At 38.0% G+C, this 57,671-nt stretch carries 58 protein-coding genes, 1 tRNA gene and 1 pseudogene (2 of these 60 cut by a window edge); 28 read left to right on the forward strand and 32 right to left on the reverse strand.

Annotated features, from left to right (window positions below):
* Window positions 1-9 (reverse strand) — tRNA-Sec (locus QS62_RS11955); it reaches 86 nt to the left of the window's first position.
* A 105-nt stretch (window positions 10-114) separates the two neighbouring features.
* Between QS62_RS11955 and selA the strand changes: the two genes are divergently transcribed.
* On the forward strand, window positions 115-1,506 hold the full coding sequence (gene selA, locus QS62_RS00285) for an L-seryl-tRNA(Sec) selenium transferase (protein WP_066104129.1): 1,392 nt from the start codon (window positions 115-117) through the stop codon (window positions 1,504-1,506).
* Window positions 1,503-3,344 carry a selenocysteine-specific translation elongation factor gene (gene selB / locus QS62_RS00290; RefSeq protein ID WP_066104131.1) on the forward strand — a complete coding sequence of 614 codons (1,842 nt, stop codon included), beginning with the start codon at window positions 1,503-1,505 and terminating at the stop codon, window positions 3,342-3,344. The genes selA and selB overlap by 4 nt, the downstream gene beginning before the upstream one ends.
* Before the next feature lie 3 nt (window positions 3,345-3,347).
* Here the strand turns inward: selB and dprA are convergent, their stop codons facing one another.
* A complete protein-coding gene (gene dprA, locus QS62_RS00295; RefSeq protein WP_066104132.1) occupies window positions 3,348-4,487 on the reverse strand; it encodes a DNA-processing protein DprA in 1,140 nt (379 codons plus the stop codon).
* A 181-nt stretch (window positions 4,488-4,668) separates the two neighbouring features.
* On the opposite strand from dprA, the gene def reads away from it, so the two are divergent.
* Window positions 4,669-5,187, forward strand: coding sequence for a peptide deformylase (gene def / locus QS62_RS00300; protein WP_066104136.1), 519 nt, complete (start codon window positions 4,669-4,671; stop codon window positions 5,185-5,187).
* A gap of 185 nt (window positions 5,188-5,372) precedes the next feature.
* On the opposite strand, the gene QS62_RS00305 is transcribed toward def, so the two are convergent.
* Complete coding sequence (locus tag QS62_RS00305; RefSeq protein ID WP_066104138.1) at window positions 5,373-8,777, reverse strand: YadA C-terminal domain-containing protein; 3,405 nt, start codon at window positions 8,775-8,777, stop codon at window positions 5,373-5,375.
* 541 nt (window positions 8,778-9,318) lie between these two features.
* Between QS62_RS00305 and QS62_RS12130 the strand changes: the two genes are divergently transcribed.
* Window positions 9,319-9,666 carry a hypothetical protein gene (locus tag QS62_RS12130; RefSeq protein WP_066104139.1) on the forward strand — a complete coding sequence of 116 codons (348 nt, stop codon included), beginning with the start codon at window positions 9,319-9,321 and terminating at the stop codon, window positions 9,664-9,666.
* An 8-nt stretch (window positions 9,667-9,674) separates the two neighbouring features.
* On the opposite strand, the pseudogene QS62_RS12220 reads toward QS62_RS12130, so the two are convergent.
* Window positions 9,675-9,743, reverse strand: a pseudogene (locus tag QS62_RS12220) (ESPR-type extended signal peptide-containing protein); the annotation flags it as partial.
* A 754-nt stretch (window positions 9,744-10,497) separates the two neighbouring features.
* On the opposite strand from QS62_RS12220, the gene napF reads away from it, so the two are divergent.
* The 7 genes from napF to QS62_RS00345 all read left to right on the forward strand — a co-directional run bounded on the left by napF (window position 10,498) and on the right by QS62_RS00345 (window position 16,663).
* Window positions 10,498-11,007 (forward strand): ferredoxin-type protein NapF, encoded by a 510-nt coding sequence (gene napF, locus QS62_RS00315; RefSeq protein ID WP_066104140.1) that lies wholly within the window; start codon window positions 10,498-10,500, stop codon window positions 11,005-11,007.
* On the forward strand, window positions 11,007-11,282 hold the full coding sequence (locus tag QS62_RS00320) for a chaperone NapD (protein WP_066104143.1): 276 nt from the start codon (window positions 11,007-11,009) through the stop codon (window positions 11,280-11,282). Before napF ends, QS62_RS00320 begins: the two co-directional genes overlap by 1 nt.
* A gap of 20 nt (window positions 11,283-11,302) precedes the next feature.
* Window positions 11,303-13,780: a nitrate reductase catalytic subunit NapA gene (napA, locus tag QS62_RS00325; protein WP_066104147.1), complete on the forward strand. Its 2,478-nt coding sequence runs from the start codon at window positions 11,303-11,305 to the stop codon at window positions 13,778-13,780.
* A 101-nt stretch (window positions 13,781-13,881) separates the two neighbouring features.
* Window positions 13,882-14,667, forward strand: coding sequence for a ferredoxin-type protein NapG (napG, locus tag QS62_RS00330; RefSeq protein ID WP_066104150.1), 786 nt, complete (start codon window positions 13,882-13,884; stop codon window positions 14,665-14,667).
* A complete protein-coding gene (gene napH / locus QS62_RS00335; RefSeq protein ID WP_066104154.1) occupies window positions 14,667-15,530 on the forward strand; it encodes a quinol dehydrogenase ferredoxin subunit NapH in 864 nt (287 codons plus the stop codon). Before napG ends, napH begins: the two co-directional genes overlap by 1 nt.
* Before the next feature lie 5 nt (window positions 15,531-15,535).
* Window positions 15,536-16,006, forward strand: a complete 471-nt coding sequence (locus tag QS62_RS00340; protein WP_066104157.1) for a nitrate reductase cytochrome c-type subunit — start codon at window positions 15,536-15,538, stop codon at window positions 16,004-16,006.
* A 21-nt stretch (window positions 16,007-16,027) separates the two neighbouring features.
* Window positions 16,028-16,663: a cytochrome c3 family protein gene (locus tag QS62_RS00345; protein ID WP_066104161.1), complete on the forward strand. Its 636-nt coding sequence runs from the start codon at window positions 16,028-16,030 to the stop codon at window positions 16,661-16,663.
* An 82-nt stretch (window positions 16,664-16,745) separates the two neighbouring features.
* On the opposite strand, the gene QS62_RS00350 is transcribed toward QS62_RS00345, so the two are convergent.
* Window positions 16,746-17,138: a copper resistance protein NlpE gene (locus QS62_RS00350; RefSeq protein ID WP_066104164.1), complete on the reverse strand. Its 393-nt coding sequence runs from the start codon at window positions 17,136-17,138 to the stop codon at window positions 16,746-16,748.
* 177 nt (window positions 17,139-17,315) lie between these two features.
* Between QS62_RS00350 and narQ the strand changes: the two genes are divergently transcribed.
* Together narQ and QS62_RS00360 are read left to right on the forward strand one after the other, a co-directional pair.
* On the forward strand, window positions 17,316-19,052 hold the full coding sequence (gene narQ / locus QS62_RS00355) for a nitrate/nitrite two-component system sensor histidine kinase NarQ (protein WP_082966091.1): 1,737 nt from the start codon (window positions 17,316-17,318) through the stop codon (window positions 19,050-19,052).
* 122 nt (window positions 19,053-19,174) lie between these two features.
* Window positions 19,175-20,419: an ATP-binding protein gene (locus tag QS62_RS00360; protein WP_066104167.1), complete on the forward strand. Its 1,245-nt coding sequence runs from the start codon at window positions 19,175-19,177 to the stop codon at window positions 20,417-20,419.
* Window positions 20,420-20,487: 68 nt separating this feature from the next.
* On the opposite strand, the gene QS62_RS00365 is transcribed toward QS62_RS00360, so the two are convergent.
* Entirely contained in the window at window positions 20,488-21,357 is an 870-nt protein-coding gene (locus tag QS62_RS00365; RefSeq protein ID WP_066104170.1) for an arginase family protein, read from the reverse strand.
* Window positions 21,358-21,478: 121 nt separating this feature from the next.
* Here QS62_RS00365 and QS62_RS00370 point away from each other — a divergent pair, with 121 nt between their 5' ends.
* Window positions 21,479-22,375 carry a LysR family transcriptional regulator gene (locus tag QS62_RS00370; RefSeq protein ID WP_066104173.1) on the forward strand — a complete coding sequence of 299 codons (897 nt, stop codon included), beginning with the start codon at window positions 21,479-21,481 and terminating at the stop codon, window positions 22,373-22,375.
* Between the two features lie 163 nt (window positions 22,376-22,538).
* On the opposite strand, the gene ssb is transcribed toward QS62_RS00370, so the two are convergent.
* A complete protein-coding gene (ssb, locus tag QS62_RS00375) occupies window positions 22,539-23,054 on the reverse strand; it encodes a single-stranded DNA-binding protein (protein ID WP_066104176.1) in 516 nt (171 codons plus the stop codon).
* Between the two features lie 314 nt (window positions 23,055-23,368).
* Between ssb and QS62_RS00380 the strand changes: the two genes are divergently transcribed.
* The 3 genes from QS62_RS00380 to QS62_RS00385 all read left to right on the forward strand — a co-directional run bounded on the left by QS62_RS00380 (window position 23,369) and on the right by QS62_RS00385 (window position 25,008).
* Window positions 23,369-24,037, forward strand: coding sequence for a LysR family transcriptional regulator (locus QS62_RS00380; RefSeq protein ID WP_066104179.1), 669 nt, complete (start codon window positions 23,369-23,371; stop codon window positions 24,035-24,037).
* Window positions 23,995-24,183 carry a type 2 periplasmic-binding domain-containing protein gene (locus tag QS62_RS12190; RefSeq protein WP_082966092.1) on the forward strand — a complete coding sequence of 63 codons (189 nt, stop codon included), beginning with the start codon at window positions 23,995-23,997 and terminating at the stop codon, window positions 24,181-24,183. Before QS62_RS00380 ends, QS62_RS12190 begins: the two co-directional genes overlap by 43 nt.
* A gap of 198 nt (window positions 24,184-24,381) precedes the next feature.
* On the forward strand, window positions 24,382-25,008 hold the full coding sequence (locus QS62_RS00385; protein ID WP_197495465.1) for an aminopeptidase P family N-terminal domain-containing protein: 627 nt from the start codon (window positions 24,382-24,384) through the stop codon (window positions 25,006-25,008).
* Window positions 25,009-25,149: 141 nt separating this feature from the next.
* Here QS62_RS00385 and QS62_RS00390 read toward each other — a convergent pair whose 3' ends face one another.
* The 20 genes from QS62_RS00390 to QS62_RS12140 form a co-directional block, all read right to left on the reverse strand.
* Entirely contained in the window at window positions 25,150-27,453 is a 2,304-nt protein-coding gene (locus QS62_RS00390) for an MMPL family transporter (protein ID WP_066104185.1), read from the reverse strand.
* The gene (locus QS62_RS00395) at window positions 27,422-28,039 is read right to left on the reverse strand and encodes a LolA family protein (RefSeq protein WP_066104188.1); all 618 of its coding nucleotides are present in this window, start codon (window positions 28,037-28,039) and stop codon (window positions 27,422-27,424) included. Before QS62_RS00395 ends, QS62_RS00390 begins: the two co-directional genes overlap by 32 nt.
* 14 nt (window positions 28,040-28,053) lie before the next feature.
* On the reverse strand, window positions 28,054-28,485 hold the full coding sequence (locus tag QS62_RS00400; protein WP_066104190.1) for an acyl-CoA thioesterase: 432 nt from the start codon (window positions 28,483-28,485) through the stop codon (window positions 28,054-28,056).
* A 9-nt stretch (window positions 28,486-28,494) separates the two neighbouring features.
* On the reverse strand, window positions 28,495-30,171 hold the full coding sequence (locus QS62_RS00405; RefSeq protein WP_066104193.1) for a glycosyltransferase family 2 protein: 1,677 nt from the start codon (window positions 30,169-30,171) through the stop codon (window positions 28,495-28,497).
* Entirely contained in the window at window positions 30,168-30,506 is a 339-nt protein-coding gene (locus QS62_RS00410; RefSeq protein ID WP_066104196.1) for an ApeI family dehydratase, read from the reverse strand. Before QS62_RS00410 ends, QS62_RS00405 begins: the two co-directional genes overlap by 4 nt.
* Window positions 30,503-31,957, reverse strand: coding sequence for an AMP-binding protein (locus QS62_RS00415; protein ID WP_066104199.1), 1,455 nt, complete (start codon window positions 31,955-31,957; stop codon window positions 30,503-30,505). Before QS62_RS00415 ends, QS62_RS00410 begins: the two co-directional genes overlap by 4 nt.
* Window positions 31,958-31,979: 22 nt before the next feature.
* A complete protein-coding gene (locus tag QS62_RS00420) occupies window positions 31,980-32,285 on the reverse strand; it encodes a COG4648 family protein (RefSeq protein WP_156550024.1) in 306 nt (101 codons plus the stop codon).
* 333 nt (window positions 32,286-32,618) lie between these two features.
* Window positions 32,619-32,858, reverse strand: a complete 240-nt coding sequence (locus tag QS62_RS00425) for an acyl carrier protein (protein WP_066104206.1) — start codon at window positions 32,856-32,858, stop codon at window positions 32,619-32,621.
* A 12-nt stretch (window positions 32,859-32,870) separates the two neighbouring features.
* The gene (locus tag QS62_RS00430; RefSeq protein ID WP_066104209.1) at window positions 32,871-33,125 is read right to left on the reverse strand and encodes a phosphopantetheine-binding protein; all 255 of its coding nucleotides are present in this window, start codon (window positions 33,123-33,125) and stop codon (window positions 32,871-32,873) included.
* Window positions 33,118-33,927: a lysophospholipid acyltransferase family protein gene (locus QS62_RS00435; protein ID WP_066104211.1), complete on the reverse strand. Its 810-nt coding sequence runs from the start codon at window positions 33,925-33,927 to the stop codon at window positions 33,118-33,120. Before QS62_RS00435 ends, QS62_RS00430 begins: the two co-directional genes overlap by 8 nt.
* Window positions 33,906-34,628, reverse strand: coding sequence for a beta-ketoacyl synthase chain length factor (locus QS62_RS00440; RefSeq protein WP_066104214.1), 723 nt, complete (start codon window positions 34,626-34,628; stop codon window positions 33,906-33,908). The genes QS62_RS00435 and QS62_RS00440 overlap by 22 nt, the downstream gene beginning before the upstream one ends.
* Before the next feature lie 48 nt (window positions 34,629-34,676).
* Window positions 34,677-35,906: an NAD(P)/FAD-dependent oxidoreductase gene (locus QS62_RS00445; protein WP_066104217.1), complete on the reverse strand. Its 1,230-nt coding sequence runs from the start codon at window positions 35,904-35,906 to the stop codon at window positions 34,677-34,679.
* Window positions 35,907-35,936: 30 nt separating this feature from the next.
* Window positions 35,937-36,365, reverse strand: coding sequence for an excinuclease ABC subunit A (locus QS62_RS00450; RefSeq protein WP_066104220.1), 429 nt, complete (start codon window positions 36,363-36,365; stop codon window positions 35,937-35,939).
* A gap of 48 nt (window positions 36,366-36,413) precedes the next feature.
* A complete protein-coding gene (locus tag QS62_RS00455; protein ID WP_066104223.1) occupies window positions 36,414-37,652 on the reverse strand; it encodes a beta-ketoacyl-ACP synthase in 1,239 nt (412 codons plus the stop codon).
* Complete coding sequence (locus tag QS62_RS00460) at window positions 37,649-38,374, reverse strand: 3-ketoacyl-ACP reductase FabG2 (protein WP_066104226.1); 726 nt, start codon at window positions 38,372-38,374, stop codon at window positions 37,649-37,651. The genes QS62_RS00455 and QS62_RS00460 overlap by 4 nt, the downstream gene beginning before the upstream one ends.
* A 15-nt stretch (window positions 38,375-38,389) precedes the next feature.
* The gene (locus QS62_RS00465) at window positions 38,390-38,860 is read right to left on the reverse strand and encodes an ApeP family dehydratase (RefSeq protein ID WP_066104228.1); all 471 of its coding nucleotides are present in this window, start codon (window positions 38,858-38,860) and stop codon (window positions 38,390-38,392) included.
* Window positions 38,860-40,044 (reverse strand): beta-ketoacyl-[acyl-carrier-protein] synthase family protein, encoded by a 1,185-nt coding sequence (locus tag QS62_RS00470; RefSeq protein WP_066104231.1) that lies wholly within the window; start codon window positions 40,042-40,044, stop codon window positions 38,860-38,862. Before QS62_RS00470 ends, QS62_RS00465 begins: the two co-directional genes overlap by 1 nt.
* 9 nt (window positions 40,045-40,053) lie before the next feature.
* Window positions 40,054-40,629: a DUF3261 domain-containing protein gene (locus QS62_RS00475; RefSeq protein WP_066104234.1), complete on the reverse strand. Its 576-nt coding sequence runs from the start codon at window positions 40,627-40,629 to the stop codon at window positions 40,054-40,056.
* Window positions 40,630-41,100: 471 nt separating this feature from the next.
* Window positions 41,101-41,298: a hypothetical protein gene (locus tag QS62_RS12135; protein WP_082966094.1), complete on the reverse strand. Its 198-nt coding sequence runs from the start codon at window positions 41,296-41,298 to the stop codon at window positions 41,101-41,103.
* Window positions 41,299-41,931: 633 nt separating this feature from the next.
* Window positions 41,932-42,162, reverse strand: coding sequence for a hypothetical protein (locus QS62_RS12140; RefSeq protein ID WP_082966095.1), 231 nt, complete (start codon window positions 42,160-42,162; stop codon window positions 41,932-41,934).
* Window positions 42,163-42,458: 296 nt separating this feature from the next.
* Here QS62_RS12140 and uvrA point away from each other — a divergent pair, with 296 nt between their 5' ends.
* The 4 genes from uvrA to QS62_RS00500 all read left to right on the forward strand — a co-directional run bounded on the left by uvrA (window position 42,459) and on the right by QS62_RS00500 (window position 47,345).
* A complete protein-coding gene (gene uvrA / locus QS62_RS00485; protein WP_066104237.1) occupies window positions 42,459-45,290 on the forward strand; it encodes an excinuclease ABC subunit UvrA in 2,832 nt (943 codons plus the stop codon).
* A 169-nt stretch (window positions 45,291-45,459) separates the two neighbouring features.
* Window positions 45,460-45,747 carry a type II toxin-antitoxin system TacA family antitoxin gene (locus QS62_RS00490; protein WP_066104239.1) on the forward strand — a complete coding sequence of 96 codons (288 nt, stop codon included), beginning with the start codon at window positions 45,460-45,462 and terminating at the stop codon, window positions 45,745-45,747.
* A 53-nt stretch (window positions 45,748-45,800) separates the two neighbouring features.
* The gene (locus QS62_RS00495; protein WP_231923654.1) at window positions 45,801-46,256 is read left to right on the forward strand and encodes a GNAT family N-acetyltransferase; all 456 of its coding nucleotides are present in this window, start codon (window positions 45,801-45,803) and stop codon (window positions 46,254-46,256) included.
* A gap of 87 nt (window positions 46,257-46,343) precedes the next feature.
* Window positions 46,344-47,345 (forward strand): virulence RhuM family protein, encoded by a 1,002-nt coding sequence (locus tag QS62_RS00500; protein WP_066104246.1) that lies wholly within the window; start codon window positions 46,344-46,346, stop codon window positions 47,343-47,345.
* Between the two features lie 61 nt (window positions 47,346-47,406).
* On the opposite strand, the gene corA is transcribed toward QS62_RS00500, so the two are convergent.
* The 4 genes from corA to ftsY form a co-directional block, all read right to left on the reverse strand.
* Window positions 47,407-48,354, reverse strand: a complete 948-nt coding sequence (corA, locus tag QS62_RS00505; RefSeq protein ID WP_066104249.1) for a magnesium/cobalt transporter CorA — start codon at window positions 48,352-48,354, stop codon at window positions 47,407-47,409.
* 262 nt (window positions 48,355-48,616) lie between these two features.
* Window positions 48,617-49,552, reverse strand: a complete 936-nt coding sequence (gene ftsX / locus QS62_RS00510) for a permease-like cell division protein FtsX (protein ID WP_066104251.1) — start codon at window positions 49,550-49,552, stop codon at window positions 48,617-48,619.
* Between the two features lie 10 nt (window positions 49,553-49,562).
* Window positions 49,563-50,228, reverse strand: a complete 666-nt coding sequence (ftsE, locus tag QS62_RS00515; RefSeq protein ID WP_066104254.1) for a cell division ATP-binding protein FtsE — start codon at window positions 50,226-50,228, stop codon at window positions 49,563-49,565.
* Window positions 50,229-50,237: 9 nt separating this feature from the next.
* On the reverse strand, window positions 50,238-51,497 hold the full coding sequence (gene ftsY, locus QS62_RS00520; RefSeq protein WP_066104260.1) for a signal recognition particle-docking protein FtsY: 1,260 nt from the start codon (window positions 51,495-51,497) through the stop codon (window positions 50,238-50,240).
* Between the two features lie 109 nt (window positions 51,498-51,606).
* On the opposite strand from ftsY, the gene rsmD reads away from it, so the two are divergent.
* Together rsmD and QS62_RS00530 are read left to right on the forward strand one after the other, a co-directional pair.
* Window positions 51,607-52,206, forward strand: coding sequence for a 16S rRNA (guanine(966)-N(2))-methyltransferase RsmD (rsmD, locus tag QS62_RS00525; protein WP_066104262.1), 600 nt, complete (start codon window positions 51,607-51,609; stop codon window positions 52,204-52,206).
* Complete coding sequence (locus QS62_RS00530; protein WP_066104265.1) at window positions 52,203-53,195, forward strand: MDR family oxidoreductase; 993 nt, start codon at window positions 52,203-52,205, stop codon at window positions 53,193-53,195. Before rsmD ends, QS62_RS00530 begins: the two co-directional genes overlap by 4 nt.
* Before the next feature lie 60 nt (window positions 53,196-53,255).
* Here the strand turns inward: QS62_RS00530 and QS62_RS00535 are convergent, their stop codons facing one another.
* Window positions 53,256-54,275, reverse strand: a complete 1,020-nt coding sequence (locus tag QS62_RS00535; protein ID WP_066104268.1) for a LacI family DNA-binding transcriptional regulator — start codon at window positions 54,273-54,275, stop codon at window positions 53,256-53,258.
* Between the two features lie 165 nt (window positions 54,276-54,440).
* Between QS62_RS00535 and QS62_RS00540 the strand changes: the two genes are divergently transcribed.
* The 5 genes in view from QS62_RS00540 to QS62_RS00560 are tightly spaced (at most 16 nt apart) and all read left to right on the forward strand, a layout consistent with a single transcriptional unit that may run on beyond the window.
* Complete coding sequence (locus QS62_RS00540) at window positions 54,441-54,887, forward strand: PTS sugar transporter subunit IIA (protein WP_231923655.1); 447 nt, start codon at window positions 54,441-54,443, stop codon at window positions 54,885-54,887.
* Between the two features lie 14 nt (window positions 54,888-54,901).
* Complete coding sequence (locus tag QS62_RS00545) at window positions 54,902-55,174, forward strand: PTS sugar transporter subunit IIB (protein WP_066104274.1); 273 nt, start codon at window positions 54,902-54,904, stop codon at window positions 55,172-55,174.
* A 16-nt stretch (window positions 55,175-55,190) separates the two neighbouring features.
* On the forward strand, window positions 55,191-56,555 hold the full coding sequence (locus tag QS62_RS00550; RefSeq protein WP_066104279.1) for a PTS ascorbate transporter subunit IIC: 1,365 nt from the start codon (window positions 55,191-55,193) through the stop codon (window positions 56,553-56,555).
* A gap of 4 nt (window positions 56,556-56,559) precedes the next feature.
* Window positions 56,560-57,381 carry a transketolase gene (locus QS62_RS00555; RefSeq protein WP_066104282.1) on the forward strand — a complete coding sequence of 274 codons (822 nt, stop codon included), beginning with the start codon at window positions 56,560-56,562 and terminating at the stop codon, window positions 57,379-57,381.
* On the forward strand, window positions 57,374-57,671 hold the start of the coding sequence (locus tag QS62_RS00560; protein ID WP_066104284.1) for a transketolase family protein. Its footprint extends 650 nt past the window's final position; only the first 298 of its 948 coding nucleotides appear in the window; the start codon lies at window positions 57,374-57,376; its stop codon lies beyond the right edge, outside the window. The genes QS62_RS00555 and QS62_RS00560 overlap by 8 nt, the downstream gene beginning before the upstream one ends.

The raw sequence follows: 57,671 nt of genomic DNA on the forward strand, positions 1-57,671 counted from the left end.
CGACCTTCCACACTGATTATTCACGAAGAACATTGGGAAAAGAGGCTTCATTTTACTGAATTTTTTCGATAAAAACAGTATTATTTAAGTCTGCTTAATGATTAGGAAATACTTATGTCTGCGCTCTATCGACAACTCCCCGCTATTGATCGTTTATTAAAAACAGAATTTGGTACTCAGTTATTAGCAACATTTGGTCACATTGCCACCGTAAATATGATGCGTATTCAGTTAGAAAAGGCACGTGAGCAAATTAAACAACATCAACAACTGCCAGATTATTGCCAAACAGAGCAGAGTTTTCTGCAACATATCCAACAACAATTACAGCAACAGCGCCAAGTAAATATCCAACCTGTGCATAACTTAACTGGTACAGTATTGCATACCAATTTGGGACGAGCGATTTGGTCAGAAGCAGCGCAGCAAGCAGCGGTAAATGCAATGCGGCAGAATGTGGCATTGGAATTCGATTTACAACAAGGGAAACGAGGACATCGTGATCAAGCAATAAGCGAATTGATTGCGCGTTTAACTGGTGCAGAAGCCGCTTGTGTCGTAAACAATAATGCGGCAGCGGTGTTGTTGATGTTAGCGACTTTTGCTCAAGGCAAAGAAGTCATTATTTCTCGTGGTGAGCTGATTGAAATTGGCGGCGCATTTCGTATTCCCGATATTATGGCGCAAGCTGGCTGTAAATTAGTTGAAGTAGGAACGACAAACCGCACCCATTTACGCGATTATGCACAAGCGATCAACGAAAATACAGCGTTGCTATTAAAAGTACATAGCAGCAATTATCAGATTGTTGGTTTTACGACAAGTGTCAGTGAAGAAGAATTAGTGCAACTAGGGAAAGAGAAAGGTATCCCTGTGATAACGGATTTAGGCAGTGGCGCCTTAATTGATTTTCGTGAGTACGGTTTACCTTATGAACCACAAGTACAACAAAAAGTAGCAGCAGGCGTAGATTTAATTTCATTCTCTGGCGATAAATTATTAGGCGGGCCACAAGCAGGTATTATTGTCGGTAAACAGGAATGGATAGATCAATTGCAACGGCACCCATTAAAACGTGTTTTACGTTGTGACAAAGTGATTCTAAGCGGTTTAGAGGCAACATTACGTTTGTATTTAGAGCCGGAAAATTTGGCGCAGTCCTTACCAACATTAAACGCATTAACTGCGGATTTAACGCAATTAACCGAAAATGCACAACAATTACAGCAAGCATTACAGCAAAAATTAGCAGAGCGTTTTGAGATTGCTATCAATAATAGTGATGCACAAATCGGTAGCGGTTCACAACCTACAGCAAAAATTCCATCTATTGCAGTAACATTGCAGCCAAAATCGACGAAAAGCGAAGATTTATATCAATTAGTGACACAACTTAAAACGTTATCACAACCGATTATTGGACGAATTGAGGCGGATAAATTATGGTTGGATTTACGCAGTGTTGCGGATATTGAGGCATTATTAACAACGGTGAATGAATTATGATTATTGTAACAGCAGGTCATGTTGATCACGGTAAAACAGCATTATTACAAACTTTAACAGGTACTAATGCAGATCGTCTGCCAGAAGAAAAAAAACGCGGTATGACAATAGATTTAGGTTATGCTTATTTGCCTGTGGACGATAAGATTTTAGGCTTTATTGATGTTCCTGGGCACGAAAAATTTTTGTCAAATATGTTGGCTGGTTTAGGTGGTGTTGATTATGCGATGTTAATGGTGGCGGCAGATGAAGGCATCAAACCGCAAACAATAGAACATTTAACACTATTAAGACTGTTGCAATTTAAACAGATCATTGTGGTGATTACTAAAGCGGATCGCGTTGAGTCCGAACAAATTATGCAGTTGTTGCAAAAAATTCACCAACAATTTCCTTTTTTAGTCGATAGTCCCACCTTTATCACTTCCGCTTATACAGGTACTGGTATTGATGCGTTGAAAGAGTATCTTAGCCAATTAACCAATTATGCTCGACAAGACAAACCGTTCCGTTATGCGATTGATCGTGTCTTTAATGTCAAAGGTGCGGGTTTAGTCGTGACGGGCACTGTATTTAGCGGCAAAGTGAGTGTTGGTGATGAAGTTTATCTTTCTGATCAACAGCAAACAGTGAGGATCAAAGCGATTCACGCGCAAAATCAGCCATCAACAATTGGGGTGGCGGGGCAGCGTGTAGCATTAAATCTTGCTATGGAATTGGATAAAGATGATATTAGCCGCGGCGATTGGTTAAGCAGTTTAACCACTTTATTGGCGACAGATCGCATTACCGTTGCTTTAAATTCAGTTCACACGATACAAGATTCACAGGCAGTCCATATTTATCACGCTGCCAGTCATACTATTGGGAAATTGAATGTTTTAATTCGGTTGCCAGAAATGATTTTGGCGGAAGTGATTTTAGATAAACCGCTATTTATCGCAGTGGATGATAAATTAATTTTGCGTAATGGTGATGATCAACAAACCTTGGCTGGAGCGAAAGTATTAGAAATTAATTCACCAAAACGTCATAAACGCAGCGCTGAGCGTTTTGCTTATTTGCAAAAATTATTGGCTTGTCATCATAGTCACCAACGAATTCATTATTATTTACAGCAACAGGCGTTGCCATTAGCGCAAGTGCAATGGATGGAACAACTAACAACGGCGCAAATTACTTCTTTGCAGCAACAAGAAACATGGCATATTTTCCGCGATTGGTTGTTTTCAACTGAATATCAGCAATATCAGCAAAAATTACTGTTAGCGGCGTTAGAAACTTTTCATCAACAACATCAAGATCAATTAGGTGTTAGTAAGGCGCGTTTATGGCGTATGGCGGCATTAAACCAACCGATGCCGCTGATTTTACATTTAATCGAACAATTAATTGCGGATAAGAAATTGTTGCAAACCAATGGCTGGCTGCATCTACCGCAACATCAGATTGCTTTTTCTGCATCAGAGCAACAATTGTGGCTGCAAGTGCAAGCGGAATTTGCTAAAACAGATCAGCCAATTTGGGTACGCGATATGGCGAATTTATTGGCGATTGATGAAGATCAGATGCGCCGTTTTATGTATAAAGCAGGCAAAATGGGCTATTTGGTACCGATTGTGAAAGATCGTTTTTTCCGTCAGGAAGATATTCAACGTTTTGCTTTATGGTTAAAAAGCTATTTATTGGAACATGGCGCTATTTCAGTTAATGAAGTGCGCGATCATTTCCAATTTGGTCGTAAATTAGCGGTGCAATTAATAGAATATTTTGACCGTTCTGGTTTTTTACGGCGTAAAGGCAATGTCCATTTATTGCGCGATAGTGACTCCTTTTAAAGCTTAATAGCAGCGTACATAACCACCGCGGATTTGTTGGATCACACCTAACATTTCTAATTCCAGCAAATCCGTTAACAGTTGTTCAATTGGACATTGCAAGGCAATGGCTAATTCATCAGGCGATATAGGTGTAGCAGTATTGAGTTGTTGATAAAGCGCTTGATGCTGCGGCGGAATATCAGGTTTGATTACGGTTGTTGGTGCAGTGGATTTGGTTGTAGTTTTGACACTGATAGTGGTATTTTCGCTTGGTATCAAAGGCGTTACGGCAGCGATTTGCGGCGCCAAAATTTCTAAAATATCTTGTCCGCTTTCCACTAACCAAGCGCCTTGTTTAATTAAATGGTGACAACCTTGACTCAAAGGATTATCTAGTGCGCCGGGTACAGCAAAAACTTCGCGATTTTGTTCTAATGCGTAACGAGCAGTAATTAATGAACCGCTTTTAGCTGAAGCTTCTATCACTAAAGTACCAAAAGATAATCCGCTAATAATACGATTACGACGTGGAAAGTTTTCCGGAATGGGCGGTGTATCGGGAATCAGTTCCGATACTAAGGCGCCATCTGTATCTAAAATCTGTTGCGCTAATTTTCGATGGCGCGCAGGGTAAATGGTATTTAAACCACAGCCTAATACCGCAACGCTCTTTCCTTGATTAAGTAGTGCAGCCTGGTGACAGATGCCGTCAATACCTAGCGCTAAACCGCTGGTAATGGTAAGCCCTGCTTGTGCGAGTTCACTGGTAATGGTTTTAGCACAATGCTCGCCATATGGCGAACAATAGCGGCTACCTACGACAGCGATTTGTGGCGCAGACAACGCATTAATGTTACCTTTGACAAACAAAATGGGCGGCGCCGCTTTGGTTTGACGAAGTAATAGCGGATATTGTGCATCGAACGGAGTAATCATCTGGTGATGTTGTTGCTGTTGCCAAGCAAGTAATTCATCAATTAACTGTTGATTAGGTGAAAACCAAGCATTGATCTGCGCTGTTGTCCAACCAATATGACGTAATTGTGTCTGATCGTATGCTAGCAAATCAGCTAATGAAATCTGTTCTAATAATTGCTCGATTTTAGTAGCACCAAATTGCGGCAATAAACTAAGACGAAGTAGAGTTGTTAAAGTCTGCATAATGAATCTTACTAAAAAAGAAATAGCATATTGAAAGCGTAGTAGATGTCAGAGATTCGTGGTGGAATTTGTGAAACTGATCGAACATTACAGAAAAATTGTTACATCATAGAAACAAATCGCGCTGTTAATTAGATAAAAAATCAGTAAAATGCGTTGTTTGCAAAAAAGAGGAAGAAAAATGGCTATTTTAGAAGTATTGTGTTTTCCAGATGAGAGATTGAGAACGATCGCGAAGCCGGTTGAAGTAGTAGATGATGAGATTCGCGAGTTTATTGATAATATGTTTGAAACAATGTACGAACAAGAAGGAATCGGGCTTGCAGCAACACAAGTTAATCGTCATCAACGTATTATTACCATTGATGTTGAAGGCGATAAAAGCAATCAACTGGTATTGATAAATCCAGAAATTGTTGAGAGTTGCGGTGAAACTGGTATTGAAGAGGGTTGTTTATCAGTGCCGGGTTTTCGCGGTTTAGTTGCTCGTAAAGAAAAAGTAACTGTGAAAGCACTCAATCGCCAAGGCGAACCTTTTACGTTAGAAGCAGACGGTTTATTGGCAATTTGTATTCAACACGAAATCGATCACTTGAATGGAGTGATGTTTGTTGATTATTTATCGCCACTGAAACGTAACCGTATTAAAGATAAGTTAGTGAAATATAAGAAACAATTAGAACGTTCACAAAAGGCATAATCTTAGCAAGTTGATTAAGCGCTGCTGTAAAAGTGGCGCTTAATTTTTTATTTTATTGAAGAAAAATTCTTAGCAGCATTTTGATTTATAAATGATCTAAATCTTTCTTGTTCTTGAAGATACCTAAAAAACAAAGGCAGAAGATCGAATAATCTTCTGCCTTTCTCGCTAAACGTTAATCAACGTTAGAACTGGAAGCCAACGCCTGCACCGACAGTGGTATTTCCTGCAGTATTATGTCCCGCATTAAGTTTCAATACGATCTTACCATTATCAGAAACACGAGAAATACCAATTGCTACTGCTTGTTGTGAACGATGTGCTCCAGTACCAATTGCGACCATACTCTTACCTGGAATATAAGCTTGTGGCAATCCAGACATTGCACCGGCTGTTGCTGCAACGCCATCAATATCTTCCGATAAATCTTTCATTTGACCACCTAGCGCTTGTTTCATTTGTCCCAAATTAACCGCGTCAGTATCAGCGACACCCGGTGCAACGTTAGTAATACGATTACCGCCGTTATTTAATCCGCTTGAGGTTACACTAACCTGTTGTTGCGGATTATTGCTGTTGGTAATAGTAATACCATTACCGTTAACCACTGTTGTATTACCATTGTCATCAATAAATTGTGCTGAAGTTAAGCCTTTAAGCTCTTTCGCCAATTTAATTTCCAAGGTATCGTCAGCAGCTTTAACAACACCGATATTGTTGCTGCTTAACTCACCGGTCGCTCCGCCTCTAATATTCAACGCAGTTCCTAATGGACGATGTATTTCATTACCTTGATCATCAACAAAAGTAGTGCCTGCTTGAGCAACGGCTTGTAAATCGGAAAGGTTAGCAGCAGTATTCATCTTTGTACCGCTTTTCGCTAACAAGCCTCCGTTACCATCTTTGTTACTACCAGCGACAACTTCACGTGCTTTATCTTGACTTACTGGAGCCTCTTTAGTATCTACATTTAAGGCACTGGCAATATTTGCTAATTGTGCCGGAGTAGTGACGGAACCATCTTTCGGATTAACCAATTTAGCAACCATTAAGACGTGTTCATCTGCTACTTGTTTTGGCGCCTGTTCATCACTCAATGCTTCTAACGTATTCCCATTAATCTCATACCATTTACCATCAGTAGCATTAAAGGCTTTACCAGAAGTATCTTTCTCTTTATAGAAATAGAACTTGCCATCTTTACCTTTTACTTTAGTCAATTTGTCACCGCCATCATCAACATAAGCAACAGTTTGTTCTACATGAACATTAAAGGTATTTGGTTCTAGTTTGTTAGTTGTACTACTGTTGTTAGTGTTAGTAGCATTTTCTGCTGGTTCAGTATTATTGGTAGTTTCTCCAGCCGATGGTACTGTTGAAGTATCTGTATTAGGTGGAGTATTAGGCTGAGTAGTCGCAGCTGAAGAATTGCCACCAGTATTACTCTCCTCACGATTCGGTTCATTTTGCGTTACAGTTGCTCCACCACTGCCGGTAACAAAGTTTACGGTGTTATTATTGACGAAGTTCCATAATGCATAAAGTTGTGAACCATTAACTGCATCGGTCGAATTTGGTCCAATTAAACCTGGAGCAACATTTTGTAACACACGACCTACTGATTTACCATTTTCAATACGACCAAAGGTTACTACGCCACCATCTGTCTCTCCAATTCCAGCAAAATTAAAGGTCATACCGCGTATTGTATAATTAGTAAAACCTGATTCACCTGCAGTATTGATTGTTTTCTTTAAAGTTGCGGTAGAATAATCACCAATATAAACAGAGTTATTACTGATTACATTAACATTAGAACCAAGTACATAAGCATTGCTTGCATTAAAGAGGATATTAGAACCCAAGGCGTAGTTATTGGTTTGGTTGTTGGCAACAATAATATTAGAACCTAATAGGGTGTTGTTTTGAGTGCCTGTACCAATCGCAATATTGGAACCGAGGACGATATTGTTATTAGCTGCCGTTTTGATTAAATTGGCGTTTGACCATGCTCCCTTTGTGTTGCTTGTTAAGTAAGTGGAGATGTCAGCATTTTTAATTTGAGCAAAGTCGGCTGTAGCAATATTAAAGTTAATATAGTTATTAGACCCTGCTAAGAAGTTATTAGCTGAATTATAACCAATGGTGTTAGAAGAGCCTATCACCGAGTTTTTACGAGAGGTGAGTAGGTTAGTTTTATCGCTTTTGATAAGATACAGTTTGGAAATTTCTTCTGTGTTATCAACTAACCCATTAAAGCTCTTATTATCCAGACTAGCACCTGAATAAGCGGCTTGGATATTATTTTTGGAACCAATCAGCATATTATCATCACCACTGGTGAGGATATTTTCCGATCCAAATATGCTGTTGCGGAAAGAGAGGTCACGGATGCTGTTGTCTGAACCAGTGACTGAGTTATTGGCAATACGATTATAGAAACCATCGCCCATACCACCGTCGTCTTTGTTCTTTTCGTTCTTGAAGACGGCATCGCCTTGTCCTACATTAGGGTTAAAGCCTTCGGTGCGGTTATCAGCACCGATAACCGTATTAAGATTACCCCAGAAGCGCATGCCTGATTGATCGTTCTTGGCTAAGACATTTCCTACAGTTTGGTAGGTGCCGTCTGTGTTGAATATATCGTTCCATCCGCCCGTAGTGCCATAGAATTTATTTTGCCCCCCCCCACCGAGGATAATATTACCATAGCCGACAGCTTGCATATTGGCACCGATGGCGACGCTTTGTCGAGACCATTCACCAGCTTTTACGTTAAACCCCATGGTGATACCAAAGCGTCCTACTGAGCTATAAGCATCGCCAATAGACGTATTAGCAATGACAACCCCGCCATTACCGTAAACACGGTTAAGGTTACCGATAGCAAGCCCAGAGTTACCGATAACACTGTTATAAGAACCGTAGACAACGGCACCAGCTCGCTCACCGTTAGCTTTAGATGCACTTGTATTCAGGCTCGGGAAAATAGTGGGTTGGCCAGCTTCTGTGGGAGTGTAACCATTATTAAAGCCAGTAAATACACTCGGCATAAACCCACCGGCAGAATTTGATCCTGTATAGCTCCCTGCTGCTAAGGTACCTACTAACAATCCTAGCTGGTTGTTCCCTGTTCCTATGCCAAAACCAGTAGCGTTACCCGCGGTGGTGTGATTTCCCTTATTGTTACTCGTTGCAAAAATCACAGAATACTGACTACTCTTGCTGTTAGAGGAGAACGATTTTTTACCTTTATCGTAATCGTAAAGACTGGAATCAGTGGATGAGTCAGGATTAAGTAGGGTGACCGTGGTTTTTTCGGTGGCAACGTTTGTGCCGTTCTCACCTGAACCGTAAGACATCAAATGCAAACCATTGCCATCTACCACCGTTTGCACAGTACCTGATCGCGAATTCCTTCTAAAAGGGTTGTTCTTCCCATCTTGATATTCAGAGCGTATCGCACCGATGTTGTTGCCTTTGTTGTCATCTGTGTAGGACAGTGCACCGGCCATGTATTTATAGATGGTATCGCGACCTGTGCGTATAATTGAACCGAATGCTAAAGCACTGACATCGCCATAATCCATAATGAGGTTGCTGCCGTTGGTGTCTTTGGGGAGGATTTCTTTGTAGCCAGATTTAGTATAGGGGAGATACTTATCTATAAAGTAAGAAGGAAAGCTGCTTTCTGTGATTACAGGTGAACTGTTCCAAAGCAATTTATTGTCATCGGTAGCCATGCTGAGGACGCCGACGCCCTTGCCTGCTGTTATACTTTCAACCTTGCTCTGATTATAAAAAGTAATTTGTGGTGTTCTATTCTTGGATTCCAAAACCAAGCCGTATCTATCTACCAGACCTCTTGGATTCGTATCGGGTTTCTTGTTCTCAGTCGGTCTTTCCTCCAACAGTTCCAATGTCGGTGTGGATGCATCCCCCGTGGTTGACTGTTTGTCCGGAGAACCGTAGCCCTGCATACTTAAAGAAGCTTTATAAAAACGGGAGTCCTTCACCGGCATACTAGCATTGTCATGGGTACGGAAAATCGTCACCGAAGACACATCGTCTATGCGCTGAGTGGAATAGGGTTGATCATCCTTACCCGTAGCAGGACCATTTGCGTAGGTAATGGAGGATATATTAGTTAGTTTGTCCGCTAGGGCAACTGTTACTGTATTATTCGCCCCAGTGATGTTGATGTTGTTACTGCCATTAAAGACGACGCTGCTGGCGGTGTCTGTGTTGCAGGAGGCATCTACTAATGTGGCTGCAGTGCCGTCGGTATCACAGTACACCACGCTTGGGTTAGAGGTTCCATCAATTTTTAATCCGCCTGTCGCCGCCCACACATTCATAGAGCCTATAGCCGCACTACCGCCTAATATTGCTATCGCAATTGCGGTTGTAAAACGATTTAGAGAAAATTTATTATTTGAAGTGGCTTGGCGCTTATCGGTAGTGCTGTATTTGCTGTGAGATTTTGCTAATTCTGAAGTGACGACAAATTGACCTATACGATAGTTAAAGATAACTTTAAAAACTCTATTCAACATTTTACCCCCCCCCCCTACGATATGTAAATTTTTTCTATATTTGTGTAAATAAAAAAATATAAAGTGAATGATAAACAATAATGCTTGCTTAGTATAAGTCGATTAAATTGTGATCACAAGCAAATTTTCTTGGTAAAGCTGGTGTGGTGAAGGTCAAAATTGATCGTAAAAACAACAAGAAATTAAATAAAGAATTAAATTTTATCAGTTAAATCTACTATGTAATTTTTGTAAATGTGAGTTGTAATAAGATAATTAATATTTTTTACTGGGTTTTGTCATTTTATTAGATTTTAATTCTAATTTAATTTGATTTTATGGTGGTTGTGATGAGATCTACCTATTTTTAATAGTGTAAGATGTTGTTTATTTTGAGAGAATGTGTTTGCGGTACCACAATCAGTATAATTTTATAAGGTAATAATTAGTGGATGAGTTGTAGTGGTAGATATAAATAGTTTTTTGTTGTTGAAAGGTTGAATTTGGGGTGTTTTGGTTAACTGTTTAAGAAAACTAACTTTAATTTTCTATACGTTCTTCAATCTTGAAGAGGATTTCCACTGTAAAACGTGGAGTTAAAACTAGCTTAATTAGCACTTACCTCTTAACGAAATTCAATAAAAATTAATTTGATTTATCTCAAGGAAAAGAGATCTAACCTGGAATATACCTAATAACGGGTACTGACTTAGCAAGTAGTTTCTTTAGAATAACCGACGAATAAATAACCTTTTAATAAATACTTGCGTAAATCGTGCAAAACCTTGATTTATCCCGTCGAAAATTTCTTTCTGGTAAATTCCGCGAAGCGGCTACTGTTGATGTTGCACGCGTAATTCTACCGCCTTGGGCAGAGGCAGCTGCTTTTTGGGAAAAATGCACACAATGTGGGGACTGTATTCAACAGTGCGAAACGCAAGTATTAATCAAGGGTGAGCGCGGTTATCCGGAGATCTGTTTTACGCAAGCAGAATGCACTTTTTGTGGAAAATGTGCCGAAATTTGTCAGCAACCGATATTTCGACCAATTACCACCGACGCTTGGCAGCATAAAATTGCAATTGCTGCGACTTGTTTAACGCAAAAGCAGGTTGAATGTCGTAGTTGTCAGGATAGCTGCGAATGGCGAGCGATCTCATTTAAACCGATGTTAGGCAAAGTGGCACAGCCACAATTAGACCTCGAAGCTTGTAATGGCTGCGGCGCTTGTGTAGCGGCGTGTCCAGTGCGAGCAATTGAGATGTTAAATACGCAGGCAGAGTGATGACAGAAAAGATTACGATGGAAAATGCCGAAGAGTGGCACGTTTGCGGCGTTGTGGTACAAGGACGACCAGAAAAATTGGCGCAAATTTCAGAGAAATTACTGGAAGTTCCGCATACGGAGATTCACGGTTCTGATCCAGTGTTAGGGAAGTTGGTTGTGGTGATGCAATCTCATAACCAGCGGATGTTGTTAGAAAATATGGAAAATGCACGCAATATTGATGGCGTCATCAATGTATCATTGGTGTATCACCAGCAAGACTTAGCTGATTGATTTTTTGTGGGGAGATGACAATGAATTTAAGTCGACGTGATTTTATGAAAGCCAATGCGGCTACTGCGGCAGCGGCGGCTATCGGAATGACTATTCCGATCAAAAATGTTGAAGCAGCAGATTCTTCCATTCGATGGGAAAAAGGGGTTTGCCGTTTCTGTGGTACGGGTTGTGGCGTATTAGTGGGTACACAAGATGGTCGTGTAGTTGCTTCGCAAGGTGACCCAGATGCAGAAGTAAACCGCGGTTTGAACTGTATTAAAGGGTATTTCTTACCAAAAATTATGTATGGTAAAGACCGTTTAACCCAACCAATGTTGCGTATGAAAGACGGTAAATACGACAAAAATGGTGATTTCCAACCAGTAAGTTGGGAAGTTGCTTTCAGCACAATGGCGGAAAAATTTAAAGCAGCAATGGCGAAGAATGGTAAAAATGCGGTTGGTTGCTTTACTTCCGGTCAATCGACCATTTGGGAAGGTTATGCGTTAAATAAACTGTTCAAAGCTGGTTTACGTTCTAACAACGTTGACCCGAATGCGCGTCACTGTATGGCGTCTGCGGCAGTAGCGTTTGCACGTACTTTCGGTATTGATGAGCCGATGGGATGCTATAACGATATTGAACAAGCTGATGTGATGGTGCTTTGGGGCTCTAATATGGCAGAAATGCACCCGATTCTATGGTCACGTATTTCAGATCGTCGTTTATCTCACCCAGATTGCAAAATTGCGGTGCTTTCAACTTTTGAACATCGTAGCTTTGAATTAGCGGATTATGGTTTGGTCTTTAAACCGCAATCTGACTTAGCGATTCTTAACTATATTGCTAACTACATCATTCAAAACAATGCGGTTAACCAAGATTTCGTTAATAAACATACTGTGTTTAAGAAAGCGGATACCGATATTGGTTATGGCTTGCGTCCAACTCATCCACTCGAAAAAGCGGCGAAAAATGCCGGCAGCGGTAAGATGGCTGATTGTACTTTTGAAGAGTATAAAGCGTTTGTATCTGAATATACGTTGGATAAAGCGCACGAAATCAGTGGCGTTGATAAAAACTTACTTGAAGAATTGGCGAAGATTTACGCTGATCCAAATAAGAAAGTGGTGTCTTTCTGGACAATGGGCTTTAACCAACATACTCGCGGTGTGTGGGTGAACCAATTAATGTATAACGTGCATTTGCTTACAGGTAAAATCTCTTTACCAGGCTGTGGTCCATTCTCATTAACAGGTCAGCCGTCAGCTTGTGGTACTGCGCGTGAAGTTGGTACTTTCGCTCACCGTTTACCAGCGGATTTAGTGGTTACTAATCCAAAACATCGTGAAACTGCGGAAAAAATTTGGAAGATCCCAGCAGGGATTATTTCTGACAAGATCGGTTTACACGCCATTGCTCAAGACCGCGCATTGAAAGATCGTAAACTCAATGTGTTGTGGGTAATGTGTAACAACAATATGCAAGCTGGTCCAAATATTAACCAAGAACGTTTACCGGGCTGGCGTGATCCTGAAAACTTTATCATTGTATCTGACCCTTATCCGACATTGAGTGCGGTATCTGCGGATTTAATGTTGCCAACCGCAATGTGGGTAGAAAAAGAAGGGGCATATGGTAATGCAGAACGTCGCACCCAATTCTGGCACCAAATGGTGAAAGCGCCGGGCGAAGCGAAATCTGACTTATGGCAATTAGTGGAATTTTCTAAATACTTCAAAACTGATGAAGTATGGCCAGCAGATATTTTAGATAAAAATCCAGAATATAAAGGCAAGACATTATACGAAGTGTTATTTACCAATGGACAAGTGAATAAATATCCATTAAGCGATATTGGTGATCATCCAAATGATGAATCAGAACATTTCGGTTATTACATTCATAAAGGATTATTTGAAGAGTATGCAACATTTGGTCGTGGTCATGGACACGATTTAGCAGACTTCGATATGTACCATAAAGCGCGCGGCTTACGTTGGCCGGTTGTTGATGGTAAAGAAACTTTATGGCGTTATCGTGAAGGTTATGACCCATATGTGAAAGCTGGTGAAGATATTAGCTTCTATGGTCAGCCAACTAAACGTGCCGTCATTTTAGCAGCACCGTATGAGCCACCTGCAGAAGCACCAGATCAAGAATATGATTTATGGTTATCAACAGGTCGTGTGTTAGAGCATTGGCATACCGGTACGATGACTCGTCGTGTTCCTGAATTACACCGTTCATTCCCGAACAATGTGTTATGGATGCACCCATTAGATGCGAAAGATCGTGGTTTGCGTCATGGTGATAAAGCGTTAATCGTTTCTCGTCGTGGTCAAATGGAAACCTTGATCGATACACGTGGACGTAATAAACCGCCAAGAGGTTTAGTGTTTACTACTTTCTTCGATGCGGGACAGTTAGCCAATATGCTGACATTGGATGCAACCGATCCAATTTCTAAAGAGACCGACTTTAAGAAATGTGCGGTTAAAGTAACAAAAATTTAATCAATAGAAAGGCGCACCTTTCTGCAACGATTGAGTAAAAAACAATTGATAAAAGAAAGGTGCAAATTCCCATAAGTCACCAAGAGTGAATAAGAAATCGTATGAAGCGCGACAATACACGAAATGACAATTCGACATCGAGCAAGGGTTTTACACCTGAGCGTCGTCGTTTCTTAAAAGATGCTGCTCGTACTGCTGGTGGATTGGCAGGTTTAGGCGTATTGCTTAGTGTGCCGCAAAAGCAGAGTTTAGCGCGTGAAGGTGTGGCATTACGACCGCCGTTTGCGTTATCTGATGAGAAAGCGTTTAGTGATGCTTGTATTCGCTGTGGACAGTGTGTACAAGCTTGTCCGTACGATATGTTGTATCTCGCTTCTTGGGTTTCTGCTTCACAAGCGGGAACGCCTTATTTTATTGCGCGGCAAAAACCTTGCGAGATGTGTGAGGATATTCCTTGCGCGAAAGCGTGTCCAAGCGGCGCGTTAGATGCCAATGCTGAGGATATTAATCAAGCCAAAATGGGCTTAGCGGTGCTATTGGATCACGAAACTTGCTTAAACTGGCAAGGGTTGCGTTGTGATGTTTGTTATCGTGTTTGTCCGTTAATTGATAAGGCGATTACGTTAGAAAATCAGCACAATGAACGTACTGGTAAACACGCGTTGATGATTCCAACAGTCCATTCCGAAGCTTGTACCGGTTGTGGTAAATGCGAGGAAGCTTGTGTATTAGAGGAAGCGGCGATTAAGGTATTACCGCTTTCGTTAGCAAAAGGAATGTTGGGTGAGCATTATCGTTTTGGCTGGCAGGAAAAAGCAAAAGCCGGGAAGTCTTTGTTGTCCGAAGAAACGATTAGTTTGCCTGTGCGTATGCCGGAGGTGAAATAATGGCAAATTCACCAAAAGTCGCTGGAAAAGAAGCTAGAGAAAAATTGGGTTGGTGGCATGCAAATCGTTTTTTGATTTTGCGTCGTTTTTCTCAATTTGCTGTATTGGCGATGTTTTTAACAGGGCCGCTATTTAATGTGTGGATTTTACGCGGTAATTACAGCGGCAGTTTATTGTTAGATACGGTGCCGTTAAGCGATCCTTTAATTACAGCGGAAAGTTTAGTCACTGGTCATATACCGAGTTTTACTACGCTATTAGGCGCGGCGATTATTATCGCTTTTTATGCGTTAGTTGGTAGTAAGGTGTTTTGTGGTTGGTGTTGTCCGTTAAATGTGGTGACGGATAGTGCCGCTTGGTTAAGACGTAAACTTGGTTTTCGCCAAACTGCAAAGCTACCGCGTTCATTGCGTTATTGGTTATTAGCGGTGATTTTAGTTGGTAGCGCAGCAAGTGGGACTTTATTGTGGGAATGGATTAACCCGGTTGCAACTTTGGGCCGCGAATTAATTTTTGGTTTCGGCGCAGGTTTGTGGTTAATCGCGACAATTTTTTTATTTGATCTTTTTGTTGCAGAGCATGGTTGGTGCGGGCATTTGTGTCCAATTGGGGCGACACATGGCGTGATTGGCGCTAAAGGGCTGATGCGGATCAAGGTAATTGATCGTGCGCGTTGTGATAATTGTATGGATTGTTATAACGTTTGCCCAGAAGCACAGGTATTGCGTGCACCATTACATGGTAAAAAAGAAGAAAGTTTATTGGTTCTTTCAAAAGATTGTATCAGTTGTGGACGTTGTATCGACGTATGCGCTGAAAAAGTATTTAAATTTTCAACAAGATTTGATCATTCTGGGGAGTGAGAAAGATGGCAAAGAATAAAACTGTTTGGACTATGGCTGCGGCACTTTTAGCAAGTGTAATGGCGACTTCAGTAATCGCAGCAGAAGCAAATCCAAATAATGACGGCTTAGCGAAAGAGGGGGTGAAATTAGAACACGCGGCGGAAAATGTTGCGCCACAAGTGCATAATGTACCGAAAGAAGGTGGCCAACAAGCGCTAAATTATGTAAATCAACCACCATTGATTCCGCATAGTGTTAGCGGTATGCAAGTCACTAAAAATGTCAATCAATGTTTAAATTGTCATAGTGCAGAAAATGCACGTGTTACTGGTGCGACTCGTATTAGTCCAACCCATTTTATGGATCGTGATGGTAAGATTAGCGCAAATGCTTCACCACGCCGTTATTTCTGTTTGCAATGTCATGTCCCGCAAACTGAAGCGAAATCAATTGTGCCAAATGAATTTAAACCATTACCGGGCTATGGCCAATAATTAGGTTAGAGGAGAACGATAATGACCGCAGAAAAACCGAAAAAATCGGGATTGTTTGGCTTAATCAAGCGTTTTTGGACTTGGTTTAGAAGCCCAAGTAAAATCGCCGTAGGGACGTTAATTGTGGTGGCGTTTATTGCTGGTATCGTGTCGTGGGTTGGTTTTAATTATGGCTTGGAACAAACCAATACCGAAGAGTTCTGTGCTAGCTGTCATACCAATGATGTGTATCCAGAATATTTGCATACTGCGCACTATCAAAACCGTAGCGGTGTGAGCGCAAGCTGCCCAGATTGTCACGTACCACACGAATTTATTCCGAAAATGGTACGTAAGATTAAAGCAGCGCGTGAAGTATATGCTTACTATATGGGTTATACCGATACGTTAGAGAAATTTAATGCACGTCGTGCGCATATGGCAGAACGTGAATGGGAGCGTATGAAAGATAATAACTCTCAAGAGTGTCGTAACTGTCATAAATTTGATCGTATGGATTTCTCTCAACAAAAGACAGTGGCAGCGAGAATGCATGAGTTGGCAATTAAAGAAAATAAAACTTGTATCGATTGTCACAAAGGTATTGCGCACCAACTTCCTGATATGAAGGATTTGCCACCAACATTTAGTAATGTGAAACCAGAAAAAGCAGAGTAATGGTTTAGCATAGAGAGAGATCAAAGTAGATAGAAAAAAAGCGGTGTAAATAAATACACCGCTTTTCGTTTCTAGAATAACATTACTGCTTCTGCAAAATATAATCCGCAGCGTTTTCTCCACTATTAATAGTTCCTTGTTCATCACTAACCGCAAGCCCTTTTGGCGTAATTTTGTAATAACTTTTCTCGCCGCTAGCTGGCGTATTTAAGGTGATAACTTGATTAGCGATGGTGTAAATGCCGTTTTCGGTAAAAGTCGCATCTTTTTTGCCTAGATATTCGCTGGTTAAGTTAAAACTTTTATCTTCATTAAGCGATAAAGAGGTTTTAATACCTTCGCAATCGGCACAAGGCAAGGTGCCTTGATATTGTCCAACAACCGCAGCGTGATTATCTGTTGCTGTGGTTGTTTGCTGACAACCGATGAGAGTACCTGCTGCCAATAAGGCAAATAGATAGTTGAGTTTTTTCATATGGACTCCTTTTTTGATGTAGATCGTATGAAAATTATTTAGCATAGTTATTAACCTATCATATTATTAAGATTAAGGCGAATAATGTGTATGTATTGACGAGCGAGTGATTATTTTGCCGAAAGGTAAATAAAAAATTGTATTAACAAGGAATTTCAGCATAATCATCACTCAAGAATGATTGATTTAGCAAAGGAACATTGTGTGAAAAAGTATTCCGTATTAACACGCGTAGCGAAGTATTTAATCGGTATTATTGTGTTAGCGAGTGCGTGTATTGCTTTAGTTTTTTCGGTCTTATTAAGTAGTCAAAGCGACGCGGAAGCGATTAATTTGGCAGGTTCATTGCGTATGCAGGCGTATCGTTTGGTGTATCAGATGGAACATGAGCCAGATACTATTTCTCATAATCTTGCTCAATATGATGCAACGCTTGATAACAGCACGCTTTATCAATTACAAACTAGTGTTGTTGTTCCTAATTCGGTGAAAAATGCTTATCAAGATGTGTTGCGAAATTGGCGAGAAATGGAAGGTTATGTGCAACAAAATCGTATTGCTGATTATCAAGCTAAAGTGGATGGTTATGTTCAGAAAGTCGATCATTTTGTTGTGACTTTACAACATTTTTCGGAACGTAAAATCATAATGGCGATTTTGATTAGTATTGTGTCTATCGCTATTATTTTGCTGATTGGTTCTTATATCATCGGTTTTATTCGTCGTGAAGTGTTAAATCCGATTGAAAAATTGGTGCAAGCGAGTAATCAAGTGCAAACCGGGCAATTTAAACATATTGCCTTGGATGTTGATAAGTCGAATGAATTAGGTACGCTTTCGGCAACCTTTACTAAAATGTCGAGCGAGTTACAGAAGTTATATTGGTTTTTAGAAGATAAGGTGAGTGAAAAAACCAAAAAGTTAAGTCAGCTCAATCGTACTTTATCAATGTTGTTTCACACTTCACAAAAAATTACACATATTGATTTGAGTTATACCAAATTATCTGAAGTGTTAGGTGAAATCCGCAATAGCGAACATTTGCGTTATATTGAATTGATTGTTTATGGTGCAGAACATTTGGATATTTCCGCAGGTAAAGCAGAGGAGAATTATCCTTGGCAAGAACAGCCGATTAGTATTAATGGCAAAATGATTTCTCGTTTACGTTGGCAAGCTGGATTGCCTTGTCCTGATTTACGTTTAATGCAAAGTTTGGCGCAGATGTTAGGTCGTTCTATTTATTTTATTCAAACGCAACGTCAGCAACAGCAATTAGTCTTGATGGAAGAACGTTCGATTATTGCGCGTGAATTGCACGACTCTTTAGCACAGGTTTTGGCGTTTCTGCAAATTCAGCTCACTTTGTTGAAACACTCTTTAAAAGATAGTGATCCCGCTGCACGAGAAAAAAGTTTTAAGATTATTGCTGACTTTGAACAAGCGTTAAATGATGGTTATGTGCAGTTGCGAGAATTGCTTTCAACTTTCCGTTTAACCATTCAAGAGGCGAATTTACAGCAGGCATTAGAACAAGTGATTGAATCCTTACGTAATCAAACTACGGCGCAGATTACGTTGGATTGCTCATTGCCATCACAAATCTTTACTGCACAACAGTTGGTACACGCGTTACAAGTAGTGCGTGAAGCGTTGTTGAATGCGATTAAACATTCTCAAGCGACATTAATTGAGGTAATTGCCCATACCAATGAAGATGGTGAGAATGAAATTATTGTCGCCGATAATGGGATTGGTATTCCGTCGTTAGAAGAGCCAGAAGGGCATTATGGTTTGAATATTATGCATGAACGTACCGCACAGCTAAATGCAAAATTGACGATTCAATTGCGCCCAACCGGTGGTACCGAGGTGAAAATTTTACTAGCTGATCCTTTTGCACAAGGTCAGTAATAAAGCTATATTTTGGTTATAACCACAATAAAGTTTGAATATTTTTAATTTTTTATGGTTATAACCATAAATAAATGGTAAATTTATCCCTATATTATGGGTATAACCATAGATAAAGAACAATGATTAAACGTCCAAATTATCTCAACCAACTTAAACCATTCATCAATATGCCTGTGATTAAAGTGATTACAGGTATTCGTCGTTCAGGAAAATCAACCGTAATTAAGCTGTTACAGGAAGAGTTATTAAAGCAGGGCATTGATGCTGAACAAATTATTTATATTAATTTCGAAAGTTTTGTGTTCAATGATTTCAAAACGGCAGATAAACTCTATGCGCTCGTAAAAGAGAAAATTCAGACAACAAGAAAATATTATCTATTACTTGATGAAATTCAGGAAGTTGCCGATTGGGAAAAGGCTATTAATGCGTTTATTGTGGATTTTGATCTTGATCTTTATATCACAGGTTCAAATTCATATTTATTGTCGTCTGAACTGGCAACCTATATTGCAGGACGTTATGTAGAAATTCCAGTGTTTACACTTTCTTATCGAGAATTTTTAGATTTTAAAGCAAGTTATTCCCAACAAAAATCGGCACAAAATTCTATTACGCTTTTTAATGAGTATCTGCGTAAAGGCGGGTTTCCAATGGTACATATTGCCGATTATGAATCAGAAACAGTTTATAAAATTGTACAAGATATTTATGCCTCTGTGATTTTACGAGATACCATACAACGCCATAAAATTCGTGATGTAGAGCTGTTGGAACGTATTATTAAATATGCTTTTGATAATATTGGTAATACCTTTTCAGGTAAAAATGTAGCGGATTATTTTAAAAGCCAACAAAGAAAGTTAGATTTAAATACTGTTTATAACTATTTGAAAGCCTTAGAAAGTGCTTTTATTCTGCATCGTGTTGAACGCTTTGATATCAAAGGCAAAGAGATTTTAAAAACACAAGAAAAATTCTATTTAGGTGATGTTTCATTGCTTTACGCTGCAATGGGTTTTCGTACTAGCCTAATTGTGGGTATTTTAGAAAATCTGGTTTACCTTGAACTGAAACGTCGTGGCTATCAAGTTTATATTGGCAAATTGGATAAGCAGGAAATTGATTTTGTTGCTCAGAAAAAGAGTGAAAAAATCTATATTCAAGTGGCGTATAAATTGGAAAGCGAGCAAACCATTCAACGAGAATTTTCACCTTTGCAAGCCATTGCGGATAATTATCCAAAATATGTGGTAACAATGGATGATTTTTGGCAGGACAATATCGATGGCATTGTTCATCAACATATTGGGGAATTCCTGTTGGGGGATGATGATGCTTTCAATAAAAATGAATTTATATAAAAAGGTGTAGTAGATAAAATAAGATCATAATATCTATTTCCTGTTGTGATCAGTTAGTTCTAAACGAGTTATAACGGCAAACTATCCAAAAAACTTTTTAGTTTTATAACTTCTCGTGGCATAGGTTCAGCAATTGTTAAGCCGACAATTTGAGCAGATTGAGCAATATCATTAATAATCCGGCTAGCGGCTTGTAACTGTAAACCGTCTGGATCTGTACCCACAGCAATTTTTAACTCTTTTGGATCTAAAACATCTAAATCAAAATGGATTAAGACTTTGGATTTTCCACGTTGTTTTAACCAATCTAACACTGCTTGTGAACTACTATTGGCAGCTTGGCATGACACAGCTTCAATTTGCCAATCTTGGCGGCGTTGTTCAGCAGGTTCACCAAAATAACGTAACCCAACAATCAGTATATCTTTAGTTGCGACTTTGTTTGCTGGTAATAAAGCGCTGATTTGTGGATCGCCAAAACCAGCAATTTGCGCAAGCGCCATAGCATGAAAGCCAGTGTAGTCGTCATATGGTAAACCTAAATCAGGGTGGGCATCGATCCAAATAATGGCAACATCATCAGCATATTTATCGGCAAGATAGGCAAATGGTGCAACGCTGGCGGCACAATCACCACCAAGTGTAATCACTGTTTCAGGCTGTTGATCTTGTAGAATTTTTAGTGCGGCTTGTTGTTGGTGTAAGTTAGCTTGATAGGCAAAAACGCCATTTTCAGTGGAGATATTTGCTAAATCTAATGATACAGGCACAGTGGCTTCTAGTTGATGTTGTTTTTTAGGCATTAACCAATTTACTAATTGTGAGCCAAAATAATAGCCTTGTATCGCTTGCTGTGGTGTAAGTTCGGTGACTAAATTAGTGATGACATCTGGTGTTGCACCTTGCCAGTTAGGAAAATTTAAGCGCAATGTTTTCATAATAGACTCCTGATTATCCTTATTTATGGTTAATTTATTGTGTGTATAGATTATAGAGGTAGGAAATGGGCTGGATAAGCCTTAAAATAGAACATTATTATCCATAAATAGAGATAATTATATGGATCAACTATTGGCAATGCGTGTATTTACTAAGGTAGTAGATACAGGTTCATTTAATAAAGCAGCCGAACAACTCAATATTCCACGTTCCACAGTTAGCAAGCTAGTTCAAGATTTAGAGAATCATTTAACTATTAAATTATTGCATCGTACGACACGACAATTGTCGATTACTCCTGAAGGGAAGGAATATTATGGCTATGCTGTTCGTATTATCGAAGAGTTAGATTTTGCGAAACAAGCTGTATTAGGACGCAGGTATCAGCCGAGCGGTGTATTACATATTGAAGCGCCAAGTTTACTTGCTGAACATTGGTTAATTAGTAAATTACCCGATTTTCATCGGCAGTTTCCGGATATTAAGTTGAGATTGACGATTAGTGATCGTATCGCACATTTGATTAGTGAAAATGTTGATTGTGCTTTACGTATTGGTCAGATTACTGATGAGAGTTTGATCGCGCGTCCATTGATGACGTTAGATTTTGTTAATTGTGCTAGCTCCGCCTATTTAGCGCATTTTGGCACCCCACAAACTCTTGCAGATTTATCTTTGCATCAAATCGTTGGTTATCAAAATGATAATGGCAAGGTAAAGTCATTAATTTTTGTACTTAATGATGAACAGTGGCAAGCGCCAGCACCGCATTTTGCTTGTAATAAAGGAACTGGGTTAATTGCGATGTTGAAAGCCGGATTGGGTATCGGACAAACGTTCCGCCTGTTGGTTCAAGATGAACTGGCTTCTGGTGAGTTGGTGGAGGTATTACCGCAATATTGCCATCCGACGATGTTGTTATCTTTAGTCTATCCTGCAAATAGACATAAAAATGCACGTCTTGCAGTATTTATAGATTGGTTAATGGCATTAAGTAGGGATATGCAATCTTCTTGACTAAATTTGTAATGAATTATCTCTAAATGGTCTTGAATGAAAAAGAGTCCTTTAGGGAAAAGTTTCAAGTATATTTGAAACTTTTTGTGAATTTTGGCATTTCTTAAAGTATAAAAAGAGTCTGAATAGACTCTTTTTTCCCTTCTTAAGGTATAGCAATAATTTAGAACGGCATATCATCATCAAATGCAACATCTGGGTTTGCTGCTGGAGCTGGTTGTGGAGCAGCTGCCGGTTTTGGTGCGGCAAATTGATTATTTTGCGGCTGTGTGTAACCTGTATTTGCTGGTGCGAATTGATTTTGTGCTATCGGTGCAGCAGACATATCAGCGCCCATTCTATCATTACGACTATCTAACATTTGCAAGGTATCTGCATGGATTTCGGTAGAATAACGATCTTGTCCGTTTTGATCTTGCCATTTGCGGGTACGGATTTTTCCCTCAACGTAAACTTTTGAGCCTTTACGCAAGTATTGTCCTGCGATTTCCGCTAAGCGACGGAACAATACGATACGGTGCCATTCTGTGATTTCACGCCATTCCCCAGATTGTCTGTCCTGCCAGCGTTCACTGGTTGCGACACTAATATTGGCAACAGCATCACCGTTAGCAAAGGTTCTTAATTCAGGATCGTTCCCTAAATTACCTACAATAATGACTTTATTAACTCCTGCCATAAATATCCTCTAAAATAAAGTTGGTTAATCTCTTGGTTATAATTAGTAAACATAACCTACGCGGGTAATATTCTACTATAAATTGTCTCTGAAAAAATAAAAGATACTGGATATTTGCCCAGTTTTGCCAATTTTGCGATCAGTATCGAGATTTGATTGGTTTTCCATCTTGGTTGATAAAATTTGTTAACAATATTTTGCAATTTTGTATTGCACGAATGGTTTTTTGTGCTAATTTTTATAACGTGTTGATGATTTTTTGTCACACACTACGGTCATAACATGTTTTAGTTCTTTATGTTGTGGTGGTTAAAATGAAGTTACCTCCTCTTGAAGCCCTACGTTATTTTGAAGTTGTCGCACGCCATTTGAGTTTTACGCAAGCGGCGGATGAATTGTGTGTCTCGCAAAGTGCAGTAAGTCAGAAAATCTTACTGTTAGAAAATCGCTTAGGTTATAAATTATTCCATCGTAAACCACGCCAATTGACGTTAAGCCGCGAAGGTAGTGAGCTATTACGTCATGTTATTTTGGCGTTTGATCAGTTACAGCAAGCAATGCAGCATATTTCTGATATTCAGCAAATTAGATCGATTGATTTGTATTGTATGCCCTCAATGGCCAGCTGTTGGTTGATGCCATATTTACAGGATTTGTATGTCTCCTGCCCTGAAATTAGTTTGAATTTGGTTGTGGATACTTGCGAGCCGAATTTTCGTGATGATGCGATTGATGTTGCGTTATGCCATGGTTATGGCGATATGCCGAGTATGCTGAAACAATTTTTATTGCATGATTATATTTATTCAGTGGTGAGTAAAACGCTATTTGAAAAATATGATTGTGATCTAGAGCGTTGTTTGCAGCAAATTCCGTTATTACATGACTCCTTACCACAACCACTTCTTGGCGGCAATGGGCTTTATATCATGGTAAAAATATTGATACACAAGCAGGACATCGTTACAACCGCGCAGATTTAATTATGCAAGCTGCAATTGATGGGCAAGGGCTGGCGTTAGCAAGGCATGTGTTAGTTGCACGTGATGTGGCAGCTGGAAAATTAGTGCCGCTTTATCCAGATAGTATTCAAGATCAAAGTGTCTATTTGGTTTGCCAAAAAGCATGATTAGAAAAACCTCATGTTCATCAATTTGCCGAATGGATTGTTGCGAAAGCAAAATCATTTGAACAAGAATATTCTGTGGACAAACTACTGCATCAATAAGAATAATTTATTGTTAAATAAGAATTCATAATTTGAATGACATCTGCATATTTTGTAAAACATTCATTAACCATTAATCACAAACAAGAGGTTTTTACTATGAATATGCAGGATGTTATTGAAATCAGAAACGGGGCTAAAGTAAAAGGCACGTTTTCACCACAAGAGATGAATCGTCGTTTGACCTCATTACGTCAAGTAATGAAGAATAAAAATCTCGATGCTGTGATTTTAACTTCTTACCATAATGTGAACTATTTTAGCGATTATCTATATTATTCGTTTGGCAGACCTTTTGCGCTTGTGGTGACACAAGATTGTTCAGTAACTGTTACCACGAATATTGATGGTGGCTTAGGCTATCGTCGTAGTTTTGGCGAAAATATTATTTACACCGATTGGCGTCGTAATAACTTTTATCGAGCGATTAAAACAATTCTGCCACAAGATAAATTGCGTTTAGGTTTCGAAGAAGATCAGCTCCCTTTGCAATCATTAAATCTATTGAAAACTTTTTATCCAGGCTCAGAGTTTTTCGATGTTGCAATGGATTTAATGTTTAATCGTATGATTAAGTCAGATGAAGAGATCGCATTGATTAAAAATGGTGCCAGAATATCCTGCCCATTTTATTCTGGATGTGCTGGTTTTGTTCTTTCTGGTCTTATCCTTAAATTTATCCACCACTTAGATAAACGGCTAATTCCACCTAAAGCAAGAGAATAAAAGGGCGTCCCATTGTCTGAGCGAATCACCCAAGGTAAATCATACTCTTCAAATAAGCATTCAAATTGTTACTTGACTAAATTTGACTGTAGATGAGGTAACGCATGGCATAACGACAGTAGTTTGATATAGATAAAAAATTTATTTGTTGTGGCAATGTACTTTAAGAACTAGTGGGATAAAAATAAACACAGTACTAATACCAATACATAATACGGTGGCAAAACTAACCAATGCTTGTGTTTCACTTAGCATCAATAAACCAAAGGATAATAATGTAGTAAGTGCAGAAAGAATAATTGCAACAAAGGCTGACAATGTATTGTTATTCATTTGATCTGCAAACTGTTTTCCTTGTTTCGCCATAAAAATCCCATAATCAATTCCCATACCAAGCAATAGAATTAATGCTAAGGTGGCAAAGAGATTAAAATATTGTCCTGTAATTGTGAGTGCTGCGGTAGCGACACTCATCGCTAAAATAAGTACTGCAACAATAGCAAAAGCATAACGCCACGTTAAAAACCACGAAAGTAAAAGAAATACAACAACAATACTAAATAATAATATATATAAAATACCTTCTCGACTTTGCTGAAATAGATTACTCCATTCTTCGGTAATATTATGATAGCTAACATCAATTTGTTGATCGGCAATTACTTTACTAAGTTTACTATTACTTTTAGTAAGCGGAAGTAAAAAATAGTGTTTATTTTGATATTGCTGATAAAACTCACTAAAGTTTTTTCCTATGGGGCTGGCTAAAAAATCGGTAAAACTAATCAGCTGTTTTGGATAAGTAGTGATAATTTGTGGGTTAAATTCACTTAGTTTAGTAGATAGCTGTTGTAAGGTTAGATCCACTTGCTGATAGTTTTGCTGTTGAGTTTCAATATCTTGAATATAGCCATCTAAAGAAACCGCTGGAATAATTACATTTTGATATTTTTCTTGTCGTAAAAGTGCGGTCAAATTTGTGATATTTTTTAATAGTTGCTCAACAGAGTCTGCTTGCACGATAAAATATTGTAATTCATTATTTTGTTGTAATACTCGAGTAATAATTTGTTCATTGGCAAGTAAGGTAGCTGATTTATTTTGCAGTAAGCGAACATCATCACTTACTTTCACTTGCAAGGAAAAACAGAGTGATGCGAAAAATAAGATAATAGCGATTGGTACACTCCAACGGCTGTTTTTCCAACCTTGTAGGTAGCTAGTAAGAGATTGTGCAGAAGAAAATTTTAACGGTTGAATAGTTTGTGTAAATAATGGATAACACAAGATAACAGTGAGTAATGCACCGAATAAGCCAAAAATAGCAAAAATTGCCATTTGCTGTAAGATTACGAGAGGTAGTAATAACATTATGGCATAGCAAAGTGCAGTGGTGGCAAACGCTAAAATTAATGCAGAACGTAATTCTAAGAGTGTTTGTCGGCTAGATACATTGGCTTTTTCTGGGTAAAAACGGTGAGTAATAAAATGTAAACTGTAATCCGCTGATACACCAATTAAGCAACTGCTTAGACCTAATGTCAGTAGATGAATTTCACCAAAATAGAGCCAAGTAGCTAAAATTCCAAATAAAACGCCACTCAGTAATGAGAAAACAAGCAAGCAGAGCGGATAAAAGTGACGGAATGCGAACAATAATAATAAGATAATGCCAATCAGTGAACCAATACCAATAATTTTTATATCTCGTTCAACACTTTGTGCTGAAGCATCGCTAAAAAATATTGCTCCTCTAGCATAAATTTTACTACCAGTTTCCTGTTCTATTGTTTGCTGGATTTGTTGTAGCTGTTGTACTAGCTGTGCTTTTTGTGTCAGCCCTTGCGCATTTGTCTTAGCGCGAATTAATAGATAAAAATTACCCTCTGATTGCGCATAAACCCAGCCATCATCAATTTGTAGTCGTTGTTTTTGTTGCAATAGTTGTTGGCGTGTTAAAAGCAGAGGATCTTGCTGTAATTCATTATTTGAAACGCCTGCAAATGGCGAATAAAGTTGTGCTTGAATATAGTCAAAATAGGCTTCGGGTTGGCTTAACTTTGCTTGTAATTCAGCAGAAAATAGCATTGCTCGATGGTTAAAAAAGTAGTGTTGCCAATCTCGTTGTTGTTGCACATTTCGTGCTTGGATATCACTCAGTCCTGTGAGCGTGGCTAGACGAGCAGTAAATTTAGTCGCACTTTGTTTAGCTTGATCAAGCTGTTTAGCAGAAACTAACCAAATAATAGCATCATTAATAGTGCTAGATAGATGCTTATCCACCTGCGAGGGAATAGCCTCTTTTTTTTGTAAAAGGGTGGTTAAACTGCTTTCAATTTTTATGTTATGGCTATTTTTAACAAGGATAAATAGTCCTAGTAATAATACTAATAACCAAATTAACGCATTGATTTTATTCTGTTTTAAACCACTGTTGCTGTTCATTATTAAGTTTTTCTATTGGCTGACAATGTTCAAAGGTAAGTAATGTGCGATCTTGTTGTTTATCAATAATATCCACAACTTGTATATGTTTTTCTCCCTCTAACTTAATTTGTTGGAATAGCTGATTAAAGGGCGACTGTTTTGGTAGTAAAGTAATGAACCACTGTTGTTTATTCTGCGTTTGTTGGGTGAGCGTGAAGTAGTCAGAAACTGAAGTAAATTGCCCTTGGAAAAGGGAAAATAATAAATTTGTAATATGAAATAACTGTGGTTGTTCTTGTTCAGAGATCACTTGTTTTTGCTGATTAATAGATTGGATTAATTTATTTGTTGTAATTGCTGTAACTTGAGCAAAGGGTTTTTGTTGAGAAAGTGCCACACCAATCTGTTGATCTAACACCATTACGCCACTAGCCTTGAGTGGTTTTGCTAAACCGCTTAAAAAGCGTTGCTGTTGAAATTGGCATTGCATTATTTGTGGAATGGCAAGTTGTTGAGTTATCTGTTGCAATGTTGGTTGTTGAGCTACCACAGCAAATGACATACAACCTAAGCTCAACAAAGCTAAAAAGGTTTTTATTTTCACAAATATTCCTTAAATTATTTTACTAAAAATGACCGTACTTTTTGTTGAAAACAGTCAGGCGTAACAAATTGTAGATGTTTATCGCCTACCGCCACAGCAACCTGCGTACTACTTGCCTTACATAAAACAGTTTGGCTTGCTTTATCGAAAAAAGTGAAATTTATTTTTACTTGATTTTCATATTCTAATAAATCAGCTTGTACCTCAAATTGCTGATTGAGCAAGATAGGTTGAATATATTTTATATCTGCTTTTACAATTGGAAATTGGTATCCCTGTTTGATCATTTCGCCATAGCCAAATCCAATATAATCAAATAGCGCCTCTCTTGCTTGCTCAATAAACTGCCAATAACGCCCGTGCCAAACAACGTGCATAATATCTAAATCTTGAAAGGCAGGTTTGCAAGCCACTCGCACGTTTAGTAGTACATTATTTTTTCTCATTTTTATGCCCTATTTATGCCAAAAATTAAAAAAGTTAAACCATTCTAATGGTGATTGGCGACAATAATAAGCCAGCCTATCAGCGTATTGTTTGATATATGGTGTGATGGCGTACTGGCGTTCTTGACGAGGTAATTTAATTTTTTCAGCAAATGGCTCGACATAAATATCAAATTTATCTTTTTGCTCAGGGTTTCTTAGTGCAAAAAGAAGAAAAACTGGCACTTTTAATAAATGCGCAAGAATATAAGGACCGTGCGGAAAATAAGCAGGCTTACCAAGAAAATCAACTTGGCTTTCACTACGTTTTTGACTTTCATTTGGTGAAGTTCGATCGCCCACTAAAACGATAGTATGCCCATTGGCAATACGCTCTTGTAATAGCAGTAACGTGGCTGGCGAAATGCCATCAACTTGTAAAATATCTATTTTATCGTTGGTGGTTTGATATTGTTGTAATAACTGATTAAAGCGCACTGCGTGCTTGGTAAACACGAGTGCAGTGATTTTTAAATCTGTAATTCTTGAACCCAAAGCACGACTTAATTCTAAATCGCCTAAATGAGAGCCGATAATTAAACTCTGCTTGAGTTTATTGTGATCAAGATCGTCTGGAGTATGAAAAATCAAATGCTCTCTGCCAATATCGCCTTTCCACGCAATCAGTTTATTTAACATCGCCTCAGCAAAATAGCTCAAATGGTTAAAACTGGTTAAAGGCGTTTTATCATTTAAAGTTAGCTGATTCTGTTGTACATATTTTGTTAAACGAGCTAAATATTGTTCAGAGGCTTGACGATGTGATTTAGCCACAAGCCAGTAATATAAAATTACTGGTTTTAGTAATAATCTAAAGCCAGTTTTACCCAATAGGGTATAAATCCATAATAAAATTCGAATACCGATTATTGAACCTGTTTCCTGCATTTTTGACCAATGCTGGGTGGTTGTTTGTACATTTCTCTTTAATAGTAAAGAGGGAATATGTCGCCAAAATTGTAACAATAAACGAAAGTGCATTTTGCTTAGACGGAGATTGTCATACAGCTGATCAAAATGAGAAACTCCGTCTGCTGGATAAATGACCTTGCTTTTAATAAAGTGGATTTGACGATAGTGCCAATAATATTGCACCATTATCTCAATATCAAAATCCATACGATTGCCGATAAAATGCTGTCGAATTAAACTCAAGGTATTTTGTACAGGATAGACACGAAAACCACACATACTGTCTTTAATTTGCAGAGAAAAGGTTTCTAACCATACCCAAATATGCGTTAAATAGCGTCCATAGTAGCGAGCTTTAGGCGCTGATTGATCAAAAACTGGCTGGGCAGATACTAATGTATTTGGATTAGATTGTGCGTAGTTCAGCAATTTTTCAAGATCTGCCAAATCGTGCTGACCATCTGCATCAACTTGTAATGCGTGGCTAAAGCCATAAATTTCTGCTAAGTAAAGAGCCGTTTTAATCGCTCCACCTTTGCCTAAATTTTGTTGATGGCGGTGCAAAATAAAGTCAAAATGCGGTTGAATTTGTTGTAATTTTTCAGAGGTTTCAGCATTGGAACAATCATCAACCAGAATAATTGGATATGAATATTGTTGTAACTGCAACAAAACAGGTTCAATAAACTGACCGTGATTATAACAAGGTATAATAAAGCAAGGACGGTAACTCATAAGGAAAACACTCCACTACTCATACACTCATCTTTTTGTAACCACTTAAAATCTAAGCGTTTTTTCTCTGGCATATAATCCACTTGTAAATGCAAAGTGCTATTACTCGGAACAATTCGTTGATATTTAATTTGACGAATAGTGGCTTTACTCAATGAAATTGAGAGAAATTTTTGCACAAACTGATGTACTAAACCGAGTTGTACCACGCCTGCCAAAATAGGAAAATTTGGAAAATGACCTGCAAAATATGGGTAATCATTTGAAAAATGACAGCAGAGCGTAAATGTGGTATCTGATTGTGTAATCACTTGATATTTTGGTTCAATAATCATACAAATAAACGCTCCAGTTGTTTAATATTTAACTTACCTTGTTCATTTAACGGCATAAAATCCACAATCCGAATACGGCGAGGCAAGGCAATTAATTCAATGCGATTTCTTAATTGTTGGCGTAATAGTTGTAACGTTTCTTTACTTGATAAATGGCGGTATTGTTCAGTTAATACCACAACTAAGCCGACACTATCTCGTAAATGATCTCTGACGACAAGTGCTTTCACTTCAGCAATTTCCGCTAATTGTAACGCAATGTTTTCAATTTGTGTTAAAGAAACTCGTTTGTCGGCAATTTTTGCTACACGATCTGCTCGTCCTAACAACTCAAAGCTATCATCAAATAGATTTACCCGATCCTCCATCGCATACCAATCATCTTGCGGTAGCAGTGGCGATAAAATTTCTAAACACTCTTTGCTATTTTTGCGGAATTGAATACCTTGTAGTGGATACCAGTGAATACTTGGAAAATATTTGTAGGCGATTGCACCTGTTTCACTTGAGCCATAAAATTCCATTACATCACATTGTAGCTGTACTTTAGCTTTTTCGCCTACCTCAAGTGGTAATTTGCCACCTGAGGAATAGACCACTCGTGCTGAAGGGTAGGATAACTTTTCATCTAAAAATCGTAAAAACGCAGGGCTACTAATTAACGCATAGGATTGGCTAATTTTGCTTAATTGCTCGGGCATAATTAAGCTGTAATCCCAAAATGGCATTCGCAATACTAACGGAAAGAAAAGACGATACATCAAACCCAATAGATGATTATGATTTACCGTTGAATACATCACCGTACCACGCAATTTGCCAGCTAGCAAATCATATTCGATTTGAATTTGCCGATCGAATAATGCGAAGTATTTGTCAATCATTTTTGGCGTGCCTGTACTGCCTGAGGTAAATAAATAGAGATCAGGCTGGCGGTTATCAATTTTTGTATAGTCTGTAACTTGATTGTACTCTGCAACGCTGACTAACAAACTTTCAATTTGATCAGATGAAAGTGTTTTTTCTGGCAAAATTTTTTGAAAATTAACTGCCCTTTTTCCTATTGTTTTAACTTGTTCAGCAAGATCGGTAATATCAGTTAATAACAAGGAAAAATGTTCTTGTATATCTGCTAGATGTTGTACAGTTTGTAGTGAGGGTAAAATAATTGTACGCCGACAATGAGATACGGCTAATAAAGCACAAACCATTAAAAAACCACTTTTAAAGATTAATGCAATATTTTGTTGGTTTGACATTGTTTGTAACTGTTGTACAAAATGTGCTGTATATTGTCGCAAATCTTGCCAATTATATTGATAATTTTCGCCAAGACAGACAATGTGCTGACTATCTGCATGTGATAAAAGAAGCATTTTTAATGGAACGAGTGACTGCTTATTTGCTACAAATTGTTGCTGTAACTGTTGTGATAATTTATCCGTAATCATTAAGATAACCTTTCCAATAATCCTAGTCTGAAAAACGTGATTGTTTATAGCGTCTGAATAAATATTCTCCAGTAAACAGTATCCCCATTAAAACATAACTGATTAAACCGTTATACAGTGTCCACAGTATTAGATCATCGGAATATACAGTATAAAGTGCGATGCTACCATTTAGGAAAAAAAACAAACTCCAAACTTTGGTTACATTTCGGGTATAACGTACTGCTGTATCTGGCAAGTCTGGCATCTGTAAGCGAGCAAAATGTTCAATAATACTCATCTTTTGCCGCAAGCTAAAAGTAAAAAGACTAAATAACAGAATATTCATAAGTACTGGATAAAAAAGTAATGTTGTTTGATTTTTATGTAGTAATGATAATAATGCTAGACTTATACCAATTATAGCTGAATAAGCCGCGATCATTTTTAAAGAGAAATTCTTTTTTAATGTTGTTTTTTCTAATACTACCTGTTGTGGGTGTCTAATGTTTAACCAAAATAAAATACTTCTAATAATGAATAGTAACAATATCCCAATAGCTATCCATTGCAAAGAAAAGTAGGTAAATGCGAAATAGATAAAAATAGGATAAAGAACAGTAATAAGTGTAAATAATGCTGTGATAAACCTTTTCACGAATAATAAATTGAGCAGAATGCATTATTGTAATTTATAGATTACATCAACAATATCACTTATTGTTCTAACATTTTTAAACTCTTCAGGGCTGACACGTTTTTTCAGCTTATTTTGTAGATGCACTATCAAATCTACAGCATCAATACTATCTAATTCCAAATCTTCAGCAATATGAGATTCTAGTGTCACGGTATCTGGATCAATATCAAATAATTCTTCAAGAAACGTTTTTACTTGTACAAAAATTTCGTTTTTTTCCATTGTTTATATTCCTTATTGATTGTTATGAATAAACTCTGCTAATGTTTTGACAGAATAAAAATGTTGATGAACCTCTTCGTTTTCGGCATTCAGTTGAATATTAAATTGGTTTTTAAGTGCCAACCCTAATTCTAAAGCATCTATCGAATCTAATCCTAAACCTTCGTTGAATAATGGAGCTTCACTATCAATATCATCAATACTAAGCTCTTCTAAATTCAGTGCAGAAATAATGAGTTGTTTAATTTCATTTTCTAATTCATTCATAATAGTTCCTTGCTTTTTCTATGACATCAGCTGTTGGCTGTAATAAATTAACGAGATCATTATTCAAATGGCGTACTGCTTTACTTGGAGGTAAATCATTACTAAGGTAAGATTTTATATCATATAACTCTTGTACTTTAATATAAAAGAATGATTTTTTTTCAGATACTTGATACCAAGCTAATTCTTTTGTCAATATTCGAGGCTCACAAACGATATGTATAATACGCATAGGAGCATTGCAACGGATTGCTAAATTAGCTGCTCCTCGTTGTAACACTAATTTTTCACTATTTAGTGGTGTACGAGTTCCTTCAGGGAAAATCAATAATTTTCCGCCTTGTTGTAAGCGTTTTTTGCAACGTTCGATTAATATTTCTGGATCAGATGAATTGGGAATATAACCTGCATTTTTCACTACCATTTTGCAAAAAGGATTACGAAAAAGTGCTTCCTTAACCACGCAATCCATTTCTGGCAAAATTGATCCAAGTAATACATAATCAATTAAACTCGGGTGGTTCGCCACAATTAAACAGCTTTTATCAGCCTGCAAAAGCTCACCGCCTTCAATTTTATAATCAATAATACCTAGAAATTTTAAAGCCTGCACAAAACTATAAAAACAAGTTTGGATACTACGTTGGCTATATTTTCTACGCAATAAAGGATCTTTATAAATCAAACGAATGGCAAACATATAAATGTTACCCAAGATGACAGAGCCTAAGCCAAAATAGACAAAAGCCAACCCTGTGCCAATAATTCGCCAAAGTTTATTTAATTTTGGGTAAATAGCCATCTTTGTGTATCACTCTCAAGATAAAAGTGCGGTTGATTTTGAAAAAATTTATGCAAAAAGCTCAATCCGTCAGGAAATTTCTGTGCTTGTTGTTGAGATGGGGGTTGCCACGATAATTGCCATTGTTCCCCTTGTTCAAGCACCATACCTAGTGCATAAGGTTCGCTTAATTCAGTGGGTTGCAGAAAAGGGTGGTAAAATTCAGGTACAACCCCGTCAAACATAACATATAACACTTTACGTTTGCCACCCTGTAAAGCGAGCAATGCTTCTAACAGTCCCGTACAAAAGCTCTGTTCTTCCGCTGCAATTGAACTAATTGGTGCAGTGTTTTTCGCAAGGATACTAAATTGCCCAGCAGGTGCATTATGCACGGCGGTAGCAAAGTCGGTTGGCGACATATCTCCTGTTGCAAAGAAGCGAGAAAGCAGTTTGTAAGTTCTCTCTAACTGACCGTGCCGACTTGCAAAAACAACAGCATCAATATCAGGTTGTAGCTCAAGCAACTCCATAGCTAGCTGAATAGCCATTTTATCAGATAAACCCATACGTCTTGCTTGCATCATAGGTATTTTGCTTGCCTTAAACTTATTGCTAGCTGGCAATGGCTGAAAAGAGGTCGCCGCCCATTGTTGCCAGTCAGCTACTTCAACTAAAGCACTCGAGTAGGCTTTGATTGCCAATAAATTAAAGTTCAACATTTTTCTACCTAATTACAACAGTTTATCTTATTTCACATATCCAATATGCTATTTACACAATTCAGCTAATGTCTTTAAGCGTCTTTGGTGTTCTTTGACATAAGGATTTTCCAGATCCCACGCATAGCCTGCCAAGATAGAACTGATCATCGCACTGATTTTATCATTTCTATTTTCAGCAAAAATAGCACGCTGAAAACTTAAATCATACCAACCCATTACATAAGTGCGGAATGTATCTACACCACGCTGTAATACATCAGCAAAATCACGTTGCCAATCTACTTGTTCGCCTTTAAATTGACGATCTAACGCTTTAACCGCAAGGCTCGCACTACACATTGCAATAGTTACACCAGACGAAAATACGGGGTCTAAAAACTCTGCACTATTTCCCAATAAAGCAAAATTTTTCCCATATAGCTGTTTTACATTCGCTGAATAGCCTGTTAATTTCTGATACGCAGTATCCCATTTAGCCTCTCCCAAAAGGGCGGTCAAATTTGGAGTAGTTTTTACAAATGATTGCAAACAAGCTGCAAAATCGTCATCAAAAGACGCAAAATAGTGTGGTTCACCGACCACGCCAATAGAGCTTCGACCATCACTAAACGGAATTAGCCAAAACCAAATATCTTGATGTTGTGGGTGTACACTAATTAGAATTTTATCACGTTCAAATTGAGGTGCTGTGATGTTGTCCTCAATATGCGTAAAGATAGCTTGGCGTGGTGGCAGATTAGATGGTGTTTCTAAATTGAGTAGACGAGCTAGCACTCGACCATAGCCACTGCCATCTAATACAAACTCAGTTTGTAGTTGATACTGTTTGCCCGTACTCAGATCATTAACCGTCAGAAAAGCTAAATCATCTTGAAACACAATATCCACAATTTCGTGTTGATAACGAATTTCTACCCCTTGTTCAACCGCACAATCAGCCAGTAATTTATCAAATTCGCCTCGTTTTACTTCATAAGCGTATTTTTTACTATCTTGAGTAAACTGTTTTGCAAAATCAAATACAGAATATTGTTGATCTAAAGCAAATGCTGCACCGTGTTTAATTTGATAGCCTTGAGCCTCAACTGCTGCTAGCATACCCGCTTCTTCAATAAAATCTAAACAGTGTGGCAATAAACTTTCGCCGATTGAAAAGCGAGGAAACGTTTGCTTTTCTAATACTAATACATCATAACCTTGACGTTTTAATAAGGTTGCTGCAATCGCACCTGACGGTCCTGCACCAATAACAACAACCTTTCTTTGTTCTAGCATAATAATTGCCTTTGATTAACTTAACAAAGTTTATTTAACAAAATCACCTTTAATCGCAACACCAGCCATTACAGCACCTGCATGACATTCATATAAAGAGGTGCTTTTATAAGGTTGTTTTTTGTAATAGCTCACTACGTTAGAGATTTTTTTCACACCTAACTGTTGTGCTCTTTTCTGCATTTGAATCAGAGCAGATAACATTGACCAACGACAAGCTTGTTCATCAGATTTATTGAATGCATTCGTTTTTTTATTGGTTGAATCAGTTTTAACTATGTTTCCGTTGACTGATTGTCCAAAGTAAAATTTAATACTTGGATCGAGTTTTTGTTTAGCTTCTGGCATATCAAAAACATCTTTAATTGGTAAATGATGAACCGTATCTCGTGCAAAGCTATTAGCCGAAAATAACAATCCAACGCTTAATAAAACCAATAATTTTTTATTTAATTTCATTTGAGTTTTCTCCATATTTATACACATTAAAAATCAATTTCTTACATCTTAGCCTGTATATTTTTTAAATATCAAAGAGGTATTTACACCACCAAAGGCAAAATTATTATTCATCACATAATCTGTTGTGCATTCAACTGCACTTTGTTGAATATAGTTTAATTTTGCACAATGCTCATCAACGGTTTCTAAATTGATTGTCGGCAGAAAAATGCCCTCATTCATCATTGCGATACTAAACCACGACTCTAATGCACCACACGCACCTAGCGTATGTCCTAAATAACTTTTGATTGAGGAAACAAGCGGTTTATTGGCAAAAATATTATAAGTTGCGTGACTTTCAGCAATATCTCCACGTTCAGTGGCGGTGCCGTGTAAACAAACATAACCAATTTTATCGGTAGAAATATCGGCTTGTTTTAACGCTTGTGCTAAACAAACTTGCATTGTTTTCGATTGAGGTTGTGTAACGTGGGTAGCATCACAATTAGTCGCAAATCCGACAATTTCAGCATAAATTTTTGCTCCACGTTTTTGAGCGTGTTCTAATTCCTCTAAAATTAGTGTTCCTGCCCCCTCACCTAATACCAAACCATCTCTATTAAGATCAAATGGGCGTGGTGTGCATTCTGGTTGTGTATTATTTTGACTAGTTGCAAACAAGGTATCAAATACGGCTACCTCACTTGGACATAACTCTTCTGCACCACCTGCAATCATAATATTTTGATAACCGTGTTTGATCGCCTCATAGGCATAACCAATCGCTTGGCTACCAGAAGTACAAGCGGTAGAGGACGGAATAATACGTCCTTGCAAGCCAAAGTACAGACTAATATTCGCAGCCGTAGTATAAGGCATCATTTGAATGTAAGTTTGTGCTGTAATGCTATGGGTATTTTTCTCCATAAACATAGATCCAAATGCGAGCACTGGTTCTGTACTTCCTGTACAAGAACCATAAGCTACACCAGCATTGCCATCTTTTAAATATTCGCTATCTAGTAGCTGTGCATCTGCCAGTGCCTGTTCTGTAGCCACAACCGCCATTTGTGCCACACGTCCCATACTACGACTTTTCTTTTTGGTAATATGGCTTGGTAATTTAAAATCTTTTACTGGTGCGGCAAGGCGACTTTGTAGCCCGTCATAAATTTCCCATTCTGGCACATAAACCACTGCGTTTTTGTACTCTAGCATACGCTGTTTAATCGTATTCCAATCATTACCAAAAGCGGTAATACCCGATATACCTGTTATTACAACACGTCTTACGTGACTCATACCATTCCCCCATTAATTGAAATGACTTGACGTGTAATATATGCTGCTTTATCACTCATCAAAAATGCGACCAAATCAGAAACTTCTTGAGCCTGTCCCATACGCCGCATTGGAATTAATGGCATTGCGTGTTTTAGGGTTTCTTCATTAATCATACCCGTATCAATCAAACCCGGTGCCACGCAATTTACCGTTATTTTTCGTTTAGCTAACTCTAATGCAAGTGCTTTTGTTGCACCAATTAAACCTGATTTAGAAGCACTATAATTGACTTGCCCTCTATTACCTACAAGACCAGAAACGCTGGCAAGAGTGACTATTCGTCCACCTTGACGAGCTGAAATCATAGGCATAATGGCTGGTTGAATAACGTTATAAAACGCATCTAAATTTGTATGTATCACGCTATCCCAATCTTGTTCTGTTAGGGCAGGAAAGGCAGCATCTCGTATAATTCCAGCATTTAATACAATGCCATAATAACTACCATTTTCCTGTATATCTTGATTCAATACTGTTTGGCATTGTGTACGCACACTTACATCAAAGCAGAGTAAACGCCCTTTGACGCCTAACTGTTCAACCTGTTGTAAGGTATCTTCTGCACCTTGTTTGTCGGATAAATAATGCACAACAATATGAAAGCCTTGTCTAGCTAGCTCAATTGCTATTGCTTTACCAATTCCTTTACTTGCACCTGTCACTAAAACCGTTTTTGTCATATATTTTTCGTCTTTTTAATTATTTTGTGTGAATAAATTTTGTAGTCCTGAAATTTCTACATCATTTGGCTGATAAGTGGTAAGCCTACCCTCTGCAACAACATTTTGTTGTGTATTTATAATTTTTGCTGCAAAACTCGCCATCTTTTCATCTTGCATTATAATTTGAGCTTCAATTCTCAATTTATCGCCAACTTGATAGTGACTCACATATTGCTGACACTGCCGTCCACCAAGTAAAAATCCTATTTTTGGTTCGCTACCATCACGCAACTTGGCTTGATAACCTGCCCAAACGCCAACAGTTTGAGCCATTAATTCAATACTTATCCATGCGGGTAAACGTCCTGTTTCATCTAAAAAAAGTTGATGTTTTTGATCGATAACCACTTCGACAGCAACATAGGTTTCATTGCACTCTAGCAAAGAATCAACCAACATCATAGGTTGTTTATGGAGTAAAAAATCACTTGCCTTGCCTAACATCAACCGCCTCGCTTTTTAATAATGAGTGTACTATTATTGCCACCAAACGCAAAAGAGTTACTCATAATCACTGGTTTTTCAAGATAAGTTGGTGTAAAAATTACGCCAATTTCTGGCAAATTATGATCGTAATAATTTTGCTTATTTTCGTCAGTTTGACGAGGAAGTAACGGTTTGGTTGTGGTTGAATAATGCTCTAATAACAAACAGCTAATGGCTAACTCTGTTGCACCAGCTGCACCCAGTGTATGCCCTGTTAAATGTTTAGTGCTACTACAAGGGATTTGCCCAAATACTCGATTTACCGCCAAACTTTCCATACTGTCATTGAGTGGTGTTGCCGTACCGTGCAGATTTAGATAGCCGATCTCATTGATAGATAAGTTAGCATTGTGTAACGCATCACGCATTGCTCGTTCAGCTCCAGCACCATTTGGCTCAGGTGCGGAGATATGATGTGCATCACTACTTTCGCCAACGCCAGCTAATACAATATCGCTCTCCTCTCGACTTAACAGAAACATCGCCCCTGCTTCACCAATATTAATACCAGCTCGGTTATCAGCAAATGGACGAGTAAGCTGTTCTGATAATGAGGCTAAAGAATTAAACCCATTTAAGGTTAAATGACACAAAGTATCTACTCCGCCAACCAAAACGGCATCAACCAAACCGCTTTGCAACAATCTTTGTGCTGAAATAAATACTCTTGCACTTGATGAACAGGCGGTGGAAATAGTAAAGTGCGGTGCATTTAGCCCTAAATATCGAGCAACAAAGCCAGAAATAGAGCCTAATTCTTGGCAACGATAATGATAAGAAAGATCAGCGTGAGCGGATTTAATAGCTTGTTCGCCCAAATCAATACCTGCGGTACTTGTTCCCATTACAACCGCAATTCTATCTCTACCATATTTCTCAATAAATTTTGTAATATCATTCTCAAGCTGTTGTAAACACCACAATACCACTTGATTATTTCTACAATAATACTCAGAAAATTCCGCAGGTAATTCAGGTAACGATAACGGAATTTTACCAACATAAGTTGTATCGGTTGAAATTTGTGTTTCAAGTTGTAGCAAACAGCGATTGTTCTCAAGATTTTCCAATATCTCAGCTTTAGTGCTACCAAGTGCATTACAGAGAGTATAATTATTTATAAAAATAGGGGGTTTATTCATTTTATATTCCTATTCTATATCTTGTAACAAAATTTGATACAAAAATTGATAATGCGTTATTTTGACTGCTTTAGTATAAGTCTGATCGCTATAATCAATCTGTATCACTTTCTGTTGATTTAAATCGAAAACCAAACGCTGTTTATTTTGTTCAACGATACGCCAACCTTGCGGTAAAACAAATCTCCAAGCCTCTATCGGTAAAGAGGAAAGTAAAATATCGCCAACAATTTGCGATAAAGATGGTAAGGTAATATTCGCAATTTTTAGTTGTTGTGTTACTTTTATTTCATTGCCGTCATATTGTAATTGAGCGAGCCTAACACCTAATGGAGATAGCAAAGTAAGTGTTAATTGCTTGGGAGATAAAGATAATATCGTTAAAATATGTTCTTCTTTTTTCTTGAGTTTATCTGATGTAATGGTTAATAACTGATGTGTTTCAATAGTTGGCGATAAGGTAAGGTTAGGCAGATGGACGCTAGTGTGTTGATTGAAATAGTAAACATCACTTCTTATTGATGACTGACACCCCATAACAAGCATAATGCAAATAATAAATATAGTCTCAACACAGCTTTTCATTAGTTACCTTAACAGCTTATGCTACCTTTAGTAAATAGTATTATAGTACCTTAAAGTAAGTGGATTTAGAATGTTTTATTTTTGTTATAAATTTTTATGCTATAACAAATTTTTATATACTATTTATGCTATGAAACAGGGGAAATTGTATTTAAACTACTGCCTAATACAGCAATGCTCTTTAATCGTAGGCAAGTAAACTTTACACGAAGAAAACCTATTCCCCTGACTTCAAATATCAGGTCACTTAAACCATTCAGCTGGGGTGAAATAAGTATGGAAAATGCTAGCCTACATTTTGGTTGGCACATCAAATTTTTGTGTAATTAGTCAATGGTTGAAATATTTTCAGCAATACGGTATAGAAGGATTATTCCCCAAACCCAAAGAGCATCCTGTAATGAAAAAAAGCGTTATGCCAAAAATATGTACAACACAAACATCATTTACATATTAACCTAGAGACATCGTTTACATTCCTCCTTCTTGTTGATGCCAGCTTGTGGCTGGCACAATTCTCTTTTCTCGTTCATTCATCTGACCAAGAAAATGATAATAGATATTCCATATCCCTTCTGCAAAAGGAATCAAGGCAACATCCTCTAAAGCCAGTACCTGACTTAAATAATAAATTTCCCCTTTCCAGCAAATTTCACCACTATGCTTCACTCTCCTTATCTCGCAACCTTCATCGTAATCATAAGCTTCTACTTTCCCTGTATAACGACGTGTCTTGCTCTGATAACATTCTGACGGGGTTTTCCTGCCTAGCCCTTCATGTGAACGTTCCTCGTTATATTCTCACCGAAAATCATCCAAGATAATTTGTTGCGCCTGAATATCCTTTCCATATTGGCCTTTTCGTTCTTTTAACATTAACTTTAGACTTCGATGCATTCGCTCATGACACCCATTTTGTTCAGGATGCGCCAGCTCGGTTCTTTCCGGTCTTATCCCTAAATCTATCCACCACTTAGATAAACGACTAATACCGCCTAAAGCAATAGAAGAAAAGGGTGGCCCATTGTCAGAGCGAATCACCCAAGGTAAACCATACTCTTAGAATAAGCGTTCAAATTGTTGTTTGACTAAAGCAGATTGCGGACTAGGTAATGCGTGACATGATAAAATATAACGACTGTAGTTATCGGTTACCGTTAAGGGATAACACCATTGTCTATTCCTCAATAAAAATTGTCCTTTGAAATCTACACACTAAGTCGTATTCGAAGAAACTAAAAGGGTAAAGCGTTGATTATCTGCACTGATTTGCCGACGTCTTTTACGACGAGGCTTGACTAATCATGCTCGAGCAAGAATTAAATCACCTGTACTATCTGCTGGTACTTTAGTATCTGGATAACGTTTTGCAAATAAATCTAACAGTTTTTTGGGTCCCCAATCAGGGCGTTTGAGCTTCTCGGGAATTAACCACTCTACTATCCATTTAGCTGCCGTATTAGGTGAAGTATGTGGCCTTCGTGATAACTCATTTAACCTCTCAAACCCTACTTGTCGTGGCGTTTTATCCACTTATCTGCTGTCGGACGACTGATATTAAATTGACGACACAGCGCTATTTTTGTGTAGCGTTGGCTTAACCACGCTTTGAGAAAAAGAAATCGTTGTTCCATGATATTCGTTTGTTTCCAAGGCATCATCATTTCCTCATCTTTTTTTGATGAGGGTTTACTCAAAAATGTAAACGATGTTATCAGGTTGTACCAGCAATACGAAATGAAAAAAAGGAGATTTTTATACTGTATATTTGCACAGTTTTTTTGATTTTGCGATAATCGTCGAGTTTTTTCATTTTTTTGTTGCAACGTATGGATAATATCGAAATTCGGGGAGCAAGAACCCACAATCTAAAGAACATAAATCTTACTATTCCACGCAATAAACTCGTTGTGATTACTGGATTGTCAGGATCAGGAAAATCATCATTAGCTTTTGATACGCTGTATGCAGAAGGGCAGCGTCGTTATGTGGAATCGCTTTCCGCCTATGCACGTCAATTCTTATCATTGATGGAAAAACCAGATGTCGATCATATCGAAGGCTTATCACCGGCTATTTCGATTGAGCAAAAATCGACGTCGCATAATCCACGCTCAACGGTGGGTACAATTACCGAAGTCTATGACTATTTACGTTTACTCTTTGCGCGTGTTGGTGAACCACGTTGTCCAACCCATCATACGCCATTAACTGCACAAACGATTAGCCAAATGGTGGATCAAGTGTTGGCATTACCGGAAGGGCAACGAATGATGTTGTTAGCGCCGGTGGTAAAAGCGCGTAAAGGCGAACATACTAAGTTATTGGATAGTATTGCCGCGCAAGGTTATATTCGAGCAAGAATTGATGGGGAAATTTGCGATTTATCTGATCCACCAAAATTAGCATTGCAGAAAAAACATACGATCGAAGTAGTGGTGGATCGTTTTAAAGTACGAGCAGATTTGGCGCCACGTTTAGCGGAATCTTTAGAAACGGCACTAGAGTTATCTGGTGGTGTTGTGGTGATAGCTAGTATGGACGATACCCAAGCGGAAGAGTTGGTCTTTTCTGCGAATTTTGCGTGTCCACATTGTGGTTATTCGGTGTCAGAACTTGAACCAAGAATGTTCTCCTTTAATAACCCGGCTGGCGCTTGCCCAACTTGCGACGGTTTAGGTATCCAGCAATATTTTGATGAAAAACGTGTGGTACAAAACCCAAGTTTGTCTTTGGCTGGCGGTGCGATTCGTGGCTGGGATCGTCGTAATTTCTATTATTATCAAATGCTTACTTCGCTAGCAAAACATTATCATTTTGATATTGAAGCACCATTTGAAGAGTTGCCAAGAAATATTCAAGAATTAGTATTGCATGGTTCAGGTAGTGAAGAAATTGAGTTCCAATATGTGAATGATCGTGGTGATGTAGTAGTGCGTCATCACGCATTTGAAGGGGTACTCAATAATATGGCACGTCGCTATAAAGAAACTGAATCAATGGCGGTGCGTGAAGAACTGGCTAAATATATTAGCAATCGTCCATGCCAAGATTGTCATGGTTCACGCTTAAAAGAGGAAGCGCGCCACGTCTTTATTGGTGATACCACTTTGCCGCAAATTTCAGAAATGAGTATTGGTGAAGCATTACGCTATTTTGAGGAACTCTCTTTTGATGGGCAAAAAGCAAAAATTGCCGAAAAGATTTTGAAAGAAATTAAAGAGCGTCTGCAATTTTTGGTGAATGTTGGTTTGGAATATCTTTCACTTTCTCGATCAGCCGAAACATTATCAGGGGGTGAAGCGCAACGGATTCGTCTGGCGAGCCAAATTGGTGCTGGACTTGTGGGCGTAATGTATGTGTTAGATGAGCCATCAATCGGTTTGCATCAACGAGATAATGAACGTTTATTGAATACGTTGCTGCATTTACGCAATTTAGGTAATACCGTTATTGTGGTTGAACACGATGAAGATGCGATTTTAACGGCGGATTATATTGTGGATATTGGCCCGGGTGCGGGAGTGCATGGCGGCGCAGTAGTGGCACAGGGTACAGCACAACAAATTATGCAGGATCCTAACTCATTAACCGGACGTTTTCTCTCTGGAAAGGAAAAGATTGAGATACCAGCGCAACGCACAGCAATGGATCCACAACGTATCTTAAAATTATCAGGCGCTAGCGGGAATAATTTACAGAATGTCGATCTGGAAATTCCTGTTGGGCTATTTACTTGTATTACAGGTGTTTCTGGTTCAGGTAAATCCACACTGATCAATGATACTTTATTTCCAATTGCACAAAATGCGATAAATCGTGCGGAAAATCAACAACATGCACCATTTAAGTCAATTGAAGGATTAGAATTCTTCGATAAGGTGATTGATATTGACCAAAGTCCAATCGGACGTACCCCACGTTCAAATCCAGCAACTTATACCGGTGTATTTACGCCAATTCGTGAGTTATTTGCTGGTGTGCCAGAGGCTCGCGCGAGAGGTTATAACCCAGGACGTTTCAGTTTTAATGTGCGTGGTGGACGTTGTGAGGCTTGCCAAGGCGATGGTGTTATCAAGGTAGAAATGCACTTCTTACCTGATATTTATGTTCCTTGTGATCACTGTAAAGGTAAACGTTATAACCGAGAAACTTTGGAAATCCGTTATAAAGGGAAAACGATTCATCAAGTGTTAGAAATGACCGTTGAAGAGGCGCGAGAGTTTTTTGATGCTATTCCAATGATTGCTCGTAAATTACAAACGTTAATTGATGTGGGATTATCCTATATTCGTTTAGGACAAGCCTCTACGACCTTGTCTGGTGGTGAAGCGCAACGAGTGAAATTGGCGGCGGAACTCTCTAAACGTGATACGGGTAAAACCTTATATATTCTTGATGAGCCAACCACAGGATTGCATTTTGCTGATATAAAACAGTTATTGTCAGTGTTACATCGTTTACGTGATCAAGGGAATACGATTGTCGTCATCGAGCATAACCTTGATGTGATTAAAACAGCAGACTGGATTGTTGATTTAGGTCCTGAAGGCGGTAGCGGCGGTGGTAAGATTATCGCTGCTGGAACACCAGAACAGGTGGCGGAAATTCAAGGATCACATACAGCACGTTTCTTAAAACCAATATTAGCTAGAAAATAGTAAAACGAAATTCCCTCTAGTAAATAGAGGGAATTTTTTATTTAGGACAAAGTAATTTTTATCTTGTATTGGTATTTTTAAATGAGTTTATTATTTGATTTGTACGGCTAATAGCCGTATTATTGAAATGGTGAAAAAGTAGGCGATAAATATTAGAAAAGGAGATTTTATGAGAAATCAATCTAAAGCGAGATTAGAGGCTAAAGTCAATCCTGATATCTATGCCTTATTTAAGCAAGCTGCAGCAATAAGCGGCAGAACATTAACGGACTTTGTTATTGATGCAGTGTATAAAGAATCTATTAAGACAATTGAGAAACATCAAGTAGTTGCTCTTTCTGTACGAGATCAACAATTACTGATTGATAGTTTGTCAACAGAGAAACCTTTTAATGAATCTATGCAAGAAGCATTAACTGCTTATGATCATTTTTTAAAGCTGCAAGGACAAAAATAATGATATTAGAGGCTTTGCACGATCTAGTAATTGTGCCGTTAGCGGAACTAACGTTGAAAAAGCAAGATTTTAATAGTTCTTCAGCAGTTCTAAATAGCTATTTACAGACACAAGCACCACAGGATGAAAAAAGAGAATTGGCTAAATGCTTTGTGTTAATTAATCAGAAAAATGAACAGATTATTGGTTATTACACTTTATCTGCCACTTTAATCAAGGTTGAGAATATACCTAAAGCAAATATCCAAAAAAAGATTAGATATCCTAATATTCCAGCAGTTTTAGTAGGACGTTTGGCAATTGATCAGCGTTTTGTTGGCCAAGGCTATGGAAAGTTCTTAATTGCTGATGTTCTACATAAAGTGAGTAATGCAAAAATGGGAATAGCCACATTACTTGTGGAGGCGAAAGATGATAATGCAATTGCATTTTATAAGAAGCTGGGTTTTATCCAATTTTTGGATAAGAAAGAGAATTTATTTTTGCCGCTAACAAAATTGATTAAATAGTTTTCGCATAGCCATGAAAAGTAGTCGTTATAGCTGATCTACTTATAATTAATGCTAAAACAAATAGATTTTTATGAGAGAAATGATATGCCACAGCAAAACAATATCATTATTTACAACACTGATGATGGTAAAGCTAAAGTGTCTTTGTATGCGCAAGATGGCACTGTTTGGTTAAGCCAAAATCAAATCGCAGAACTTTTTGCCACCTCAGTCCCTAATATCAATATGCATATATCTAATATATTGAAAGATAAAGAATTATCTGAAAATTCAGTTATTAAGTATTTCTTAATAACTGCCGCTGATGGTAAAAATTATCAGGTGGCTTTCTATAATTTGGAAATGATCTTGGCGATTGGTTTTCGGGTAAGAAGTAAACGAGGCACGCAATTTCGTATTTGGGCGAATACTCAACTGACAGAATTAATGCGTAAAGGCTTTGTGATGGACGATGAACGTTTAAAGAATCCTGATGGGCGTCCTGACTATTTTGATGAGATGTTGGAACGTATTCGTGATATTCGTGCCAGCGAAAAACGTTTCTATCAAAAAGTAAAAGACTTATTTGCATTAAGTAGTGATTATGATGGTACAGACAAAGCAACACAGATGTTCTTTGCTGAAACCCAAAATAAATTAATTTATGCGATCACGCATAAAACCGCAGCCGAGTTGATTATCAGTCGAGCCGATGCTCATGCACCTAATATGGCGCTGACCAGTTGGAAAGGCAAAGTGGTGCGTAAACAAGATATTCTAATTGCCAAGAATTATTTGCATAGTGACGAAATTGATAGTCTGAATCGTTTGGTGGTTATTTTCTTAGAAAGTGCGGAATTACGAGTTAAGAATCGTCAGGATTTAACCTTAGATTTTTGGCGTAATAATGTTGATCAGTTATTGGAATTTAATGGGTATCCAGTATTACAAGGTGCAGGTAGTATTCGTCATGAAATAATGGAACAGAAAGTGAGAGAAATTTATGATTTATTTAATGCGCAACGCAAAAAATATGAAGCAGAATTAGAGGATAAACAAGAGTTAGCGGAGTTAGAATCTTTAGCTAAATCGTTGAAAAAACGTTGATATCGTAATGAGATAGAAGGCAAAATCCCTTGATGTTTTGCTCAAGGGGTTTTTTCTTGAGTTACAGCCATCCTTTCCGTTTAAAGTATAAGAATGGGAAAAGAGCCGCAAGTACCATTAAAGTAAGCGCAAATGGGTAACCGAATTTCCACGTTAGTTCTGGCATATTGGCGAAGTTCATACCATAAGTAGAAGAAACTAATGTTGGCGGTAAGAAAATCAATGATGCCACAGAGAAGATCTTCATAATACGGTTCTGTTCGATATTCATAAAACCCATTGCCGCTTGCATTAAGAAGTTCACTTTTTGGAAAAGTGATTCATTATGTGGCTGCAAAGATTCAATATCTCGTAATACTTCTCTGGCTTGTTCTAACTGGCTTGTTGGTAAACGTGTTTTACGCACCAAAAAACTTAAAGCTCGTTGTGTATCCATTAAGCAAAGACGCACTTTAGAACTAACGTCTTCTTGTTCGGTTAAGGTCGCTAATGCTTGATCAAAAGCCTCTCCCTGTTTTCCTTCTAGAATAATACGGCTTAATTTTTCTAAGTCGGCATAAACAGTTTCGATAACATCGGCTAACTGCTCAATTTTCGTTTCAAAGAGATCAAGTAATAACTCATAGGCATTACATTCTAAGAGTTTTTGGGTGCGTGAGCGCATACGATATAACCGAAAGGCAGGTAGCTCGCGATCTCTTAGTGAGAATAAACGACCATCTCGTAAGGTAAATGCAACTGTAGCAATATCAGCGTAATCGTCTTCATCTTCGCAATAGAAGAAAGAGTGTAAATGTAAGCCATCTTCATCTTCAAAGAAACGTGCAGATGCCTCGATATCTTCTAATTCCAAATAAGAGGCTAGACTTTGTCCTAAGCCTTCTTGCAGCATTTCACGTTCTTCAACGGTCGGTTCTAAAAGATCAATCCAAATGGCATCATTCAATGCTTCACTATTTTCATCAATCCGCACTAAGCGTGCGTCATCCAAAGCAAATGCTCCGATCATGTTCGTACTCCCTTGGTTGGGTTATGAACAACGCAATGAACAAAATAAAAAGATTCTAGTTTAAATGGGGTAGTGGATACTCACCGGCTTTTCGCCGATAAGCAAAGGCTATGAGGCGAAAAGATTAGTTAAAAATATAAAACCAGTATCGACTGTGACTGTCCAAAGTGTTTGTCCTCATAGAAAAAATATCGGGCGGAATGTTACTCTTGTCGTGGGGGATAGTCAAGTTTCGCCTGAGGGCGAAACTCAACTTTTCAGATTAATTTTTCTTTTCAAAATCATTAATATGTTTGTTCGCTGAGATCCAAGCGGCAGCGTAGCCGATAGCGGAACAAATAATAATCATAAAGAGAATTTCAGGGATCGCTAAGCCGTTTAATTCAAATTTTAGGGCAAAGATATTCGCGACATAACTAACGGCTGTTGCAAAATAGCCTATGAGCATAAAACTAAAAATAGTCGCTAAGATACTGCCTAATACGCCATAAATAATGCCGGTACAGAGAAATGGTCGCAAAATAAAGTTGTTGGTGGCGCCGAGTAGTTTCATAACTTCGATACTTGCTCTGCTGCTATAAACATCAGAACGTACGCTATTTCCGATCACCAAAAAGACCGCTAAGCTCATCAAAATACTGCAAATAATCGCAATTTGCGCTACTAGATAAGATACGGCTCCTAATTTTTCCATCCAGTCATCATCAAGACGAACTTCTTGCACCCCTTTAATTTTGCTGAGCGCTGTTCTTAGCTCCATTAATTCATTGGTATTTTGGTACTCTTTAGTTGGTTTGATCATTACCACTGCTGGTAATGGGTTATCATCTAATAACGCAAGTTCTTCACCAAAGCCCGACCATTGACGGAAATCTTCAAGACTTTTTTGTCGTGAAATATAGTTCAACGAAGCGACCCCTTCTTGAGAACGTAATTTTTCTACAATAGTGCTGGTATCTTGTTCGCTTAAACTTTTATTTAAATAGACTGCTAATTCTGATTCAGGATAAAAGTTATCGACGGCATATTGCACGTTTTTCCATAAAAGATAAGTAGTAACTGGTACAGTTAGTGAAACAGCAATAACGAGAACGGTGAGTAATGTACCCAGTTTTCTTTTATATAGTTCACGTATTACCATTTGGAAGACGATTTTCAGTTGCAACCATAACGGTGCATTTACTTGACGTTGACTCATAGTAATTCCATTAACGAATAAATTGTTTTAAATGTCCTTGTTCAAGCACAATAGTTGGTTTTGGATTTTGTGAAATCATATTGATATCGTGTGTGGCGATAATGACGGTAACGCCCATATGATTTAATTGCTCGAATAGACGAAAAATTTCTAATGATAATTCTTTATCTAAATTTCCAGTAGGCTCATCAGCCAATAATAATTGCGGTTTATTGACGATCGCACGAGCGATATCAATACGTTGTTGTTCACCGCCAGAAAGTTGTTGCGGATAATAATCTGCACGATGAAATAGCCCAACACGATCTAAGGCTGCTGAGGCACGACGTTTTACTTCTGATGGATGCATACCATTGATAACTAGCGGTAATCCTACATTATCCAAAACGGTATAACTGGTTAGTAAGCGATAATCTTGATGTACCATCCCAATTTGACGGCGTAGATAAGGCATTTCTGAAGTAGAAAGACGTGTAATATCATGACCGTTAAACCAAATATTGCCGCCATTAGCACGCTCAATGCCTAAAATTAATTTTAGAAGCGTACTTTTTCCTGCACCAGAATGACCAGTAATATAAGTCATACTGCCAACTGGTAAATGAAAATTGATCCCTTGTAAGGCGGGTTTATTACCGCCGCTATAAACTTTACTGACTTCGGAAAATCGAATCATAGTTTTTCCTTATACTTCTTTCTCTGATACAAACAACGCTTCGATAAACTCTTCACTCTTGAATGGGCGCAGATCATCAATTTTTTCACCAACGCCAATATAGCGAATTGGTACATTAAATTGATCAGCTAGAGCGAAAATTACTCCACCTTTCGCTGTGCCATCTAATTTGGTTAAGGTAATGCCTGTAATACCAACCGCTTCATTAAATAATTTCATTTGGCTGATGGCATTTTGACCTGTACCTGCATCAAGGGTGAGCATAATTTCGTGAGGCGCTGTTTCGTCATATTTCTTCATTACACGCACAATTTTGCGCAATTCATCCATTAGGTTATTTTTATTCTGTAAACGGCCTGCGGTATCAGCAATTAAGACATCAATACCTTTTGCGGTAGCGGACTGCATTGCATCATAGAGAACAGATGCTGAGTCTGAACCAGTGGCTTGCGCAATAACAGGAATATGGTTACGTTCACCCCATACTTGTAATTGCTCAACTGCTGCAGCGCGGAAAGTATCGCCTGCTGCTAACATGACTGACTTGCCTTGTTGTTGGAATTGTTTTGCTAACTTACCGATAGTTGTTGTTTTCCCAACTCCATTAACTCCAACCATTAAGATGACAAAAGGTTTTTTATCGGTTAGCACTAACGGTTGTTCGGTTGGTTTAAGAATAGCACCTAACTCAACTTTTAATTGTTGATAGAGTAATTCTGCGTCTTTTAATTGTTTACGGCTTGCGTGTTCAGTTAGATTATCAATAATTTTGCTGGTTGTAGGCACACCAACATCAGCAATTAATAATTGTTCTTCTAACTCTTCAAACAGTTCATCATCGATTTTTTTGCCAGAGAAAAAGTTAAGAAAACCTGCACCAATATTTTGCTTGGTTTTGACTAAACCTTGCACCAAACGGCTAAAAAAGCCTGGTTTTGTTGGTTTCTCTTGTGTTTCAATTTTGCTTGGCTCTGGCTCTGGCTCTGGCTCTGGCTGTAAAAGTTCTTCAGCTACTGTTTCTGTTGGAATAAGATTTTCGCTAGCCTCACTAGGCTGTGGAGTTGTTTCGGCAGTTGGTTCGATATGTTCTTGTGTCGTAACTACGTTGTCGGTAGTTGCTTCTGTTTGTTGTGTAGTGGAGTTGTCAATAACAGAAGATTGTTCTTGTTCTACGCTGGTTTGAGAATGATGAGTGGATGATTGTTCTGATTGTTTATTACGTCCAAATAACGAAGCCCAAAATCCTTTTTTCTGTTTATTTTCTGACATATAAAATTACCGAGTTAATTCAATAGATGATCCAAATTAATTAAGAATAGACTAAAATGGTTGCTAGTTTATCATTTAAATTTATCTATGCTTAGTATTTCTTCTTATTATGGCAAAAAACCTGACAAAAGTTCCTCAAGGTAAAGGTGAAGTGCGTATTATCGCTGGATTATGGCGAGGTCGAAAGCTTCCAGTATTATTATCACAAGGGTTACGACCAACATCAGATCGCGTGCGTGAAACCTTATTCAATTGGCTGATGAATGACATTGTGTCAGCAAACTGCTTAGATTGTTTCGCTGGCAGTGGTGCATTAGGCTTTGAAGCGCTTTCTCGGCAAGCGGCAAAAGTGGTGATGTTGGAAAAATCGCCGGTGGTGGCAAAACAGTTAAAGCAAAATTTACAACAACTCAAAACGCAAAATGGCGAGATTATTTGTATTGATACGCTGACGTATTTAGCGCAACACCAGCCAGAACAACCGTTTAATGTTGTGTTTTTGGATCCCCCTTTTCATCAAGATTTATTAAATACAACCTTAACTTTATTGGAAACGCACCATTGGTTGGCAGATGATGCGTTAATTTATCTTGAAAGTGAAAAGACGTTGCAGAATATCGACATACCAGCGAGTTGGCAGTTGCTGAAAGAGAAGTTTACTCAGCAAGTTGCTTATCGCCTTTATCAAAAAACAGGAGTAGCAGAATGAAAGCACTTGTGCTTAGACAAACAGAAACCGAACCGTTTAAATGCCAGCTAGAAAATATTGATGAACGATTTTTTCCTGAAGCACAACGTAGCGAAAGTATCAAAATTAAGGTGCATTATTCTTCTTTGAACTACAAAGATGCTTTGGCAATTTGCGGGGTTGGTAAAATCATCAAACAGTACCCTTTTATTCCCGGCATTGATGTTGTTGGCAGTGTTGCCAGTAGTTCAGATGCAAACTTTAAAGTAGGCGATTTGGTGTTGGCAACAGGATTTGGTTATGGTGAAGTGCAATTTGGCGCTATGAGTGAATTTGCCTTTGTGCAACCACAACATTTATTAAAATTATCTGGCGCATTAACAGAGTATAAAGCGATCGCATTAGGCACAGCAGGATTAACTGCAATGTTGTGTGTTGAAGCATTACGCCAAGCTGGGATTACTCCAGAAAAAGGCCCAGTCATTGTTACTGGTGCAAGTGGTGGTGTAGGGTCGATAGCGGTATATCTGCTAACCAAACTGGGTTATCAAGTGAGTGCTGTTTCCGGCAATTCGGTTTGTTATCAATCGTTATTGCAATTAGGCGTACAAAAAGTATATGACCGCCACCATTTTAGTGAGCCATGCCGACCATTAGAAAAGCAGCAATTTGCTGGTGTTATTGATACTGTTGGTGGTGATATTTTGGCGAATCTCTTAACTAAAGTGCAATATGGTGGTTGTGTTGCCTGTTGTGGTTTGGCGCAAAGTTATCAATTAAATACAACGGTAATGCCGTTTATTTTGCGTAATGTCCGTTTGCAAGGTATTGATTCTGTTTATTTTCCATTAATAGAGCGTCAAGCTTTATGGCAAGAGTTAGCGCGCTTAATAGAAGATGATTATTTGAAAAAATTTACGCGTGAAATCGCCTTAGCCGATGTACCTAGTTATGCAAAAAAATTACTTGAACATCAGTTATATGGGCGGACGATTATTCGAGTGAGTTAGTACGAAAGAATTAAGCGGTAGGGTACTGATTATAACTTACCGCTTTTTTATTTAAACCATTTACGCACTATCACGTACAATTAAACGGCTGCGAACTAAAATATTTTCTGGTTTATAGGTAATATGCTGCTGTGATAAGCGACGTAAGGTTCTGCCAGCGAGAATTCCCATTTCACGATAAGGGATATGTACAGTAGTTAATTTGGGATATGACACTTCGCTCACTTCTAAACCGCCAATGCTAGTAATAGAAACCTCATGTGGAATATTGATATGACGGCGTAATGATTCAAATAAAGCACCACAAGCTACCTCATCAGATAAACAAATAAAGGCATCTATATTTCCCCAGAGTAAAAGTGCTTCGTTAAACAATTGGCAACCTGTTTTGAATGAAGCTTGTTCGGCAGTATGTAATACAAGATGCGGATTAATAAAGTGCTCTAAACAGGCATCATGCCAACTCTTCATATATTGTTGAAAGATTGCTAAATGTTGATTAGCACAGAGTAAACCAATTTCTCGTTTGCCTTTTTGTAAAAGATGGGTAACTAGTAAATGAATGACGTGTGATACATCAATACCGATATTAATACTGAAATTGTTAGTTTGTTTAGCACCGATCGTAATTAATGGAATATTTAACACTTTTAGGCGTTGTTGCTGTTGTTCATTACACTCCATATTGAGTAGTACAATCATTTCTGGAGCGTATTTAATAAGTTCATTAATCCAATCTTTTTCCTTTTCTACTAATAGGATTAATAATTGTAAGTCTGTTGTCTGTATCTCTCGATGCAATCCATCCATAATCAATGTATTTTCTGTTGCAATAAGAGAATTTGTGACTAGTACAACCGTATTGGAGCTAACAGTGGCTAAATTTCTGGCTGCAATATTAGGGATATATCCCATTGTCTGAATTGTCTGTTGAATCTTATTACGCAGCTCTTCTGAAACAAGTTCTGGTTTATGTATTGCACGAGATACCGTCATTTGCCCAACGCCAACAGCTTTCGCGATATCAGCTAAAGTCACTTTTCCGGTACTACGTCTAGATTTGTTTTTTGGTTCTGTCATAACCGCTTTATCTATTTGGAATATCAAAAGAAAATTTTATTTAAGTATATCATCACATAAAAAATAAATAGAAAATGTTAGCGCTATCACAAAAATGAAATTTGCTGATTGCTGAGCAATTTTGCTTTGATTAAACTGCGTTATAACAAAAAAACAGAGGAGTAGATGATGTTAAAACAATTTTTACCTAAATCACGTATACAAATTGTGGAAAAGGCAGATTCTTGGCAAGAAGCGGTAAAACTTTGTGCAAAACCATTACTTGATGAAGGAATGATTGAACCACGATATGTAGATAAGATTTTTCAACTTTATGAAGACATCGGTCCTTATTTTGTTATAGCACCTAAGATTGCCATGCCTCATGCACGACCAGAAGATGGCGTTATTGCGACAGGTTTATCTTTGTTAGTTGTTTCATCAGGAGTGAATTTTCATTCTGAAGATAATGATCCTGTGTCATTAATTATTATGCTTGCTGCAAAAGATAATACTGAACATTTATCCGCATTAGCGTCTTTAGCTGAGATGCTTGGTGATGATGAAAATGTTGAACGGTTAGTTAATGCAACAACGACGGATGAGATTTTTACTTTTATTCAAAACCAATAACCTTGGAGGTTTTTATGAAAATTATGGCAGTGTGTGGCTCTGGTTTAGGCAGCAGCTTTATGATGGAAATGAATATTAAAAAAGTATTAAACAAAATGGGAGTTACCGCAGAAGTAGAACATACAGATTTAGCTTCTGTGAATCCAACTGATGCAGATTTATTTGTGATGGCAAAAGATATTGCAGCGAGTAGTGGTATTTCGCAAGACAAACTAATTGTTATTACAAATATTGTAAGTTTAGCTGAATATGAAGAAAAACTTACAGAATACTTTAATGCAAATTAATTAAGAGGGAATTACTATGAATGCCTTCCTTTTCTTCATTTTAGATATCCTTAAAGTACCTGCTGTTTTAGTTGGTTTAATTGCATTAGTTGGCTTAATCGCACAGAAAAAAGCGATGCCAGATATTATTAAAGGAACCATTAAAACTATCTTAGGTTTTATTGTGTTAGGTGGTGGTGCAGGTGTTTTATTAGGCTCATTAACACCACTTGGTGATATGTTCCAACATGCCTTTAATGTACAAGGTATTATTCCAAATAATGAAGCCATCGTGTCATTAGCATTGCAAAAATATGGTACCGCAACAGCCTTAATTATGGCGTTTGGTATGGTTGCTAATATTGTGATTGCTCGCTTTACCCGCTTAAAATTCATCTTTCTTACTGGTCACCATACATTCTATATGGCGTGTATGATCGGTATTATTCTTACTGTTGCTGGTTTCGACGGTATTCAACTTGTATTTGTTGGTGCATTGTCATTGGGACTTGTGATGGCGTTTTTCCCATATATTGCACACCGTTATATGAAACGTATTACTGGTAGTGACAATGTTGGATTTGGCCATTTTGGTACTGTCGGTTATGTTTTAGCTGGTGCAATTGGTGAATGGACAGGTAAAGGTTCGAAATCTACTGAGGAAATGAATTTACCGAAAAATTTAAGTTTCCTACGTGATAGCTCAATTTCTATCTCATTAACTATGATGGTGATTTATCTCATCTTAGCAGTAGCAAGTGGATCAGAGTTTATCGAAACTAAATTTAGCGGCGGACAAAACTATTTAGTTTATGCCATTATTCAAGCAGTTACCTTTGCGGCCGGGGTTTTCATCATCCTACAAGGTGTACGCTTAATTTTGGCTGAAATTGTTCCTGCATTTACTGGTTTCTCAGAAAAATTAGTACCAAATGCAAGACCTGCACTAGATTGTCCGATTGTATTCCCATACGCACCAAATGCAGTACTTATCGGTTTCCTAGCGAGTTTTGTTGGTGGTTTAGTAGGGCTATTTATTCTTGGCCAATTAAGTTGGGTATTAATTCTTCCTGGTGTTGTGCCTCACTTCTTCTGTGGTGCGACAGCTGGGGTATTTGGTAATGCAATGGGTGGACGTAGAGGCGCTATTATTGGTGCATTTGCTCATGGTGTATTAATTACTTTCCTTCCTGTGTTCTTACTTCCAGTTTTAGGAAATTTAGGTTTTGCCAATACCACTTTCTCTGATGCTGATTTTGGTGTGATCGGTATTATTTTAGGAAATATGGCAAATTACTGGAACAAAGATGTTATTACTGCGGTTATTGTTGGTATTTTTGTAGTATTAGTTGCTTATAACTATGTGAAGAAAGAAAAAGCTGCAGTAGAAACTAAGGAGTAATGTAATGGAAACAGATTTAGTCAAGTTCGCTAATCAAATTCGGGTTGCTACCTTAAAAACATTACTTCATCTAGGCTTTGGCCATTTTGGCGGTAGTATGTCAATTGTTGAAACGTTGGCAGCATTATATGGCAAAGTGATGAAGATTGATCCTCAGCATCCAGATTGGGACGAACGAGATTATTTTGTATTATCTAAGGGGCATGGAGGCCCCGCTCTTTATAGTACACTGGCGCTCAAAGGTTTTTTCCCTCTTGAACAATTGCAAACATTAAATCAAAACCAAACGTTGTTACCAAGTCATCCAGATCGTTTAAAAACAAAAGGAGTTGATGCTACAACAGGTTCGTTGGGGCAAGGTTTATCTATTGCGACTGGTATTGCATTTTCCCACCATCTTAGAGGAATGGAAAATCGTACTTTCTGTATCGTAGGAGATGGCGAGTTAAATGAAGGACAATGTTGGGAGGCGTTGCAATTTATTGCTCATCATCGTTTAACTAATCTAACAGTGTTGGTTGATTACAATAAAATGCAGTTAGATGGTACGTTATCTGCGATTATTGAGCCTTTTAGTTTAGCTGAGAAGTTTAAAGCCTTTGGTTTTGATTGTATTGAAGTTGATGGAAAAGATGTACAACAGATAGCGTCGGTTTTAACACAAAAGCCTGAAGGTAAGCCAAAATTAATTGTGCTAAATACGATTAAAGGACAAGGTGTACCTTATTTAGAAGGATTAAAAAATAGTCACCATTTACGACTTGATGATGCAATGAAACAATCAATTCAACAGGCTATTCTGGATTTGGAGGCAAAATATGCGTAGTTTGCAAAAAGATAATGTTGAAATGAGAGCTATCTATGCATCGACAATGACAGAATTGATAAAAAACAATCCGTTGATTGTTGATTTAGAAGCAGATTTGATGAGCTCTATGTCAATGGATAAAGTGCAGAAGTTGTATCCTAACAATGTGATTAATTGTGGCATTATGGAAGCTCATACAGTTGGTTTGGCAGCGGGGATGTCGATTGCGGGTCATATTCCGTTTTTCCATACTTTTACTGCATTCGCCAGTCGTCGTTGTTTTGATCAATTGTTTATGTCATTAGATT

Source organism: Gallibacterium salpingitidis, assembly GCF_001678495.1.
GTDB classification, from domain to species: Bacteria; Pseudomonadota; Gammaproteobacteria; order Enterobacterales; family Pasteurellaceae; genus Gallibacterium; species Gallibacterium salpingitidis.

What these genes read in the sequence shown, in the direction of transcription:
- selA (WP_066104129.1), top strand. Translation starts at nt 115, where the DNA reads ATGTCTGCGCTCTATCGACAACTCCCCGCTATTGATCGTTTATTAAAA.
- selB (WP_066104131.1), top strand. Translation starts at nt 1,503, where the DNA reads ATGATTATTGTAACAGCAGGTCATGTTGATCACGGTAAAACAGCATTA.
- dprA (WP_066104132.1), bottom strand. Translation starts at nt 4,487, where the DNA reads ATGCAGACTTTAACAACTCTACTTCGTCTTAGTTTATTGCCGCAATTT.
- def (WP_066104136.1), top strand. Translation starts at nt 4,669, where the DNA reads ATGGCTATTTTAGAAGTATTGTGTTTTCCAGATGAGAGATTGAGAACG.
- QS62_RS00305 (WP_066104138.1), bottom strand. Translation starts at nt 8,777, where the DNA reads ATGGATTATGGCGATGTCAGTGCTTTAGCATTCGGTTCAATTATACGC.
- QS62_RS12130 (WP_066104139.1), top strand. Translation starts at nt 9,319, where the DNA reads ATGGAGGATATATTAGTTAGTTTGTCCGCTAGGGCAACTGTTACTGTA.
- QS62_RS00320 (WP_066104143.1), top strand. Translation starts at nt 11,007, where the DNA reads ATGACAGAAAAGATTACGATGGAAAATGCCGAAGAGTGGCACGTTTGC.
- napA (WP_066104147.1), top strand. Translation starts at nt 11,303, where the DNA reads ATGAATTTAAGTCGACGTGATTTTATGAAAGCCAATGCGGCTACTGCG.
- napG (WP_066104150.1), top strand. Translation starts at nt 13,882, where the DNA reads ATGAAGCGCGACAATACACGAAATGACAATTCGACATCGAGCAAGGGT.
- napH (WP_066104154.1), top strand. Translation starts at nt 14,667, where the DNA reads ATGGCAAATTCACCAAAAGTCGCTGGAAAAGAAGCTAGAGAAAAATTG.
- QS62_RS00340 (WP_066104157.1), top strand. Translation starts at nt 15,536, where the DNA reads ATGGCAAAGAATAAAACTGTTTGGACTATGGCTGCGGCACTTTTAGCA.
- QS62_RS00345 (WP_066104161.1), top strand. Translation starts at nt 16,028, where the DNA reads ATGACCGCAGAAAAACCGAAAAAATCGGGATTGTTTGGCTTAATCAAG.
- QS62_RS00350 (WP_066104164.1), bottom strand. Translation starts at nt 17,138, where the DNA reads ATGAAAAAACTCAACTATCTATTTGCCTTATTGGCAGCAGGTACTCTC.
- narQ (WP_082966091.1), top strand. Translation starts at nt 17,316, where the DNA reads ATGATTGATTTAGCAAAGGAACATTGTGTGAAAAAGTATTCCGTATTA.
- QS62_RS00360 (WP_066104167.1), top strand. Translation starts at nt 19,175, where the DNA reads ATGATTAAACGTCCAAATTATCTCAACCAACTTAAACCATTCATCAAT.
- QS62_RS00365 (WP_066104170.1), bottom strand. Translation starts at nt 21,357, where the DNA reads ATGAAAACATTGCGCTTAAATTTTCCTAACTGGCAAGGTGCAACACCA.
- QS62_RS00370 (WP_066104173.1), top strand. Translation starts at nt 21,479, where the DNA reads ATGGATCAACTATTGGCAATGCGTGTATTTACTAAGGTAGTAGATACA.
- ssb (WP_066104176.1), bottom strand. Translation starts at nt 23,054, where the DNA reads ATGGCAGGAGTTAATAAAGTCATTATTGTAGGTAATTTAGGGAACGAT.
- QS62_RS00380 (WP_066104179.1), top strand. Translation starts at nt 23,369, where the DNA reads ATGAAGTTACCTCCTCTTGAAGCCCTACGTTATTTTGAAGTTGTCGCA.
- QS62_RS00385 (WP_197495465.1), top strand. Translation starts at nt 24,382, where the DNA reads ATGAATATGCAGGATGTTATTGAAATCAGAAACGGGGCTAAAGTAAAA.
- QS62_RS00390 (WP_066104185.1), bottom strand. Translation starts at nt 27,453, where the DNA reads ATGAACAGCAACAGTGGTTTAAAACAGAATAAAATCAATGCGTTAATT.
- QS62_RS00400 (WP_066104190.1), bottom strand. Translation starts at nt 28,485, where the DNA reads ATGAGAAAAAATAATGTACTACTAAACGTGCGAGTGGCTTGCAAACCT.
- QS62_RS00405 (WP_066104193.1), bottom strand. Translation starts at nt 30,171, where the DNA reads ATGAGTTACCGTCCTTGCTTTATTATACCTTGTTATAATCACGGTCAG.
- QS62_RS00410 (WP_066104196.1), bottom strand. Translation starts at nt 30,506, where the DNA reads ATGATTATTGAACCAAAATATCAAGTGATTACACAATCAGATACCACA.
- QS62_RS00415 (WP_066104199.1), bottom strand. Translation starts at nt 31,957, where the DNA reads ATGATTACGGATAAATTATCACAACAGTTACAGCAACAATTTGTAGCA.
- QS62_RS00420 (WP_156550024.1), bottom strand. Translation starts at nt 32,285, where the DNA reads ATGAATATTCTGTTATTTAGTCTTTTTACTTTTAGCTTGCGGCAAAAG.
- QS62_RS00425 (WP_066104206.1), bottom strand. Translation starts at nt 32,858, where the DNA reads ATGGAAAAAAACGAAATTTTTGTACAAGTAAAAACGTTTCTTGAAGAA.
- QS62_RS00430 (WP_066104209.1), bottom strand. Translation starts at nt 33,125, where the DNA reads ATGAATGAATTAGAAAATGAAATTAAACAACTCATTATTTCTGCACTG.
- QS62_RS00435 (WP_066104211.1), bottom strand. Translation starts at nt 33,927, where the DNA reads ATGGCTATTTACCCAAAATTAAATAAACTTTGGCGAATTATTGGCACA.
- QS62_RS00440 (WP_066104214.1), bottom strand. Translation starts at nt 34,628, where the DNA reads ATGTTGAACTTTAATTTATTGGCAATCAAAGCCTACTCGAGTGCTTTA.
- QS62_RS00445 (WP_066104217.1), bottom strand. Translation starts at nt 35,906, where the DNA reads ATGCTAGAACAAAGAAAGGTTGTTGTTATTGGTGCAGGACCGTCAGGT.
- QS62_RS00450 (WP_066104220.1), bottom strand. Translation starts at nt 36,365, where the DNA reads ATGAAATTAAATAAAAAATTATTGGTTTTATTAAGCGTTGGATTGTTA.
- QS62_RS00455 (WP_066104223.1), bottom strand. Translation starts at nt 37,652, where the DNA reads ATGAGTCACGTAAGACGTGTTGTAATAACAGGTATATCGGGTATTACC.
- QS62_RS00460 (WP_066104226.1), bottom strand. Translation starts at nt 38,374, where the DNA reads ATGACAAAAACGGTTTTAGTGACAGGTGCAAGTAAAGGAATTGGTAAA.
- QS62_RS00465 (WP_066104228.1), bottom strand. Translation starts at nt 38,860, where the DNA reads ATGTTAGGCAAGGCAAGTGATTTTTTACTCCATAAACAACCTATGATG.
- QS62_RS00470 (WP_066104231.1), bottom strand. Translation starts at nt 40,044, where the DNA reads ATGAATAAACCCCCTATTTTTATAAATAATTATACTCTCTGTAATGCA.
- QS62_RS00475 (WP_066104234.1), bottom strand. Translation starts at nt 40,629, where the DNA reads ATGAAAAGCTGTGTTGAGACTATATTTATTATTTGCATTATGCTTGTT.
- uvrA (WP_066104237.1), top strand. Translation starts at nt 42,459, where the DNA reads ATGGATAATATCGAAATTCGGGGAGCAAGAACCCACAATCTAAAGAAC.
- QS62_RS00490 (WP_066104239.1), top strand. Translation starts at nt 45,460, where the DNA reads ATGAGAAATCAATCTAAAGCGAGATTAGAGGCTAAAGTCAATCCTGAT.
- QS62_RS00500 (WP_066104246.1), top strand. Translation starts at nt 46,344, where the DNA reads ATGCCACAGCAAAACAATATCATTATTTACAACACTGATGATGGTAAA.
- corA (WP_066104249.1), bottom strand. Translation starts at nt 48,354, where the DNA reads ATGATCGGAGCATTTGCTTTGGATGACGCACGCTTAGTGCGGATTGAT.
- ftsX (WP_066104251.1), bottom strand. Translation starts at nt 49,552, where the DNA reads ATGAGTCAACGTCAAGTAAATGCACCGTTATGGTTGCAACTGAAAATC.
- ftsE (WP_066104254.1), bottom strand. Translation starts at nt 50,228, where the DNA reads ATGATTCGATTTTCCGAAGTCAGTAAAGTTTATAGCGGCGGTAATAAA.
- ftsY (WP_066104260.1), bottom strand. Translation starts at nt 51,497, where the DNA reads ATGTCAGAAAATAAACAGAAAAAAGGATTTTGGGCTTCGTTATTTGGA.
- rsmD (WP_066104262.1), top strand. Translation starts at nt 51,607, where the DNA reads ATGGCAAAAAACCTGACAAAAGTTCCTCAAGGTAAAGGTGAAGTGCGT.
- QS62_RS00530 (WP_066104265.1), top strand. Translation starts at nt 52,203, where the DNA reads ATGAAAGCACTTGTGCTTAGACAAACAGAAACCGAACCGTTTAAATGC.
- QS62_RS00535 (WP_066104268.1), bottom strand. Translation starts at nt 54,275, where the DNA reads ATGACAGAACCAAAAAACAAATCTAGACGTAGTACCGGAAAAGTGACT.
- QS62_RS00540 (WP_231923655.1), top strand. Translation starts at nt 54,441, where the DNA reads ATGATGTTAAAACAATTTTTACCTAAATCACGTATACAAATTGTGGAA.
- QS62_RS00545 (WP_066104274.1), top strand. Translation starts at nt 54,902, where the DNA reads ATGAAAATTATGGCAGTGTGTGGCTCTGGTTTAGGCAGCAGCTTTATG.
- QS62_RS00550 (WP_066104279.1), top strand. Translation starts at nt 55,191, where the DNA reads ATGAATGCCTTCCTTTTCTTCATTTTAGATATCCTTAAAGTACCTGCT.
- QS62_RS00555 (WP_066104282.1), top strand. Translation starts at nt 56,560, where the DNA reads ATGGAAACAGATTTAGTCAAGTTCGCTAATCAAATTCGGGTTGCTACC.